The organism is Kribbella sp. DT2, assembly GCF_049844575.1.
Classification (GTDB): Bacteria; Actinomycetota; Actinomycetes; order Propionibacteriales; family Kribbellaceae; genus Kribbella.
Window position 1 is genome coordinate 69,143 of the sequence record NZ_JBNCLH010000011.1, and the last position, 53,542, is coordinate 122,684.

Consider the following 53,542-nt stretch of genomic DNA (forward strand, 5'->3'; position numbering starts at 1 on the left):
GCGGGGTTGTTACCATGTGTCTCTTTTTTTGTTTTTCGCCTTCTGGGGGGTTTTCTCGTTACTTTCTTCCAACAACGAGGCAGTGGCACGGCAGGACGCACTCCTCCCGAAGCTCGCGCCGAAGGGTCGCCAGTTCGCTCTCCCCTGGCTCGGGGGAACCGCCGGGAAGATCCAGCAGGCCGTCGTACGGGCCGCGGGTCTTGCGGACGAGGACGAGCCGCGCGTCCTGGCGCCAGAGCGCGTAGACACCGAAGTGGTGGGTGGGGGCCATCGGCGGATCCTCCTGCGCTGTCCGTCGTACGGGTGATCAGGCGGGTTCGATGGTGAGGGTGGAGGGGTGTGGGAGCTCGGCTGGGTCGGTGTCGGTTCCGCTGAGCCATTCGATGCCGCCGAGGAGTTCCTGGTCGGCTTGCTCGAAGGTGTAGAGGAACAGGCCGTCGTACGAGTCGGTGACTGCGGCGTTCACGCGGACGGTCATGCCGAGGCCGCCGCCGGTATGGAAGTCGATGGACGGGCAGCCGCAGCCGCACACGCCGACTACGCGGGCGTCGGCGGCCTGGCGGCGGAGGTTGGCTGCGCCGGGGAAGTCGGCTGACAGGAGCGCGGTCAGTACGTCGCGCTCGCGGGGTGTCAGCGGCCTTGGGTCCATGGGGTCATCGTGGCATTCGAGGGGGCTTCGGTCGGCGTACGGGAGATGGCGGAGGGGCTGGGGCCGCTGGATCGGCGCCGCGGCGACGGGGTCGGCGCCGGGGCGACGGGGTCGGCGCCGGGGCGATGGGGTCGCGCTGGATCAGGGGGTACAGGCTTCGGCGATCGAGAGGCTGTTCTCGTACAGGTGGTGGCGGGTGATGCGGCCGTTCTCGACGGTGAGGCGGAGGGCGAAGGGGCCGGCAAAGGACTTTCCCGTGGCCCGGACGGTCCCAGACAGGTGGCCTGTCACGACGGCGTCGGTGCCGTCGACGAGGAAGGCGTCGATGGACGCGCGGGCGTCCTCGGGGACGGTGTGCGCGGTCAGCTCGGTGAACAGGGCGGCGCACTCGGCGCCGGTCGAGCGAGGCCTGATCCACGGGACCGCGGGGTTGTCGGCGAGCATCCAGTCGACCTCATCGGCGAAGAGCGCGACGAGCCCCTCGGTGTCGCCGGCAAGACGCAGCTCGAGGAATTTCTGAGCGGCGGCACGGGTGGCATCAGCGGTCGAGATCGTCATGGCTTCAATCTGCCGCAGCATCGGCGGCCCGGCGATTACCTCGCAGGTAACGCGAACCGTGCGCGGCTCATGCCGGCCATTCTGCGGCGTCGAGCAGCGGGAGCCAGCGGCGGTTGGGGCACAGGGTTCGGACTTCGGTGGGAGTCAGCCAGGCGGCTTGGGCGCACTCGGAGTCGGGTTCTGGGGTGGTCGGGCGGCCGGGGGCCGTGAGGTGGGCGGTGAAGTAGGTGAGGTAGCCGACTGGGTGTGGGTAGCGGAAGCCTTCCGGTTTGGGCCCGTGGAGGTGGATTCGGTTCCAGCCGAGGACGGTAAGGGTGGACTCGTCGAGTCGCCAGCCGGTTTCCTCGTGGAGTTCACGGACGGCGGCCTCGAGCGGGGTCTCCCCTGGTTCGACATGGCCGCCGGGGAGGTCCCAGCCGGTGCGAGCAGGCGGTTCGGCGTACCGGAGGAGCAGGCGGGACGAGCTGTCGACGAGCAGCACGACCGCCGTACTGATGAGCCCGTACGGCGGAAGCCCGCGCGACGCGAAGAGGTCGCTGCGGTGTGGCAGGGCGAGATCGGGAAGGGTCCCGGAGGACAGGAGCTTGTCGGACGTCACGAGCGCGGGGGCCGGTCGCCGGCAGGTCTGCCTGGTTCCCACTCGTGGTGGAAGGCGGCCGCCCCTGCGGTGCGGTCGGCCCAGAACTGGGGCTGGAAGTCGGTCATTCGGCGTACCAGCCGGCAAGCCGCAACCGCGTCCGCGCCGTCGGCGATGTAGCGCTTCACACACGCCCGTCCAGGAGGAACCAGTAGTTGACCGTCGGCCCCTGCTCGGCGAGGCCGCCGCCCAGGGAGTCGTAGACGGCTCGGGCGCCGGTGTTGTCCGCGCCGGTGGTGAGGAACATCTTGGTCGCACCGGCCGCGGCGCCGGCGGTCATGAAGGTGCGGACCAGCTCGCGACCGATCCCCAGCCGGCGGCTGGATTCGGCCACCTCCAGCTGGTGAACGTAGAGCATGGACGCGCCGTCCGGCCGCGGTAGCTGGAAGCCCCAGCACCAACCGACGACCTCCGACCCGACCACAGCGACGAAAGCGAGCGAGGTGGGGCTGCGCAGATAGGCCTCGCCCGCGGCGCGACCCATGAACAGCCGGGCCGCCTGGTCCAGCAGCTCGTTGCTAGGGGCAATGACTTCGCCCAGCTGGTCGAGCCTGACGCGGAACTCGGTGCGGCCGTCCTCGGTCTCCACTCCGTGCGGGCTCGCAGTGGTGATGAGCGCCTCCTCGCCGTCAACCTCCAGCAGCTCGCAGAAGACCGTGACCGCCACCGGGAGCGGCGTGCTCGCGGTGAGCGAGCCGGCGCCCCCGAACATCGGCTCCTTGTCGACCAGGAGCTGCCGGGTTCCGGTGACGTCGGTGAGGGCGACCTCGATCACCACCGGGTACGTCCGGTCGTCAACCCACCGGACGGCCTCGCAACGAAGGAACACCCGTACCAGTATGCCCGCTACCGACCCCGGAAGACCGGGCCACGCAGCTGCCCCGGGCGGCGATCCCACCCGGCGTCGTACGGCGCCGCGCCGCAGTAGACGACTCGGGCAGCGCTAACGCCGCGAGCGTGCGGATACGAGGCGATCGCCCCCAGGGGATTGCCGAGCGCTAGTAGGTCCAGGTGTTGTTGGTGAGGTTGAAGCTCCAGGCCGCCGGCATGGCGTCGGTCAGGTACGCGACCGCCGGGACGCTGATCGGTGGGTACGGGAGGGCCGTCAGGTGGGTGATGGCCTCGGTGACGGAGAACCAGCGGACTTCCAGGACCGAGTTGTCGGGGTCGTTCGGGGCGAAGGTTTCGCGGCTTGTTGTGGCCGTGTAGTTGAAGGACTGGTTCACGGGGCGGCCGTCGTGGTGGACGGTGGTGGTCCAGATCTGGGTCAGGGCCGACAACGGGAGCTGGAGGCCGGTTTCCTCCTGGAGCTCTCGGACGGCGCCTTGCGGGGGTGTTTCGCCGGGTTCTACGGCGCCGCTGGGGAGGTTCCAGTGCTCGCGGTCCCAGGTGTCGTACTGCTCGCGGACCAGGGCGATCCGGTCCTCGTGCTGGACGACCACGCCGACGTACTGCTGCATGCCGGGGAGCGTAGCCGCGGGGGAGGTCGGTGGGATTGTTGCCGGACGGCTTCCGTCGGGGCGGGAAAGCGGTTAGCGTCCGGGAGTTCGACGTGGGGATGACGGTCGCGCGGAGTGATCGTCGAGGGGGTAGAGACTATGAACGTCCGGACCAGAGCGATCGCGCTCGGAGCTGCGCTCCTGCTGCTACCAGCGGGCCCGGTGATGGCCGCCGAGCCGCCGCATCTCGGGGAGGGGCTGGCGGTGGGCAACCGGGCGGTGGCCGATCCGCCGTACGAGTTCAAGACGGTGAGCGCCCAGTACTACGTGACGTCGTACGGGCAGCCCAACGATCAGGCGCCCGAGCCCTGGGACGTGCAGAGCACGGCCAACGGCTCGACGGCGAGGACGATCGAGCGAGCGCAGGTACCGAGTCTGCTCGGCAAGTACGCCGTGCAGGTGGGCTCCGGTGTGGTCACCTTCCGTGATCTGACGACCGACGTGAGCAGCCAGGTGAGCGTGCCGGCGGATGCCGTGTACGAGGGGATCTACGCCGGCGGCGTGCTGCTCCGCCGTGGATCCACGATCTCGCTCAGAGCCCTGAACAACACCGAGAAGACCGTCACCGGCGCCGCGGGCGACCCGACGATCCTCGACAGCAACGACTCCTCGCTCCTGCTCGGTATGTCCGGCCGGCTCGCGATCGTCGACCTGGCGACCGGCGCCGCCCAAGCGGTCACCACGCTCGCCGCCAACCCGGCCTGGGCGGCACTGACCCCGAACCGCGTGCTCTGGCAGACCGCCGCCACCGAGACGACCCGGTCGCTCGCCTGGAAACAACGCACGACAACGACCACCGGCACGATCCAGATCCCGTACGGCGAACCGATCCTCCCGCTCGGCGACGACATCGCCGTACGCCTCGGCAGCGAGCTCATCAAGGTCAGCGGGACCAGCACGGTCACGCGACCGTTCGTCACCGGCGTGCACGACGCGGCCGACCTCACGACGGGCCGCCTTCTGGTCAGCGCCCAGAGCAAGATCGCGACCGTAGGCACCGACGGCGTGGTCCAGACCGTCAAGGCGACCCCAGCCTTCGCGGCACAGGTCCAGTACGTCGGCCTTTCGGGCAACCGCGTGGTCACCTCCGACCAGCAGCCCGCCCACACCCTGTACGAGACGAGCAACAACGGCACCGCCTGGACGGCGACCGGCGGCAGCAGCACCGGCAAACCGTTCCAGCTCGAAGGAACGACGCTCCTCACCTTCGACGCCACCACCGCCCACGTCGGCGGCCTGACCTTCCCGGCGGCCGACGACGTCGTGCTCGGCAAGGGCGGCAAGCTCGTCGCGCACAACGGCGAGGTCTACGACGTCGCCACCAAGGCCAAGGTGCTCGACCTGCAGCCGCCGTTCGCGCTCGTGGGCAGCACCGCGTGGAAGGTCACCGAACCCGGCGTACTGCAGGGCCAGGACCTCACCGCGGGCACCACCAGGACCGTCACCGTCGCGAGCGGCTGCACGGTCGGCCCGAACGGGATCAACGGCCGCTGGGCCCTGCTCACCGGCTGCGCCGGCGGCAACCAGGTCATCGACGTCACCGGCCCGGAGCCGCCACGCAACCTCGCCGTCCCCGCGGACGCTCAGCTGGGCAACGGCTTCGTCGCTCAGCTCGCCAACGGCGAGGACGCGGGCGGCGCGCCCACCAAGGAACTCCTCGTCACCGACCTGAGCGACCCGGCGCTCGGCCAGCGCCGCTACGGCCCGGTCCTCGGACGGTTGCAACCGGCAACGTTCCGCGCCGACGGCACCGGCCTGCCCAAGATCGCGTACGCCGACCCGAACGCCAGGCCGCGCGTCATCACGCTCGACTGGCTGAAGCCCGACCCGCAGCAACGCCCCGACCAGACTCCCCCGGTGCTCGCAACGGCCAGTGCAGGCGACCGGATCCGCGACTTCCCCACGTCGGCGTTCAGCTGGAGCTTCAAGGACCCGGCCGACGACCCGCACGAGCCGGCCAGCGGCGTACTCAGCTACGACCTGCGGATCCAGCAGCGCCCGACCCCGACCTCGCCGTACGGCGCCTGGCGGGAGATCGCCGGCTGGCAGGGCATCAAGATCACCGAGGTCAGCCTCACCGCGAACCCGGGCGTCGACACCTGCTGGCAGGTCCGCTCCCGGGACTTCGCGCTCAACCTGAGCGCCTGGAGCACGTCGTTCTGCAGCGAGACCGACGGCACGGCCCCGACCCACGTCAGCAGCCGTCCGGGCGACCGCGTGATCCTGACGCCGGCGCAGACGTACAGCTACTCCTTCACCGACAACCTCGACCCCGTCGCGTACGACGTCGCCTACCGCAACGCGGCCCCCGGCCAGGCGCTCGGCGCCTGGGTCTACCCGGCGGCCTGGCAGGCGGTGCAGGACACCTCGGTCGCCTGGGGCGCGAACGCCGGCTCCGACCGCTGCTTCCAGGTCCGGGCCCGGGACGTGATCGGGAACGTGTCGGGCTGGTCGCCGCAGACCTGCTCGGTGTACCCGCAGGACGACCGGGCGCTGACCGCGGTCGGCTCGGTCACCCGCGGCAGCAGCACGGCCGCCTTCCTCGGTACGACGTCGACGCTGAACGCCAAGGGCGCGGCGCTGACCAAGACGGGCGAGTCCGGCGTACGGATCGCCCTGGTCACGCTCAACGGGCCCGGCCAGGGCTAGGTCGACGTCTTCCACGCGGGCGTCAAGATCGCCTCGGTCTCGCTCGCCGCGACCACCCAGACCCGGAAGGTCACCTACCTGCCGGTCACGGCGTACCGGACCGGCGAGATCCGGGTCGTCTCGACCTCGACGGCCCCGGCGGCCGTCGACGGGATCGCACTTCTGCGGGCCAATCCATAACGAACCGTAATGGCTGTGAGCCCCGTCACCGCGCGGTGACGGGGCCCGGTCATTGCAGGTAGCAGCAGTTACATCACCTGGGAATGGAATTCTGAGGACAAGCGCTGAGCCCTGAGAGATACTGGAAATCGCGCCGTTTTCCGGTAGCAACCCACTCACTGGCCGAGCATGTTGGGAAGTGCGCCCCTCCAGATGCCCTCAGAGCACCCTGCCCAAGCGCCGTCGATTGCAGCCCCTACCACCCGAGCCCCCGCCCGCAGCCGAAACCTGTGGCGGCTACGGCCTTACCTCCGACCCCACCGGCACCGCCTGGCGATCATGTTCTCCACGGCCGTTCTCGGTGTCGGCGTCAGCCTCAGCGTTCCCCTCGTCACCCGGGCCATCATCGACGGTCCGGTCACCCGCCGCGAGCTCGACCTGCTGTTCCCGCTCGCCTTCCTCGCCCTCGGGCTCAGCATCAGCGAGGTCCTGCTGGTCTGGGCACGCCGCTGGGCCCAGTCCCGGGCCGTCAGCGACCTCGAGGCAACCCTGCGGCACGACCTGTACGTCCGGTTGCAGACCCTGCCGATGGAGTTCCACAACCGCTGGCAGAGCGGCCAGCTGCTGTCCCGGGTCACCGTCGACCTGTCGACGATCCGCCGGTTCATGGGCTTCGGCCTGCTGTTCCTGGTGATCAACATCCTGCAGCTGATCGTCGTCACCATCCTGCTGCTGCGGCTGTACTGGCCGCTCGGCGTCGTGGTCGTCGTCGCCGCCGTACCGATCATCGTGGTGTCGCTGAAGTTCGAGAAGAAGTACCTGGCGATCTCCCGCCGGGTGCAGGACCAGCAGGGCGACCTGGCCACCAGCATCGAGGAGTCCGCGCTCGGCTTCCGCGTGATCAAGGCCTTCGGCCGGCGCGAGCACGTGAAGGCACAGTTCGACAACGGCGCGGTCAAGCTCTACGGCACCTCGGTGGAGAAGGTCCGCCTGGCGTCGCGGTTCTGGACCTTCCTGGAAGTGATCCCGAACCTGACCCTCGTGATCGTGCTGCTGCTCGGCGCGCTCGCGGTCGGCCGGGGCGCGATCACCCTGGGCACGCTGGTCGCGTTCATCACCCTGATGCTGTCGCTGATCTGGCCGGTCGAGTCGCTCGGCACGATCCTGGCGATGGCCCAGGAAGCGATGACGTCGGCAGACCGGATCAGCGAGATCCTCGACACCAAGTCGACGATCGAGTCCGGTCCGGAGCACCTCGAGAACCCGCAGGGCCACCTGCGGTTCGAGAACGTCAGCTTCCGGTTCTCGCCGGACTCGGCCGACGTGCTGCACGACATCAACCTCGACCTCACCCCCGGGACGACGCTGGCCCTGGTCGGCGCCACCGGGTCGGGCAAGACCACGCTCACCGCGCTGGTCCCCCGCCTGTACGACGTGACCGGTGGCCGGATCACGATCGACGGGCACGACGTCAGGGACCTCGACCTGAGGTCCCTGCGCAGCGCGGTCGCGTCGGCGTTCGACGACCCGACGCTGTTCTCGATGTCGGTCCGAGAGAACATCACGCTCGGCCGGCCGGACGCCACGGACGCCGACGTCCAGCAGGCCCTGGAGATCGCCCAGGCGACCTTCGCCAACGACCTGCCCTGGGGGCTCGACACCCGGGTCGGTGAGCAGGGCATGTCGCTGTCCGGTGGCCAGCGGCAGCGACTGGCCCTGGCGCGCGCGGTGCTCGCCAAGCCCGCCGTACTGGTGCTCGACGACACGCTGTCCGCGCTGGACGTGCACACCGAGGCCCTGGTCGAGGAGGCGCTGCGCAACGTGCTGTCCGCGACGACCGGGATCGTGGTGGCGCACCGGGCGTCGACGGTGATGCTCGCCGACCAGGTCGCCCTGCTGGAGGGCGGCACGATCACCCACGTCGGCACCCACCACGACCTGCTCGCCACCGTTCCGGCGTACCGGCAGTTGCTCGCGGCCGAAGAGGAAGAGGTGCACGCATGAGTACTACGCAGCAGGCATCTCAGCCTCAGCCCGATCCCGAGGAGGACCGCAGCCCGGAGCAGATCATCGACCGGGAGGCGTCCTGGCGCGGGTACGCCGAGCAGGGCGACGACGAGCTGTCGCGGGCCACGACCGTGCGGCTCAAGGAGCAGTCCCGCAAGCTGCTCGGCGAGCTGCTGCGCCCGTACAAGAAGCTGATCTGGATCCTGGTCGCGATCGTCGTGGTGGAGAACGCCGCGCGGCTCGCGGTGCCGTACCTGGTCCACCTCGGCATCGACAAGGGCATCCCGCCGATCCTGGCGGGCGAGGGCAGCAAGACCCTGCTCACCGTGGTCTTCGCGGTGTTCGCGTCGGCGCTGATCCAGGCGTTCGCCCGGCAGCTGTTCCTGATGCGGTCCGGCCGGCTCGGCCAGACCATCCTGCTCGGGCTGCGCCGTCGGGTGTTCGACCACTTCCAGCGGCTCAGCCCGTCGTTCCACGACCGGTACACCTCGGGCCGGGTGATCTCGCGGCTGACGTCCGACGTGGACGTCATCGACGAGATGCTCGAGACCGGGTTCGACGGTCTGGTGACGGCACTGCTGACCCTGTTCGGTACGGCGATCCTGCTGCTCACGCTGGACGTGAAGCTCGGGCTGCTCGCGCTGGTCTCGTTCCCGGTGCTGTTTCTGCTCACCACCTGGTTCCGGCGCCGGTCGCAGCTGGTCTACCGGCGCAGCCGGGAAGCGGTCGCGCTCGTCATCGTGCACTTCGTCGAGTCGATGACCGGGATCCGCGCGGTCCAGGCGTTCCGCCGCGAACCGCGCAACGAGGAGATCTTCCACGGGGTCAACGACCGCTACCGGGAGGCGAACCTGGAGTCGTTCCGGATCAACGCGATCTTCATGCCGTCGATCAAGGGCGTCGGCAACATCACCATCGTCGCGATCCTCGCGTACGGCGGCTGGCAGGCCTACCACGGGCACGTCACGGTCGGTGTGCTGACCGCGTTCCTGCTCTACCTGCGGCAGTTCTTCGAGCCGCTGCAGGACATCTCGCAGTTCTACAACACGTTCCTGTCCGCGAGCGCGGCGCTGGAGAAGCTGTCCGGCGTACTCAACGAGACTCCCGACGTACCGGAGCCGAAGGAGCCGGCCAAGCCGGCCCGGAAGGCCTCGGGACACCTGGAGCTGCGGGACGTGAAGTTCTCGTACGTCGACGGGGTGGCGGTGCTGCCCGGGCTCGACCTCGACGTCCCGGCCGGGCAGACCCTGGCCATGGTCGGTACGACGGGAGCGGGCAAGACGACGATCGCCAAGCTGGTCGCCCGGTTCTACGACCCGACCGGCGGGCAGGTGGTGCTGGACGGGCTCGACCTGCGCAAGCTCACCGAGGACGACCTGCGCGAGCGGGTGGTGATGGTGACGCAGGAGAACTTCCTGTTCACCGGGACGGTCGCCGACAACATCCGGTTCGGCAAGCCGGACGCGACGATGGACGAGATCGTCGAGGCGGCCAAGGTGATCGGCGCGCACGAGTTCATCCAGCGGCTGCCGGAAGGCTACGAGACCGCGGTGGAGAAGCGTGGTTCCCGGTTGTCCGCGGGTCAGCGTCAGCTGGTCGCGTTCGCCCGGGCGTTCCTCGCCGACCCCGCCGTACTGATCCTGGACGAGGCGACCTCCAGCCTCGACATCCCCAGCGAGCGGCTGATCCAGCGCGCGCTGCGCACGATCCTCGCCGACCGGACCGCGATCGTGATCGCCCACCGGCTGTCCACGGTGGAGACCGCGGACCGCGTGATCGTGCTCGAGCACGGCCGCATCATCGAGGACGGTTCGCCGGACTCGTTGATCACCCACGGCGGCCACTACGCCGGCCTCCACCAGGCCTGGGAAGACTCCCTCGCCTGATGTGTTGCGCAGGGCCCCTTCCGGTTTGCCGGGAGGGGCCCTGTTCGTTCAGGCCTTGCCGTCGACGATGTGCCAGGCCTCGACCAGCTCGATCCGCCGGACCTCTTCGACCTGCTCGACGCCGGCCGCGTAGACCTCGCCCTCGCCGTCAGCTTCGACGGCTCCCCCGCCACCCGCGCTATCACCGCGTCGACCTCGGCCCCGACATCCTCGACGTGGCCCTGCCGGCCGACCACCCGCTGGCGAGGGAGTCCTCCATCGACCTCCGAGCCCTCGACGACGACCTCTGGATCACCGGTACGTCGAACGGTTGCTGCGCCGCCATCACCTCCACAGCCTGCGCCGCCGCCGGCTTCACTCCCCGCATCACCCACCGGGTCGACGACTGGCACGCCGTCACCCAACTCGTCGCCCGCTCCCACGCCGTAGCCCTGATCCCGCCCCTGGCCCAGCAGGACCTCCCACCCACCGTCGTCATCCGCCCCACCCGTCCGCCCCACCCCCAACGCCACCTCTTCGCCACCGTCCGCGAAGGCGCCCAGACGTCTCCCCTCCTGCAAACCACCCTCATCCACCTCACCCAGGCGATCACCTGACCCGCCCCGGGGTACCGAGGGACAGGAGGTCAGTGGCCGCAGGGGCATGTGCTGCGCCGGAAGCAGGCGGGCAGCAAGTCGGCTGAGGGGGACACCTCCTGTCGTTCGGCACCAGACCAGCTGATCGGCGGGATGTCGGTGGGGGTTTGTAGCGTGGGGGGATGTTGAGCACCCTGGCGGTGGAGAGTTATCGGTCGTTGCGGCGGGTGGTGGTGCCGTTGGGGCGGGTGAACGTGGTGACGGGGGCCAACGGGAGTGGGAAGTCGTCGTTGTACCGCGCGCTCAGGTTGCTGGCGGATGCCTCGCGGAACGGCGCGGTGGCGGCGCTGGCGCGGGAAGGTGGGCTGTCGAGCACGCTCTGGGCAGGGCCGGACCAGCTCGGGAATTCCGTACGGCGGGGCGAGCACCCCGTGCAGGGGACGGTCAGGACGGGGCCGGTGAGTCTGCGGATGGGGTTCGCCTCGGACGACTACGGGTACGCCGTGGACTTCGGGCTGCCGCTGCCGGGTGGGCCGTTCGGGCAGGACCCGGAGATCAAGCGGGAGGCTCTGTGGGCCGGCCCGTTCTTCCGTACGGCGCTGCTGGTCGACCGGAAGAACAGCGCCGTACGGATCCGGGACCAGCACGGCGGGTGGATCGACGGCGGGCACCAGCTGCAGTCGTTCGACAGCATGCTGAGCGAGTACGCCGATCCGCACCGGGCGCCGGAGCTGATGGCGGTCCGGGAGCGGATCCGCGGCTGGCGGTTCTACGACCACCTGCGGACCGACGCCGACGCGCCCGCGCGGCAGGCGCGGATCGGGACGCGGACGCCGGTGCTCGATGCCGAGGGCGCCGATCTGGCGGCGGCGCTGGAGACGATCAAGCAGATCGGGGACCGCTCAGCGCTCGACCAGGCGATCGAGCAGGCCTTCCCGGGCAGCACGGTCGCGATCGGGAACAGGTCCGGCCGGTTCGAGATCGTCTTCCACCAGCACGGACTCCTCAGACCGCTAGCCGCGGCGGAGCTGTCCGACGGCACCCTGCGGTACCTGCTCTGGGTCGCCGCGCTGCTCACCCCGCGACCGCCCGAGCTGCTCGTCCTCAACGAGCCCGAGACCAGCCTGCACCCGGATCTCCTGCCCGCGTTGGCGAATCTCGTCATCACCGCGGCGAAGGAAACCCAGGTGATCCTCGTGACGCACTCCCGCCCGTTCCTCGCCGCCCTCGAAGCCTGCGCCGAGGAGACCAGCCAGGACCTCCGCACGATCGAGCTCGTGAAGGACTTCGGCCAGACCGCTATCGCAGGTCAGGGCCCGCTGGACGAGCCTCCGTGGAAGTGGCCGGCTCGCTAGAATCCTTCACCGACTCGAAGCGGACGAGGATGAGCGCGCCGATCGCCGTCAGGACAAACCCACCAACGGCAGCAGCACCCCAACCCGACCGTACGGCGTCGTCCAGCACGAACACCCCGACAGCAGCCGGTGTGATCGTCTGCAGCGCGATCATCGGGGTCGTCGCGAGTGTCACCGACCCGCGCTGCAACGCCAGCGAGTACAGGACGAACGCGAGCCCGCCGCTCACCGGGAGCGTGTACGTCGTGGGGCTGCCGAGCAAGGCGCCGAGAGATCCGTCGTCCAGCATCCGCGCCGAGATCGCGACCCCGGCGTACCCGAGCCCGGCCAGCAGACCCAGGACGGCCGTCGCGCTGGTGTGCTGCGACCGCGACACCACAGCGCCGACCACCGCGATCACGACCAGCCCGACGATCAGCCCGATCGTCAGCCCGTGATGACGGGCGGCCTCCCCCGCGTCACCGGCCGACACCGCGAGCGCACCGAGCCCGACGCAGACCGCGACCACCGCGGACCACTCGACCACCGACAGCTGGTCGGCCATCAGCCGCGTCGCCAGCAGCGCCGTGACGACGAGACTCGCCGCGATCCCCGCCTGCGCGAGGTACAGCGGCAGCAACCGCAGCGCCACGAAGTGCAGCCCGAAGCCCGCCAGGTTCAGCACCAGCGCCGCCAGGAACGCCGGCTGCTTGAGCAGGGCCACCACGAACCCGGCCAGCCGCCGCGGGTCCAGCTCGGACCCGGTCGGCACCTTGCGCGAACCGACCGCCTGCAGGATCGCGGCGACACCGAACAGCACGGCCGCGCCGAGCGCGGCTCCCAGACCGAGCAGCACCGCTCAGACTGCCTTGCGGCGCGGCGCCCAGAAGGTCAGGTACAGGCTGAGCCCGCCGTAGTAGACCAGGTACGCCAGCGAGATCGCGACGACCACCGGGTGCGGGTCGGGCATCTGCGCCAGCAGTACGGCGTACGAGCCGAGCCAGATCGCGGTGGTGAGCAGGTTCATCGACCGGAACACCTTGGTGCGCGACGGGTAGACGTACTTCACCGGGACGAAGACCAGGATCGAGCAGGTCACCAGGATCACGCCGGTCGCGAACGGGCTCAGTCCGAGGATCACCACGTAGAAGGCGACCACGTTCCAGTAGCTGGGGAAGCCGAGGAAGAAGTGGTCGTCGGTCTTCGCGTCGACCCGGCAGAACTGGTAGCTGGACGCAAGCAACGGCAGCGCCGCGAGCACCGCGCCCCACGAACCGGACGGCAGGTAGCCGCCGGTCCACAGCAGCACGATCGGGGCGAAGGCGTAGGTCAGGTAGTCGACGATGTTGTCGAGCATCGCGCCGTCGAACCACGGGATGGTCTCCTTGACCCGCAGCCGGCGGGCCAGCATGCCGTCCGTGCCGTCGATGACGAGCGCGGCCAGCATCAGCCACAGCGCCCGGACGGCGTCGCCGTCGATCGCGGCGATCACGATCAGCAGCGCCAGCACGGTGCCGCTCGCGGTGTAGGCGTGCAGGGCCAGGCCGGCCAGCCGCAGCCGCGTCGATCCGACGAAAGGTTCGCGCACCGCGTCGTGTGTGGTCAGCAGAACTCCCAGAACTCGGTCGACGCCACGCGCCGGACATTCCCCTTCAGCGTCTCACAAGGCGGGAGCTACACCTGTCACCGCATAGGCTTCGCCGGTGGATCTGATCACGGACTTTACCGGGATGGCCCGGACCTTTCCCCTGATGCGCGGCGGCGGGGCGCTGCTCGTGCTCGTCGGGCTCGGCCTGGTGGTCGGCGGAGTGGGCGGCCGGCGCTGGTTCCTGCCGGGCCTGATCACCGGCGCCGCGCTCGCCGTCGTGGTGATGATGGTCGGCGGCATCACCAAGACCATCTTCGACGGGCTCGGCTACCCGGCGATCTACCAGTACGTCGCCTTCGGCATCGGGATCGTCGCCGAGGTCGGCCTGGTCAACCTGGTGGTCGCCAAGGTGCCGGACCGGACCTCGCGCGAGTTCTGGCTGTGGATCCTGCTGGTGGTCGGCGTGCACTTCCTGATCCTGGCGTTCTCGCACGGACCGATCTGCGGGCTGCTCGGCCTGCTCTGCATCCTGAACGCCGGACTCGGCCTGCTCGTGCCGGGGATCCCCTACCGGACCCTCTGGATCACCGACGGCGTCCTGAAGGTCGCCGCCGGGTCCAGCATGGTCTGGCTGAGTTACTAGTTCTTCGGCTCGAGCAGGAACTGCGGGATCTTGCGGGTGGTCTTCTTCTGGTACTCCGCGTAGTCCGGGTACGCCGCGACCGAGCGGGGCCACCACTCGTCGTACTCGGCGCCCTCGAGCTCACGCGCGACGAAGTCCTTGGTCTCGGTGCCGTCCTGGAGCTTCACGTTCGGGTCGGCCTTGAGGTTGTGGTACCAGACCGGGTTCTTCGGGGCGCCGCCGAGCGACGCGACCGCGATGTAGAGGCCGTTGTGCTCGACCCGCATCACCGGAACCTTGCGGATCTTGCCGGACTTGTTGCCGACCATGGTCATGAGCACGATGCCCATGCCGTTGAAGCCGGCCGACTCGGTGGTCCCGGTGGCGTCGATCTTGTCGACGGCCTCGCGGACCCAGTCGCTGGGGCTGGGGGCGTACTCCTTCGATGACATGTCATCCACCGTACCCCCGAGCGGGTGCCTACATGCTCACCTGGCGTGCTCGCGCTGTTCGCGCGCCCGCCGGGCCGCGGCGACCTTGGCGGCGCGCTGGCGCTCCATGTGCCGGCGCGGGTCCTGCGAGTCCGGCAGTGTCGCCGGACCGGCCACGTGCAGCAGCAGCCAGGTCAGCCGCCACCGGATCCGGTAGAAGACGCTGAGCCCCTCGTTCTTCGCGCTCATCACAGACTCCCTGATACTTGGTGTGGCAATAATTTGTGTGCCAAGTGTTAGTGTAGACCACACCGCAAGAAGGAGGAAGCCGTGTCGCAGACCGAAGAGGTCGACCTGCTGCAGCTGGACCGTCAGGTCTGTTTCGCGCTCGCCGTCGCGTCCCGCGGCGTGATCGCCCTGTACCGCCCGCTGCTGGAACCGATGGGCCTCACCCACCCGCAGTACCTGGTGATGCTCGCGCTCTGGGAGGAGTCACCGCTGTCGGTGAAGCAACTCAGCAACCTGCTCCAGCTCGACCCCGGCACGCTGTCGCCCCTGCTCAAGCGGCTGGAAGCGGCCGGCTACCTGACCCGCGGCCGCGACCCGCGCGACGAGCGCTCGCTCGCCGTCGAGCTGACCCCGACCGGTCGCGCCCTGCGGAAGGAAGCGCTCAAGATCCCGCCGGCGATCATCGAGCGCCTCGGCATGACGCTCAAGGAGCTCGAGTCCCTGCACGCCAATCTGACCCGAGTGATCAAGGCAGCGACTTAAGGCCCGACGCACTCCTGCAGCTGGGCGGCGGTCAGGATCTTGCCCTCGATCCAGCGCCGGCGCAGGAAGTGCGCCTTCAGCAACCGATGCATCCCGTCCAGTACGACGAGCCGCCCGCGGTACGCGACCAGGTGGATCGGGAAGTCCAGGTCGGCGTCCATCACCCGCTGGTAGTGGTCGCGGTAGTTCATCGGCGTCTCGGCGACCTGGTGCGGCGTGACCTTGAACCGTTCGCCGTTCAGCTGCCACAGCGGCAGGTCGAAGATCCAGACCAGGTCGGCGACCTCGACCGGTTCGGTGCGCAGCTCCAGCGCCCACAGCTTGCCGAGCTTCCAGCGCGCCGGCGGGAAGACCTCCCGCACGGACTCCGGCATCGTCGCGACCAGTTCCTCGAACGACACGTCCGGCGCGGTCATGCCATCCATCGTCTCGTCAATCGTCCCATCGGTCGTCACGGTGCAGCACGCTACAGGGACAGAGACTCAATTCGTGCGGGTGCGGACCATCGCGGTACGACGCCGAGTGGACGGCTGGTTGCGGGTGGTCCCCGGGCAGCTGCCGGTGGCGACCTCGGACGGGTGCGTCTGCCGGTGGATCACGACGATCGCCGAGTCGTCGCCCGGTCCGCCGATCTCGACGACCAGCTCCTCGGCGGCGCCCTCGAAGCCGTGGGCGACCAGGCGTTCGGCGTGCCCGGCCAGGCGGTCCGTGCCCAGGCCGATGTCGCGGCGCGGGGTCTCGACCATGCCGTCGCTGTACAGGAACAGCGCGTCGCCGAGCTTCAGCTGACCCTTGTTCACTGCGAACTCCGGCGTCTCCACCAGCCCGAGCAGCGGGCCCTCGGCGTCGCGCGTCGTCCAGCGCCCGGACCACGCGTCGAACTGGATGGCCGGCGGGTGGCCCGCCGTACGGACCTCGAACTCACCGGTGCGCAGGTCGATCGCGACGTGCACGACGGTCGCGAAGTCGTCGTCCCAGTCCTGCCGGCGGGCGTAGTGGTTCGCCGCCGGGAGGAACTCCTCGACCGGTACGACGCCGAGCAGGCCGCCGAAGGCTCCGGACAGCAGCAGCGCCCGCGTTCCGGCATCGATTCCCTTGCCGGAGACATCGACGAGCGCGACCTCCAGCTGGTCCTCGCCACGCGTCGCCGCGACCACGAAGTCCCCCGAGAACGACTGGCCGCCGGCGGGGTGGATCGCCGCCTCGGCGCGCCAGCCCGCGGGCAGGTGCGGCAGGTCGCCCTGGGCGGTCAGGATCTCGCGCAGCTCGAACAGCATCGACTCGCCCCGGCTGCCCTGGACGCCGAGCCGGCTGCGCACCTTCGCGCCGGTCAGCACGATCCAGCCGACCACGCCGAGCGTCACCACGAACCCGATCTTCGGCAGCCCGGCCGCGCGCTCCGACATCACGTAGGAGCCCAGCACCAACGCGATGAACGTCAGCACCACCAGGGGTTTGAACCGCAGCAGCAGCCCGCCGAGCAGCAGAGGAATAGTCAGCGCCGCGGTGGGTATCAATGACGGCAGGAACAGCGACAGCGCACTGATCGCGACCGTGACGCCGAGCAGCATGATCAGCGTCAGCGGGTGCGACCTGCGGGCACGGCGAACCAGCGTCCGGGCAGCCCGCAGGCCCGCCCGTCGCAAGCGCGCGAAACCGCCGCTACCGCTCATGGTGAGACGAAGATAACGGCACCGGCCGGTCCGCGCATCAGATCGTCACGACTTCTTGACCGGCGGCTTGCGAGTCAGCCCCGTGCGCTGGCACTTCGGGCACCAGAACAGGTTGCGTCCGGCCAGCAGTTCGGTCCGGATCACCGAGTCGCAAACGTGGCAGTGCTGACCCTGACGGCGGTACACGTAGACCTCGCCGCCGTGGTCGTCCTGGCGCGGGTCGCGGCCCATCGCCTCCGGGGTGTGGTCGTCGGAGACGGTGTCGATCCGGCCCGTCTCCACGCCGTACTTCATCAGCTCGAGCAGGTCGTCCCACATGCCCTGCCACTCGCGCTTCTTCACCAGGTGGCCCGGCGTCATCGGGTGCAGCTTGGCGCGGAACAGCACCTCGGCGCGGTACACGTTGCCGACGCCGCTGAGCACTTCCTGGTCCATCAGCAGCTGGCCGATCGGCAGTTTGCTGCGGTGGATCCGCTTCCACGCCAGGTCGGGGTCGGCGTCGTCGCGCAACGGGTCGGGGCCGAGCCGCTTGATCAGCGCCTCGCGCTCGCCGTCGGTCAGCACCTCGCAGACCGTCGCACCGCGCAGATCGGCGTACGCCGCGTCGTTCTGCAGCCGCAACCGGACCTGGCCGACCGGCTCCGGAATCGGCGCCGTGCCGAAGTCGACCTTGCCGATCAGGCCGAGGTGGATGTGCAGCCAGCCGCCGCCGTCGAACTCGGCGAGGAAGTGCTTGCCGTGGGCTTCGGTGTGCCGCAGCACCCGCCCGTCGAGCAGCGCGGCGCCGTCGACGAACCGGCCCTGCGGGCTGGACGCACGGACGACCCGGCCGCCGAACGCGTCCCAGACGTCGTTCGCCAGCCGGTGCAGGGTGTGACCTTCGGGCATGATTCCTCGTATGGGGACGACAACAGGCGGTTCAGGCAAGAGCCGGAGTGCTCCGACTCCCACCGTGATCGGGGTCGGCCGGTCGATGCGGGCGCGGGACGTGTCCCGGCCGCGGGAGGACCGGCCTCGCCGGGAGAAACCCTCGCAGACTCAGGACGATTCCGGCAGCGGCGGCAGCTCGCCGGTCTCCTCGTAGCCGGCCAGCATCTCGATCCGGCGGGTGTGCCGCTCCTCGCCGGAGTAGTCGGTGGCGAGGAAGAGGTCCACGAAACTGGTCGACTCCTCGGTGCTGTGCATCCGGGCGCCGACGCTGATCACGTTCGCGTTGTTGTGCTCGCGGCCGAGCTTCGCGGTCTCGGTGCTCCAGGCCAGCGCGGCCCGGACGCCCTTCACCTTGTTTGCGGCGATCTGCTCACCGTTGCCGGAGCCACCGATCACGATGCCCAGGCTGCCGTCGTCCTGGACCACCGCCTCGGCCGTCCGCAGGCAGTACGGCGGGTAGTCGTCCACCGCGTCGTACACGGCCGGGCCGTGGTCGACGACGTCGTGCCCGGCAGCCGTCAGGTGCTGCACCAGGTGGTTCTTCAGTTCGAAGCCGGCGTGGTCAGAGCCGATGTGCACTCGCATGGCCAAGAGTCTCGCAGCTCTACTCATGATCCGGGACGCCGGGCTTCGGTGCACCGGGGATGTCCAGCGTCCGGACCAGTTCGGTCACGGCGGCGTAGGCCTGCTCGTACGGCGTACCGACCGGGTGCAACGTGTAGACGGCAACGATCGCCCGGTCCCCCGGCCCGACCGTGCCGGTGGTGTGCAGCGCCTCGCTGGTCAGGTCGAGGCCGTCGCTCGGGCGGGAACGGCCCGATCCGGGGAAGCCGGACCAGCCCTGCTTGATGCTGAAGTCGCCGCTGAACGCCGACGCGATCCCGAAGTACTGGTCGAAGCCGTCGGTGCCGTACCGGGTCGCCTGGTGCAGGTGGCCCATCACGAACGCGCCGACCGGCGCCGGGGCCTGGTCCAGCAGGTACTGGTAGATCCGGACCGTGTCGGCCGCCGTGATCGCGACGTACCCCCAGAAGCCCGGGTGCGTGGCCGGTGGCCGGGTCGTGTGGGTCAGGCCGAGCCGCCGCACCATCCGGTTGACGATGGCGCCGCCGCCGAGTTCGTCCCAGTAGTAGCTGGCCGCGTCGTCGTCGCTGCTGCGCAGCATCACCTCGAGCCGGGCCCGGTCCTCCGCGGGGAGCTCGTACGCCGGCCCGCGGTCCCACAGGAAGTCGAGCACGATCAGCAGCTTCACCACCGACGCCGACCGGAAGGGCAGGTCCGGATTGAGCTGCTCGGTGACCTGCCCGGTGTCGCGGTCGAGCACGGTGACTCCGGTCGTCGCCGGCACCGCGCTCGTCGTCGGAACCGAGGACAGATCACCACGCAGAGAAGGCACAGGGAACCCACTAACCATCGACGTCAGATGCCTGGTGGGTAACCTTCGCGCGCGAATGTCGAACGTTCAACCCTTGTACGACAGACCGAAGACCTCGGTCGGAAGAGTGCTGTCAGTCGAAGGCCGGACCACGGTCGCGGGTGCGCTTGAGCTCGAAGAAGCCCTCGGTCCCGGCGACCAGGCGGACGCCGTCCCACAGCTTGCCGGCCGCCTCACCCTTCGGCGCGGGGGTGACGACCGGGCCGAAGAAGGCGACACCCTCGACGGCGATCACCGGCGTACCGACCTCCATCCCGACCAGTTCCATGCCGGCGTTGTGGGACTTGCGCAGCGCGTCGTCGTACTGGTCGGAGTCGGCGGCCTCCAGCAGCGTGGCCGGCAGGCCGGCCTCTTCGAGCGCCTCGGCGAGGATGTCACCGTCGGTGCCGCTCGTCCCGCGCCCCTGCACGTGGATCCGCTCGCCGAGCGCCGTGTAGAGCGGCAGGAGGACCTCGTTGCCGTGCGCCTGCTCGGCAGCGATCAGGACCCGGACGATGCCGAGCCGGCGGTGCCAGCCGGCGTCGTGCTCCTGGCGGTCCTCGTTCAGGACGGACAGGCTCATCACGTGCCAGGTCGTCTTCACGTCGCGGACCTGCTCGACCTCGAGCATCCAGCGAGACGTCATCCAGGCCCACGGGCAGGCCGGGTCGAACCAGAAATCAGCGGTGGCAGTCATGATCCGATAATACAAAGTTGAATAAAATTCGACACCTTCTCCGGGCAGACTACCGATGTCGCGGGGAAACCCTCGCCGTTGCAACCGGTCAGGTGCATAGGATGCCGATATGCCTGGAACCAACCTGACGCGCGACGAAGCGCGCACCCGCGCCGGACTGCTCCGTGACGTGAGCTACGCGATCGAGCTCGACCTGAGCACGGCCGCGAGCGGCGCACCGACCTTCGCGTCGACCACCACGCTCACCTTCGGCGCCGAGGACGGCGCGAGCACGTTCGCCGACCTGATCGCCGCGACCGTCCGCGAGATCACCCTCAACGGCCGCTCGCTCGACCCGGACAGCGTGTACGACGGCGCCCGGATCCAGCTGGACGGGCTGCAGGAGCGCAACGAGCTGCGCGTGGTCGCCGACTGCATCTACTCGCGCACCGGTGAAGGGCTGCACCGCTCGGTCGACCCGGCCGACAAGGAGACCTACCTCTACACCCAGTTCGAGGTCCCGGACGCGCGCCGGGTCTTCGCCACCTTCGAGCAGCCGAACCTCAAGGCCCCTTTCACCTTCACCGTCTCCGCCCCGGCCCGCTGGGTGGTCATTTCGAACGCGGCCACCCCCGAGCCCACGCCGTACGCCGGTGCGAACGGCGAGGAGCTGGCCCGCTGGGAGTTCGCCCCGACGGTGCCGATGTCGACGTACATCACCGCCGTCGTCGCCGGCCCGTACCACGTCGTCACCGACGCCTACGAAGGCCCGAACGGGACGTACCCGCTGTCGCTGCTGTGCCGGCCGTCGCTGGCCGACCACCTGGACACCGAGGACCTGTTCGAGGTGACCAAGCAGGGCTTCGAGCTGTTCGAGCGCGCCTTCGGTACGCCGTACCCGTTCGGCAAGTACGACCAGGCGTTCGTGCCGGAGTACAACATGGGCGCGATGGAGAACGCGGGCTGCGTGACGATCCGCGACGAGTACATCTACCGCAGCCGGACCACGCACGCCGAGCTGGAGAGCCGCGCGAACACCGTGCTGCACGAGCTCGCGCACATGTGGTTCGGCGACCTGGTCACGATGACCTGGTGGGACGACCTGTGGCTGAACGAGTCGTTCGCCGAGTGGGCCAGCCACTGGGCCCAGGCGACCGCGACCACGAAGTACGCCGACGCCTGGACGACGTTCTGCAACGCCCGCAAGACCTGGGCGTACCGGCAGGACCAGCTGCCTTCGACGCACCCGATCGCCGCGGACATGGTCGACTTCCACGCGGTCGAGGTGAACTTCGACGGCATCACCTATGCCAAGGGCGCCTCGACGCTGCGGCAGCTGGTCGCGTTCGTCGGTGAGGACACCTTCGTCGCGGCGCTCAAGGAGTACTTCGCCGACCACGCCTTCGGCAACACCGAGCTGGCCGACCTGCTGAAGCCGCTGGAGAAGGCGTCCGGGCGCGACCTGGACGACTGGACCGAGCGCTGGCTGCGGACCGCGGGGGTGAACACGCTGCGCGCGGACTTCGCTGTCGACGCGAACGGCGCGTTCACGTCGTTCGCGATCGAGCAGACCGCGGCCGCCGACTTCCCGGTCCTGCGGCCGCACCGGCTCGCGGTCGGGCTCTACCGGCGGACCGACTCCGGCCTGGTCCGCACCGAGCGGTTCGAGGTCGACATCGACGGTGCGCGGACCGAGCTGGCCGAGCTGGTCGGCGCGACCCAGCCCGACCTCGTGCTGCTGAACGACGACGACCTGACCTACGCCAAGATCCGGCTCGACGAGCGCTCGCGGGCGACCCTGGTGGAGTCGATCGACCAGCTGTCCGAGTCGCTGCCGCGGGCCCTGGCCTGGGGTGCGACCTGGGACATGACGCGCGACGCCGAGATGCCGGCCTCGCAGTACGTCGGGATCGTGCTCAAGGGGATCCGCGCCGAGACCGACCTGACCGGCGTCCGGTCGCTGCTCGGGCAGGCGACGACGGCGATCAACAACTACGCCGTACCGGAGAACCGGGCGGCTCTGCGGGCGCAGTACGAGGAGGCGCTCGCTGATCTGCTGGCCGGGGCCGCTGCCGGTAGCGACCACCAGCTGGCGTTCGCCCGCGCGTACATCGGCGGGGTCTTCTCCGGCGAAGGCGCGGACCGGCTGGCCGGCTGGCTCGACGGCAACGACCTGCCGGACGGCCTGGTCGTCGACACCGACCTGCGGTGGACGTTGATCATCGCGCTGGCCCGGCTGGGCCGCGTCGACGGCGACGCGATCGACGACGAGCTGACCCGCGACAGCACGATCACCGGGCAGGAGCGGGCCGCGCAGGCCCGGGCCGCCCGGCCGACCGCCGAGGCCAAGGAAGCGGCCTGGCAGATCGCGGTGGAGTCCGAGGACACCCCGAACGAGACGCAGTTCCGGACCATCCTGGGCTTCCAGCAGCCGGGCCAGGAGGAGCTGCTGCGGCCGTACGTCGGCAAGTACCTGACGGCGGCCAAGGACGTGTACACACGCCTCGGCTCGTCGATGGGTGAGAACGTCCTGGTCTACCTGTCCCCGCGCAACCTCGCGGAGGAGTCCACGCTGGACGCCCTGACGGGCTGGCTGGACACCGAGGCCGGGTCGCTCGACGCGCCGACCCTGCGCTACGTCGGAGAGGCCCGGGCCGACCTGGTCCGCGCTCTCGCGGCCCAGCGCCGCGACGCCGAGGGCTGATCCCTCAGTCCCCGGACTCATTCGTGGGTTAACCCACGAGTTGGCCCGTTGGCCCATCGAATTCCGGTGGGCCAACGGGCTATTTGACGGGTTAACCCATCAAATGGCCTCGGGGGGCGGGTGGGGATCGGGCGAAGGATGCAGCAGACTGTCTCGGTGGCTTCCCCTGATCCCGCCCTTGCTGGTGCAGCTGCAGTTGCTCTGACCGGACTGGCCGAGGCGTACCGCCCTCGCCCGGTCACCCCGCTGATGCCCTGGCGCTTCCCGCACCGCCTGGTGAAGCCGTACGTCGTCACCGCCCGCGGCCGCTCCTGGGACGACGAGATGGTCGCCGCCGCCCGCGCCACCGCGACCCGGCAGTTCGAGTTCGACGACGCGATGGGCGGCCTGGGCCTCGGCGTCGTCGTCCTGCACCTGGCCGACGACGGCATCTCCCTGGTCGTGCAGACCTGGTCGAAGGACTTCCGGTCCCGCCTGAGCCTGTTCAGCGGCCTCGACGTCGAGGACCTGCGCCCCGCCCCGACCGGTGTCGCGCCGACGGTGTGGGAGCTCGAGGTGCTCACCCACGAGCGTTCGTCGTACGTGCACCACATCCTCAACGCCGAGGTCGACGTCGACGCCTGGCTCGACGACGCCCTCGACACCCGCCCGGCCCCTAAGCTCGACGGAATTCCTTCCGGCACCTGAGGAATTCGGACAGTAGTAGCCCGAATGCCGGCTGTGGTGTCAAACAGTTGTTTCTCACCACACCGTGGCGGGACGGTTCCGGGCTGCGATCGCCTGCAGGTAAAGGCAATTTCTGGCACCTGAGAAGTACTCACTTACCGGCGGGTTCAGGCATAAGCTGATCCGGAAAATCCGACGGAAAGGACTTGGGGAGGACCTTTGCCGTGACATCACTGGACCACCGGAATCCGCCGACCGACCTCTGGTCGGGTCCGGCCGCCGATCTGGCCGCTGCCGCGGGTGCGTCTTTCGCACCCCCTGAAGCCGCCGAGCCCGCCCAATCTGAACCAGTTCAGCCCCGGCCCCACCAGCCGACCGACCGGATCGCCCCGGCGCCGTTCGACGAGTTGATCGACACCGAGCCCTCGCGGCACGTCGCCGCGGCGCACGCGACGTCGTACGGGGTCGAGCACCTTCCGGACGATTACGCGCACTACCCGCTCACCGACGGCGCTCACAGCGCCCACGGCCGGGCGAACAGGGACACTCGCGTCGGACCCGCGGCCGATCGCCGTACGGCGGCCGCACGCGAGCACGCGCCCACTCCCGCGACCGGCTCGTCCGGGGACCGCGGTGACAACGGCAAGGGCCACCGGGGCAACGGCAGCGGCGGCAGGCCGAGGCGTTCGCGCGCGGCCATCGGTGCCGCCGTCGTCGCCGGTACGGCGATGGTCGGCGCGTTCGCGTTCATCCTCACCAACGGCAGCTCACCGGCCCCCCAGGCCGGCGGCAGCGTCGACCCGGGCCGGGACTCGGCCGTCACCTCCACCCGGCCGTCCAACGCGCCGGCCCCGGCCGCACCCGGTACGGCGAAGGCAGACCGCAAGCCGGCGGTCCCCAACCCGGCCGCCTCGAAGACGACCGCCAGCAAGACACCGAACACGGGTGCGGAGTCGCCGAAGTTCCGCAGCGGCCAGTGGGTCGCCGTGATCGACACCTACCCGACCGACGCGGGCATGGCCGCCGACCAGCTCGCCAAGTCCCTGGCCGCGCGGCTGATCACAGCCGGCGTACCCGCCAAGGCTCTGCTCGCCAGCGGTCAGTACCCGGGGCTCGCGGACGGCGACGGGGTGGCGATGGCCGACAGCTGGATCGTCTACGTCGGACCGGCCACGTCGTCGGCCAACGCGATGAACGTCTGCATCTCCCCGAAGGTCCAGAAGGTGCACGCGAACAACGCCTGCCCGACGTACGAACCGGCGGCAACGGCTGACTGACTACTCCTGCAGGCCCGGGTCCGTGGAGAGCCGGGCGTGCAGGTGCGAGTCGTGGCGTTTGCCGGAGGGCTCGACGTAGTAGTCCCGCATCACGCCCTCCAGCAGGAAGCCGGCCGCGGTGGCGACGCGGCAGGAGCCCTCGTTGACCAGTGCGTGGTCGAGCGAGATCCGGTGCAGCCCGAGGCTGTCCCCGAACGCCCAGCGGCTCGCCGCGTCCAGCGCCCGCGCGCCCACCTTCCGCCCGCGAGCGGCCGGTGTCACCCAGTACGCCGCCAGCGCCTGGTCGGGGATCCGGTGCACGTCCCGCAGGGTCACCGAGCCGAGCAGCTCGCCGGAGACGAGGTCGGCGATCGCGAAGACCGCGTTGCCGAGCGTCCACGAGCGCACCCGTGGTTCCAGCCACGCCTGGGCGCGCTGGGCCGCCGGGAGCGCGATGACGGCGTTGCCGGCGGTCCAGCGCAGGATGCCGGGGTCGGCCAGCGCGACGGCGACCTCCTGCTCGTCGGACAGCGCGAACGGACGCAGCAGCAGGTCGCCGGCCTGGATCTCGGTCGGCTGGAGAGGAGAACTCACTGCTCTGTTCTACCGGAGCACTCCCCCGGCAGCAGCTGGATTACTGCTGGTGCGGCTCGTTGGCGTGCAGCAGGGGCGCCTGGTGCGCGTGGTCACCCAGCTGCTGTACGCCGGTGACCAGGCCACCGGTCAGGTCGCCCGCGGCGAACGACGTCTGCATGGTCAGCGCGGCCAGTGCGGCCGAGTGGTCCGACAGCTGCCGCTTGGCGGTGGCGCCGGTGACGATCTCCAGCCGGCGGCCGGCCGGGTCGACGTACACCAGCACGGTGTGGTCGGGGTCGGGCAGCTCGTTCAGCAGCTCGAGCGCGAACGGCCGGGTCTCGGAGTCGGCGCCGCCGACGTACACCGAGAAGTGCAGGCCGGACGACGCCTCGGCGTGCCGGACCGCGCGCTCGAGGTCGAGCAGCTGGTCGTGGGTGAAAGCGTCACCAGCTGGCACTTGCGCCTCCGGTCGAACGGGCGACGCCACTCGCGGCGGTCGCGGTCGGGGTGCTGCCGGCGGGGAGCTCGGGCAGGTTGGCCGGGTCGGGCTTGGTCGCCACCGGGCCGTTGATCCACACCGGCGGGGCCCACCAGGACAGTCCTGGGCGGTACCGCGGGCCCTGCGCGATCGAGGACGCGAAGACCAGCAGCGCGATCACCGCGATGATCAGCGCCGGGATGCCGACGAACACCAGCAGGGTGTGGCCGGAGAGCTGAGTTGTCACGGTTCGAAGCCTAGGCCATCACGCCGGTGCGGCGGTGACCGGCTCCGGCTGCACGCAATACAGCCGGAGCCGGGTTCAGGGGGTCAGCAGCCGCCGCAGTTGTGGTAGGTGATGTCCCAGTGGTTGCCCTCGTTGGCGTAGACGTTGCCGGCGCCGGACTGCCACTGCGGAGCACCGTCGCCGCGGTTGGCGATGCGGGTGAAGGTGCCCTTGACGTAGCCGTCGACGCAACTGCTGACCGCCACGTCCACCTTGTACCCGTTCCAGTGGCTGTAGGTACCGCTCGCGTGGCCGGTCTCGGTGCCGCCGGTGACCCGGACCGCGCAGCCGCTGGACTGCTTGAGGGTGATCGTGCCCTGCACGGTCGCCAGGTTGATCTGGTCGAACGACGTACAGGTCGGGTTGGTGCGGCTCGAGCAGCCGCCGCTGGACGACCAGGTGACACCGGCGGCGGTGAACCGGCCGGCGGCGTCGGAGTGGCTGAGCTTGGTGACGGCGGCGGCCTGCTGGACGGCGACGACACCGGGCGTCAGCCCGGCGACGAGGGCGACGGCGGTCACCAGCGCACGGCGTACGGAGGTTTTCATGGGGACACTCCTTGAAACAGTGGGGCGGTCAGTTTCAAGGAGTGCCTTGCCCAGGAAAGTTTGTTACCAAACGCCACTGCGCCGTGTCACGGACTCAGAACGTGACGTCGGAGCACTGGTAGAACGCGTTCTGCGTGTCGGCGATGGTCCAGACGGCGAGGATCATGTGCCGGCCGGTCCGGTTCGGCAGCTGGCCGGAGTGCGAGACCTGGAAGCCCGGCCGGGCGCCGTTGAACGGCACGGTCAGGAACGGGGTCAGCTCGAGCGCCGACCGGGTCAGCGGGGCGTTCTGGTTCCAGCCCTGCTTGGTGACGTAGTACTTGAAGTCCGTCGTCGCGTGGGCCGCGGTCAGCGTCCAGTTGAACGTGTAGAGCGAACCGGAGTTGAGCTTGGTGGTCGGCCACGCCCCACCCCGCTGGTCGTTCAGCTGGTCGAAGGCGCCGATGCCGGCCGAGCAGAGCTTGCCGTCGGCCGGGCCGCCGCTCGGGAAGCCCTTCGGGCCTTCGGCGCTCTGCGGCTCCCACTGGATGTTGCCGCAGTTCTGGACGGCGCCGTTCGCGCAGTGCTTGGCGCGGCTGGTCGGGGACGTGGTGTAGCCGTGGCCGTACGCCGTGGGGGCGGCGATCATGCCGGTCAGTGCCAGCGCACCGATCGCGATCCCGGCGAAGGTCTTTCTGCGTGCTCGCATGCGAGGACTTCCTTTCCGTCAAGGGGGCGGTACGGAAAGGACAATAGATAGCAACCCTTCAATTCTATTGTCAACAGCTCGTGAGCGGCACCTGACAGATAGTTATCGAAGCACGCCGACCAGGCGGCGCAGCCGGGTGTTGTTGGGCAGGTCCTCGATCAGCACCGGCATCCCGTCCGGCCCACCCAGCGGGATCCGCCAGTTCGGGTACTCGTCGGTGGTGCCCGGCTGGTTCTGGGTCCTGCGCTCGCCGACCGCGTCGGCCAGGGCGACACCGATCAGCTTGGCCGGCGTGTGTGCGACGTACCGGTGCAGCGCCTCGACGATCCGCTCGACCTCTCCTTCGTGGCCGGACAGCAGGTGCCGCTCGCGGAGTGCCGCGAGCCAGGCGTCCCGGTCTGCCTCGTCGACAGCGAGCTCCTCCTCCACCGGGCGGGTCAACAGCCCCAGCCGGTCCCGCAGGTCCACGTGGTCACCGGCGAGGTAGCCGGCCGTCGGAGGCAGGTCGTGCGTCGTCACGGTGGCCAGGCAGAGCTCACGCCACCGCTCCGGCGCCAGCGGCTCGCCGTCCTTGTCCCGCTCGAACCAGAGCACCGACGTACCGAGTACGCCGCGCTCGGTGAGGTAGTCGCGGACCCACGGCTCCACCGTGCCGAGGTCCTCCCCCACCACGACCACACCGGCCCGGGCGGCCTCCAAGACCAGGATGCCGATCAGTGCTTCGTGGTCGTAGCGCACGTAGGTGCCCTGGGTCGGGCTCTCCTCCGAAGTCACCCACCAGAGCCGGAACATGCCGAGGATGTGGTCGATCCGCAGGCCACCGCCGTGCCGCAGCTGCGCCCTGACGAGCTCACGCCAGGCGGCGTACCCGGTCTCGACCAGTGCGTCGGGACGCCAGGGCGGCTGCGACCAGTCCTGGCCCTGCTGGTTGAACGCGTCCGGCGGAGCACCGACGTGGATGCCGGCCGCCAGCACCTTCTGCAGGGCCCAGGCATCGGCGCCGTCCGGGTGTACGCCGACAGCCAGGTCGTGTACGACGCCCAGCTGCATGCCGGCGTTCTTGGCCCGGGCCTGGGTCCGCGCCAGCTGCTCGTCGAGCTGCCACTGCAGCCAGCAGTGGAACTCCACCGCGTCCGGGTTGTCGTTGCGAAAGGCAACAACCTCCGGGGCGGCCGGGTCGCGCAGCTCCTCGGGCCACTTGCTCCACTCCGGCCCGTGCAGGTCGGCGATCGCGGCCCAGGTGGCGAAGTCGATCAGGCCGTGGCCCTCGCGGTCGCAGTACGCGCCGTACTCGGCGATCCGGCCGATCGACGGCCGGACACCGAACAGCACCTGCAGCGCCTCGCGCTTGGCGGCCCAGACGGTGTCGCGGTCGAGCCAGTCGGCGTCCTCGTTCAGCGCCCGGCTCTGCAGCCCCAGCGTGCGGACGCGGTCCCGCTCGGCCGGCGCGAGGTCGCCGTACTCGTCGATGTCCTCGATCCGCAGGTAGATCGGGTTGGAGAACCTGCGCGAGGCCGGCAGGTACGGCGAAGGCTCCATCCGGCCGGCGGTCTCGGCGGCGTGCAGCGGGTTGATCAGCACGAACCCGGCGCCCAGGTCACCGGCCGACCACGCCGCGAGGTCGGCCAGGTCGTGCAGGTCACCGATCCCCCACGACCGGCGGGAGCGCACCGAGTACAGCTGCAGCACCCAGCCCCAGGTACGGTCCAGCTGCTGCGGCTCGAGCCGCTGCGGCGTGACGATCACCGTGCCGGTGAAGACCTCCGGGCTGCTTCCGATGCGCGCGCAGAGCCGGTGGTAACCCAGCGGAAGGTCCCCCGGCAGCTGGAACGTCGCCTCGCCGATCTGTACGCCGTCCACCCACTCGGGCTCGACCCACTTCTCCTGCTGGGGGATGTCGCGGCGCTGGCCGCCGTCCTCCAGGTCGACCCACACCTCGACGCCCGAACCGTGCGGCACGTGCAGCGGGAACCAGGGCGTCCAGCCCGCGCGCATCACGACAGTGGCGGGCAGCACCCGGCGCCAGCGGGTCACCTGGTACTCGTCGAGCGCCTCGGCGGCCTTGGCCGGCGTCGACGCGTCCACCCCGAGTGCGGCGAGCACAGCCGACACCACCTCGGTGGAGACCTGCACGTGTCTGCCCTGCCAGTCCCAGTACTCCGTCGCCACACCATGGGCTACCGCTAGCTCGACAAGGGCCGGAGTGGGAGCAGTCACGCGTGCGAGTCTGCCGTATGACCGGCCCCTGAGCAGAACACAGCGCGCCGCGCGGACGACAAATCCCTTACGCTGCCTAGAAGGCACCGCCCGGGGGGCGCTGGTGCGGCACGAGGGGGATTCACCATGGAGATCACACGGCGTACGACGCTGGGCTGGCTCGGCGCACTCTCTGTCGGTGCGGCGGTCACAAGCTGTCGTGGAGCGAGCGCGGCAGACCCGGCCTCGGCACGGGACCAGTACAACCTGAGCGACTGGGTGGCCGACCGCGGCACCAAGTACCTGGTCGCGCACCGCGGGGTCGGCGACGTGTTCCCCGAGCACAGCATGGAGTCGTACCAGGCAGCGTTCGACGCAGGAGCCCGGGCGATGGAGATCAGTGTCGGCATCACCGCCGACAACGTTCTGGTCTGCCTGCACGACCAGAGCCTCGACCGGACGACCAACCTGACCGGCAAGCTCGGCGCCACCAGCTACGCCGACCTGGAGAAGGGCTGGATCGACGTTGCCCGGCTCGGTCCGTACTGGCAGAGCGCCAAGGCCCGGGTGCCGCTGTTCGAGGACGTGCTCAAGCGGTTCGGCGGCCAGGTGATCCTGTGCGTGGAGGCCAAGGACGACCGGGCGCACGCCCCGATGATGTCGATGGTCGCCAAGTACCGGCTGGAGACGTCGGTGATGGTGAAGACGTACTTCAAGAGCAAGCGGATCGCCGAGGCGAAGAGCCAGGGGCTCGGAGTGTTCGCGTACTACACGACACCCGCGGAGCTCACCACCGAGTCGGTGCAGACGGTGGCCAGCCTGCTGTCGCCGCGCACCGACGCGATCGTCGTCCCGAACTCCGGCCCGGGTGGCTATCTGGCCCCCGGACTCGCCGAAGAGGCCGTGGCGACCGGCATCCCGATCTGGCCCTACCCACTGCACCGGCGGTCCGACCTGACGCACTACAACGCCGTCGGCATGGCCGGAGCCGTCACGTCGAACATCGGCTACCTGCTGGGCAAGAGCGAGGTCGCCGTGGCCGACCAGTGGGCGCGCGGCATCGCGGTCGCGGGTGAGATGACCAGAGACCCGTACGACGACCGCTTCGCCCTGCAGTGGGGACCAGGCGGGTCGATCCGGCTGGCCGCGAGCAAGACGCAGCACTTCCTCACGCTGGGCAATCTCGGGCCGGTCGCCGCCCCGGCGTACACGGTCGAGTTCGAGGCGTCGTACGACGTCCTGCCGAAGGACCCGGCGGCCAACCTGACGCTGGCGTTCGGGCACACCGACGACCGGTACTACGAGCACCAGCTCGGCCTGTCCAACGGGTACCACGCGATCCTGCAGCGCGACGGCGAGCTGGGGCTCTACCAGCACCAGGCGGGCAAGTCGCCCGGGACGCTGCTCGGCTCGGAGAGGACGGGGGCGCCGGCGCGCGGCCAGTGGATGAAGTTCCGGCTGGAGGTGACGCCGACCCGACTGGTCTGGAGCCGGCTGGACCGCCCGGCGCGGATCACCGTGGAGGACAAGGCGTTCCGCGGCGGCTACCTGCACCTGGGCCGGGCATCCCTCGACGGGACGCTGTCACTGCGCGGCCTGAAGGTCACACGAGCGTGAGCACGTCCTGAGCGCATCCCCAGCCCAGGGTGATGCCGCTGCCGCCATGACCGTAGTTGTGCACGACCGGTACGCCGTCGACGAGCTGCTCGTCCCGCTCCAGCCGCACCTCGGGCCGCCCCGGGCGTAGACCGACCAGCGCCTCGATGACCTCCGCGTCAGCCAGTGCGGGGACCAGGTCCGTGCAGCGCGCGACGATCGAGGCCGTGGTCGCGTCGTCGACGGTGGTGTCCCAGCTGCCCTGGTCCAGCGTGCCGCCGAGGATGCAGTCGTCCGTGCGCGGGTGGATGTAGGCCCGGCCGGCAGGGTGGTGCTCGTCGCGGACGGACAGCGTGAGGCCGGGGTTGCGCACCCGGACGATCTGGCCGCGGATCGGGTACGTCGTACTGTCGCCGACCAGTTGCCCGGCGGCCAGGCCGGCGCAGTTGACGATCACGTCCGGGGACAGGTCGAGCAGATCGGTGAGCGCGGCCACTCGTCGTACGAGGTGGTGGCCGCCGGTGTCGAGGTAGCGCTGGCGCAGACGTGGCAGGTAGGTCGGCATCTCGACCAGGGGTACGGCGAAGCGCAGTCCGTGCGAGTAGCCGGCCGGGAGCTCGTCAGGCCTCGCTGATCTCACCTCACCGACCGCATCGGCCCAGGGCTGCGGGCCGGGCTCGTCCCGGTAGACCACGAGGGACTCGCGCATCACCACACCGGGCACGCCACGCGCCGCCTCGTCTGCGAGCACGTCGTACGTCGTACTGCCCCAGGCTGCGACCTTGTCAGCCGGCCCCGCTGAGGTGGGGAACCAGATTGCTGCCGCCAGGTGGGAGGTGGTCGCCTCGGTGGCGTCGGCGCTCACCACGACGACGTCGTCGCCTCGCTCGCGCAGGAGGAGTGCGGTGAACAGGCCGCTGATGCCTGCACCCAGTACGACGACTCTCATGCGGTCCGCCGTTGGCGGCGGGACAGGACCAGTACCGCGACCAGGAGGCCTGCGCTGGCGATCACCAGTCCGATGGCGACGCCGGCCACGTTGTCGGTGAGCTGGTAGAGCGCGGTCGGCCAGATCACCAGCAGGATCGAGCAGCCGACCACGGCGTACGCCGACGCGTGGACGCGGCCGTACGCGACCAGGAGAGCGGCCGGGCCCGCCGTACCGACGGCCAGCGCCATCACCTCGCCCCGGTCCTGGATCAGCCAGCAGATCGACGAGCTGAACATCGCCGCACCGGCCAGCGACCACGACGTCACCTGGTCGCGGGCCAGACCGACCATGGCCAGGACGAAAGCCACCAGGATGAACCCGGTGCCGGCGATGCCCGCCGAGTTGGTGTGCACGCTGTCCGCCGGCGTCAGCACGTCGGAGGTGACCACCAGCACGCCGACGCCGAGGATGCCGAACGTCGCCACCAGCAGGGACGAGCCCTGCAACCACCAGACACCGACCGCGACCAGTGCCAGAGCCACGGCGACACCGACGATCCGGCCGGTTTCGCCCTCGATCGCCACGTACGTGGCGAAGCCGGCGACGCAGCAGCCGAGTGAAGCGAGCGCGGAGCTCAGCTGCTCGCGGCGACGGAACAGGGCCAGTACGACGGCTGCCGCAAGGAGGAGGACGGCCGCGCTCGTGCCGGTGGTGATGCGGGCGGCACGACCCATCTCACCCCAGTTGGCCACGGTGAGAAGCGCCACTGCGCCGAGGAGCAGGGCACCGCCGATATAGCCGAGCACCTCCATCAGCGCCGAACTGTGGGGTGGAGCCGGTCGGGGCTGCTTCGCCGGGGCCGGTTCGATCGGCTTGGTGGCCGCTCCAGGCTCCGGTGCCGCACTGTCCGCGTCGGCCGCGTCACGGAGGGCGTCCGCCTGGTACTGACGCAGCACTCCGGCACTCACCAGGCGCATGAGCTCGTCATCCAGCCTGCTCGGCATAGACCGTCTTTCCTCCCAGCATTTCGGCCAGTGTTCGGTTCGTGAGTTCAGGCGGTGGTCACTACAGTAGGGCGGCGAGATGCCTATTCTGCTCAGCTACCCCGTGTCCCTGCTCAGTCACCCCCTGCTTTCACTGCCTGAACAGTTCCCGACCTTCTTCCGCCGCGGCAACGACGGCAAGCTCGAGGTCACCGACCAGATCGTCATGGTCCCGGCCCGGATCGTCGGGTTGGTCCTGGCGTTCTTCGTGGTGCGCTGGCTGCTCCACAAGGCGATCCGGCGCTTCGCCCGGCGGACCGGCAACGGCGCCGTGGCCGGCGTCCTGGCCAGGTCCAGGCGCGGTCAGGAGTTCGTCGAGAACACCCTGTCCAACGAGCGGCGCGCCCAGCGCGCCGAGACGATCGCGTCGCTGCTGTGCAGCGCGGTGACGATCGTGCTGACCGCCGTCACGGTGGTGATGGTGCTCGCCGAGCTCGGCTTCAACATCCTGCCGGTGGTCGCGTCGGCGTCCATCATCGGTGTCGCGCTCGGCTTCGGCGCGCAGACGCTGGTCAAGGACTTCCTGGCCGGCATCTTCATGATCTTCGAGGACCAGTACGGCGTCGGCGACCTGATCGACATGGAGAAGGCCACCGGTGTCGTCGAGGCCGTCGGCCTGCGCGTCACCCGCCTGCGCGGCGAGGACGGCACGATCTGGTACGTCCGCAACGGCGAGGTCCTGCGCATCGGCAACCTGACCAACCGCGACCCCAACGCCGGCCCGTCGGGCGTCGGCTCAGCCGCCGAGAAGGAAGAGGAGCAGCACGTGGTCGAGGCCCCGGCCGAACAGCCCGCCACCGCCACGACCTCCGAGTCCACAACCCGCCCAACTGGCCACACACCGCCCGACTGACCAACCGCCGCGGGCGCGGAGCGCCCGCAGGCGTCCGGGCGGCGTCACCCCCTCCCCCCTCTCCCCCCAACGCCGACGGCGCCGACCCCGCAGGGGTCGGCGCCGTCGGTGGGTGTGGAGGTCAGGCCGTGAAGGTGACGTCCAGGGTGATCGTCGTGCCGGCGAGTGCCTGGGAGACCGGGCAGTTCTTCTTCGCCTGCTCGGCGAACTCGGCGAACTCGTCGGCGGTCAGGCCGGGGACCTTGCCGTTGACCGAGAGCTTGATGCCGGTGATGCCCTCACCCGGCTGGAAGGTGACGTCGGCGGTGGTGTCGATCGACTCCGGCGCGTTGCCGGCGCCGGCCAGCGCGTGCGACAGCGCCATCGAGAAGCACGTCGAGTGCGCGGCCGCGATCAGCTCCTCCGGGCTGGTCTTGCCGTTCGCGTCGTTGGCGCGCGAGGCCCAGGACACGTCGTACGTGCCGATCCCGGACGACTCGAGGGCGACCTGACCGGCGCCCTCCATGAGGGAGCCTTCCCAGTGGGCCTTGGCAGTGCGAACTGTTGCCATGCTCGTGTGTCTCCTTCGAAGAAGAAATCAGTGCCCGGACACGTCGATCGCGCCGGGGTGGGTCGGTTCGTCGGTGTTCACCATGCTGTGCGCGGCCATCACCATGTACTTCCAGATCTCCTCGTCCCGCTCCGGGGACAGGGCGATCTCGTCCAGGGCGGCCCGCATGTGCCCCAGCCAGCTGTCCCGCGCGCTCGGGGTGACGGCGAACGGGTGGTGCCGCATCCGCAGCCGGGGGTGCCCGCGCTGCTCGGAGTAGGTCTTCGGCCCACCCCAGTACTGCTCCAGGAACATCCGGAACCGGTCCTCGGCCGGGCCGAGATCCTCCTCCGGGTACAGGGCGCGCAGTTCCGGGTCGGCGGCGACGCCGCGGTAGAAGGCGGCGATCAGCCGGTGGAAGGTCTCGGCCCCGCCGACGGCGTCGTAGAAGCTCTGTGGCTCACTCATCGCTTTCAGTGTCTCAAGCCGCTGCAACGTGCCGACCGAGGGCTGCCCGCTCGGCCTCGTCGAGCGGCCGCTTGGCGTGCGTGTCCGCGCTCACCGCGACCAGCACCGAGGTCGCCTTGCAGTAGACCAGCCCTTCGGCGTGGTCCACGATCCGCGACTGCAGCGTGTACGACGACGTGCCGACCGCCGAGACCCACACCTCCACGTCGTACGGCGGGTGCCGCAGCAGGATCGGTCGCAGGTAGTCGACGGTCTGGCTGACCAGCACCACCGGCGACCGCCCGAAGAACTCGTCCGCGCCGACCCCGAACACGTCGGCCAGGAACGCGATCCGCGCCTCCTGCAGGTAGTCGAAGTAGCGCACGTTGTTCACGTGGTCGTACGAGTCGATGTCGGACCACCGCACCAGCACCGGGTAGCTGAACGTCATGCGCCCACCAGCTTTGTCAGCGCCTCGCGCTCGGTCGGGGTGATCCGCCGCAGCCGGTTGGCGGTGAAGTCGAACGGGACCAGCCGGGTCTTCGCCTCGACGTACGTCGTCCGCTCGGGCGCGACGTCCAGAATCTCGTAGTCGACCGTGAACGAGGCGGCGCGAATCTCGGAGATCCACAGCTCGATCCGGACCGGCTCAGGGCGAAAGCGCAACGGCGCCCGGTACTGGACCTCGTGCCGGGCGACCAGCAGCCCGGTCTCCAGGTCGTCGGCGCCGAGCTCCTTGGCGGTGCGGAACAGGAAGTCGACGCGCGCGTCCTGCAGGTAGTCGACGTACCGGCCGTTGTTCACGTGCCCGAGCGCGTCCATGTCACCCCAGCGCAGCGGACAGTGGTAGACGTGCCGGTTGTGATGATCCACACCAGGATCATCCCATCCGGACCACGCGCGATCCGACGCAACGTGGGTAATGTCATCCCGGATATCAACCGAACTCAGGAGTAGGTGCGATGAGCGAGCAGCAGCGGGTGGCGATCGTGACCGGGGCGGCCCGGGGAATCGGCGCCGCCGTGGCGCAGCGGCTCGCCGCCGACGGCAACGCCGTCGCCGTACTGGACCTCGACGAGGCGGCCTGTGCCGGCACCGTCGACGCGATCACCGCCGCGGGCGGCAAGACCGTCGCGGTCGGTTGCGACGTCAGCAAGTCCGACCAGGTGGCGGCCGCGGTCGAGCGGGTGGTGGCCGAGCTGGGCGCGCCGACGATCCTGGTGAACAACGCCGGCGTCCTGCGCGACAACCTGCTGTTCAAGATGTCCGAGGACGACTGGGACACCGTGATGTCGGTGCACCTGAAGGGCAGCTTCCTGATGTCGAAGGCCTGCCAGGCGCACATGGTCGAGGCGGGCTACGGCCGGATGGTGTTCCTGTCCTCGACGTCCGCGCTGGGCAACCGCGGCCAGGCCAACTACGCCTCGGCGAAGGCCGGCCTGCAGGGTCTGGCGAAGACGCTCGCGTTCGAGCTGGGCAAGTTCGGCGTCACCGCGAACGCGATCGCGCCGGGCTTCATCGAGACCGACATGACCGCGGCCACCGCGGCCCGGGTCGGGATCGACTTCGAGGAGTTCAAGAAGGCCACCGCCGCGGCCATCCCGGTCCAGCGCACCGGTACGCCGCAGGACATCGCCGCCGCCGCGTCGTTCTTCTGCTCGGAGGAGTCGGGCTTCGTCTCCGGTCAGGTCCTGTACGTCGCCGGCGGACCCCGCAACTGAGGCTGGAGACCCAATGCCCCGCACCTTCACCGGCGTCGACGCAGTGGTCGGCGCCGTCGGCACCCAGCTCGGCGAGACCGAGTGGCTGGAGATCACCCAGGAGCAGGTGAACCAGTTCGCCGACGCGACCGGTGACCACCAGTGGATCCACGTCGACGTCGAGCGCGCGGTCGCCGGCCCGTACGGCGGCACGATCGCCCACGGCTACCTGACGCTCAGCCTGATCGCCCGCTTCGGCGGGGAGCTGTTCGACGTCGACGGCGTCTCGGCCAAGCTCAACTACGGCGTCAACAAGGTCCGCTTCCCCACCCCGGTCCCGGTCGGCGCCCGCATCCGCGCCGGTGCGTCGATCGCCGGCGCGCAGGAGACCCCGGCGGGCGTGCAGATCTCGCTCCAGTGGGTCATCGAGCTGGAGGGCTCGACCAAGCCGGCCTGCGTCGCCGAGACCGTCGTCCTACTGGTCCCCTAGGTACCGGGCGTCCAGCCGCTCCTCGACGACCTCACCGTCAGCAGCCCGTACGACGTACGCGGCCTTGCCCGGCGTCGAGGTCACCGCTTCGACCAGCTCGCCGTTGCGGAAGTGCAGCCCGACACCGTCCTCGGCGGCGTACCCGCCGCGGAACCCGTCGCGCACCAGGTCGAGGTACGTCCCGCGGCGCAGCTCCTCGCCGTCGTAGTGCGGGCAGGCGCTCCCCGGCAGCAACCCGAGCCCGTCGTCCAGCGGCGCCAGGCTGTTGACGTCGTACGAGTCGGTCACGGACGCCTCGAACCAGCAGTTCATCCCGGCGCTGATCCCGGCCAGCACCACGCCGTCGTCGTACGCGTTGCTCAGCGCCCGGTCGAGGCCGTGGACCCGCCAGATCGCCAGCAGGTTCGCCGTACTGCCGCCGCCGACGTAGATCACGTCCTGGCTGCGGACGAACTCGTCCAGGTCGGTGACGGTCCGGTTGAACAGCGACAGCACCGACGCCTCCGCCCGCTCCGGACCGAAGGCGTCCAGGAAGCGCGCGCTGTAGAGGTCCGAGTCGCCACTGGCAGTCGGTACGAAGCAGACCCGGGGCTTCGCGCCGGTTCGGGCCAACGACAGCAGATGGTCGTCCAGCAACGGGTTGTCGGGCTCCATCGAGAAGCCCCCACCGCCGAGCGCGAGGATCTGCCGCATCAGAGCGGGCAGATCAGGACGACGTGGGTGGCGGTGCGGGTGTAGCCGAGCCACTCGTTGACGGCGATCATCGGTCCGTTCCCGTCGTAGTTCGCGGTGTACATGCCGGTGACCCCGGCCGCGGCGGCGCGGTGCAGGGCAGCGCACTTGACCAGCTTGGCGAGTCCGCGTCCGCGGAACTCCGGCAGGGTCGCGGTCATCTGGGACCAGATCTTCTCGTGGTCGCCGTTGCCCAGCGTGAAGCCGATGACGCGGGTGTCGTCGGCCAGGGCCATGCTCAGGTCGAGCACGATCGCGGGCGAGCTCCAGGTGCCGGCGAGCCAGCTCTCGTACGGCCGCGCGGTGATCTTCGCGTCGCCGGGCTTGGTCCGCTGCGCGATCTCGTCGGCCTCGTACAGCTGTCGCGGGTCGAGCTCGTTCAACGGCGTCAGCCGCAGCCCGTCCGGCAGCGGCGGCAGCTCGGGCGCGTCGCCGGGTGCCATGCTCGCGTAGTGCACGCGGCGGGTCTCCCGGTAACCCCACTGCGAGGCCCACCCGATTGACGCGGGATCCGCGAAGACCCGGGACGTCACGGCGCCGCCTTCCTTCAGCCGCTCGTGCGCCGCGTCCAGCAGCGCGGTGCCGACCCCGCGGCCGCGGTGGTCCGGATGGACGATCAGCCGTAGCTGCCCGTCCAGCGGGTCGGACCCCGCGATCAGGCCGGTGCTCGTCCAGCCGATCACCTCCTCGCCGTCGACCGCGGCGAACACCCCGGCCCCGGGCCCGAACGTCGGGTTGCCCAGCCGACGGCGCAGACTCGCACCGGTGGTCGCCAGGAACGGCGCGACCAGGTCGTGCAGTTCCAGCGCCGACTCGGCGTCGCCCAACTGGGCCGGCCTGATCTCCATCGGATCTCCTTCCACCGAAGTACTGGGGAAGATATCGCCTGCGCCGGGCCGATCTGGGCTGGACCGGTGTAAACACGCGGGCAAACTTCGCTGCGTGAGCGAAGCCCCCGGTACCCCGTCACAGCGTGCGTAAAAGCCCTGTCTGGGTCTCGACCCGGCGGTAGCCGAGCCAGTTGTTCACGGCAAGCATCGGACCGTTCTCGTCGTCGTTGGCGGTGAACGCGCCGGTGATCCCGGCGGCCGCCGCGCGCCGCAGCGCCACCGACTTCACCAGCTTGGCCAGCCCTCGACCCCGGTACGCCGGCAGCGTGCCGGTTATGCTCGACCACGAGCGGTCGCCGGCCGTCTCGACCGCGGCGAACGACGCGATCTCGTCCCCGGCCACGGCCGCCACCGACAACGCCTTGTCCAGCCCGGGGTTCTCCCAGATCTCCCGCACCCACTCGTCGAAGTCGACCGCGTCGATCGGCGAGTCGCCTGGTTCGTCGCGGCTCGCGATCGTGTCGGCGTCGTACGCCTGCCGGGCGGTCACCTGGTCCATGCCGACCAGCTCGATCCCGTCCGGCGTCGGCGGCGGCTCGGGCAACGGCTGCCGCAGGTCGATGCCCGAGCAGTGCATCTGCCGCGACCCGTCGTACCCGCGGCGCTTGGCGAACTCGACTCCCGACAGCGACGCGAAGGTCCGTACGCGGACCGCGTCGACGGCAGCGAGATGTTCGTGCAGCCGCTCGGCCAGCGCACCGCCGATCCCCCGCAGCCGATGGTCGGGGTGCACGTGGACGTGAAGACCGGCCTGGCCCGCCTCGCTGGTCCACGTGTTCATCGACGCCGATCCCCAGGCGACCACCCGGCCGTCGTCCAGACCGACCAGGTGCAAGGGCTTCTCACCCGCGCCCTCGGTGGTGATGATGTGCCGGATCGTCGCGGGCGACATCACCGCGAACGGAAACACGTCACGTCGTACGGCGGCCAGGGCCTCCGCCTCGTCGGGGTGAGCCGGCCTGATATCCATGCGCGCGACGATAGCCAGGCGGGCGTCGTACCGGCCACTGGTTTTGGGACGGGATCGCAACGGCTGACGATTCTGCGACGGGCCGGTCAACCACTAGTGTTGGCGGGTGCCCGTGATCGCGACCACCGCGCTGACCAAGCGCTACCCCCGCGTGACGGCACTGGACGAGTTGACCGTCGAGGTGGGGTCCGGCGTGACCGGACTGGTTGGCGCCAACGGTGCCGGCAAGTCGACCCTGCTGAAGATCCTGCTCGGACTGATCGCCCCGACCGCCGGAAGCGCCATCGTGCTGGGACACGACGTGGTCACCGGCGGCGAGGCGGTCCGGGCACTCGTCGGCTACATGCCCGAGCACGACTGCCTGCCGCCCGACGTCTCCGCGACCGAGTTCGTCGTGCACCTCGGCCAGATGTCCGGCCTGCCCGCGACCGCGGCCCGCGAACGCGCGGCCGACGTCCTGCGGCACGTCGGTCTCGACGAGGCGCGCTACCGGCCGATGGGCGGCTACTCGACCGGCATGAAGCAGCGCGTCAAGCTCGCGCAGGCCCTCACCCACGACCCGCAGCTCGTGCTGCTGGACGAACCGACCAACGGTCTCGACCCGGCCGGCCGCGACGAGATGCTCGCGCTGGTCCGGCGGATCGGCACCGAGTTCGGCATCCCGGTGCTGATCACCTCGCACCTGCTCGGCGAGCTCGAGTCGGTCTGCGACCACATCGTCGTCCTGGACGGCGGGCGCCTGCTGCGCTCGGAGTCGAAGGCCGCGCTGACCGGTGAGACCGGCGTACTGGCTGTCGAGGTCCGTGACCTGAGCGGCCGCGACCGCCTCGGCGCCGCGCTCGCTCGCGCTGGTGCGCGGGCGCGTGCCGACGGGCCGTTGGTGCTGGTGGAGATCAGCGGCGAGGAGACGTACGACCTGGTCCGCGACACCGTCGCCGATCTCGGGCTGGGCCTGGTCCGGGTCGAACCGCACCGGCACCGCCTGGAAGAGGTTTTCAGTGTCTGAGCAGGTCCCGCCGCCTCCGCTCCTTCAACCTGCGCAACCACGGACCGGCGTCATCCACGACATCGGGTACCGGCACTACGACGGCCCGCGGCTCGGCCGGTTCGCGATCAGCCAGGCGTTGCTGACGGCCAGCGTGCGGCACGCGTACGGGATCGGCCGGTCCGGCAAGTCCAAGGTGATGCCGATCCTGCTGCTCGTGGTGATGGTCGTGCCGGTCGCGATCATCGTCGGCATCGAGGTCTCGCTGCAGCTCGACAGCCCGCCGGTCATCCCGGCGCACTACGTCTTCTTCCTGCAGCCGGTGATCGCGTTGTACCTCGCGTCGCAGGCCCCGCAGCTGTTCTCCCGCGATCTTCGGTACGGCTCGATCGTGCTGTACCTGGCGCGGCCTCCCCGTCGTACGGACTATGCGCTGGCCAAGCTCGGCGCACTGATCATCGCGCTGATGATCCTGATCGGCATCCCGCTGTTCGTCTTGTACGTCGGGGCGCTGCTCGCGAAGTTCGACTTCACCGACATGACGCGCGAGTTCGGCACCGGGCTGGCCGGCGGGCTGCTGCTGTCGATCATGCTCGCGGCGATCGGCGGCCTGATCGCGGCCGCGACGCCGCGGCGTGGCTTCGCGGTCGCCGCGATCATCACCGTGCTGATCGTGTCGTTCACCGCGACGATCACCACCACCGCGATCCTCGACACCGACCAGAAGATGACCAGCACGGCGGCCCGGTTCGCCAACCTGGGTTCGCCGTTCACGCTGTCGCGCACACTGAGCACGTTCGTGTTCCGCGACGACTCCGACGGCTGGATCCCGACCACCGCGCAGGGGCTGGTGTTCCTGGCTGTCTGGCTGCTCGTGGTCGGGCTGTGCGTCTGGGGCCTCAACCGGCGGTACGCGAAGGTGGCCCGCGGGTGAGCGTGATCCAGATCGAGAAGGTCTCCCGCTGGTACGGCAACGTCGTCGCGGTCAACGACGTCACGATGACGATCGGCCCGGGTGTGACCGGGCTGCTGGGCCCGAACGGCGCCGGCAAGTCCACGCTGATCACGATGATGGCCGGCTTCCTGCCGCCGTCGGTCGGCGCGGTCACGCTGGACGGCGTACCGGTCTGGCGGAACGAGCGCGCGTACTCGGCGATCGGCCTGGTCCCGGAGACCGAGGCCGCGTACTACGTACTGACCGGTGCTGCTTTCGTGCAGGCGAACGCTTCGTTGCACGGGCTGGCTGCCCCGGGTGCCGCCGCGGCTGCCGCGATCGCCGTCGTCGCGATGGAGGATGCGGCGGAGCGCCGCATCTCGACGTACTCGAAGGGCATGAAGCAGCGGATCAAGATGGCGGCCGCGCTCGTGCACGAGCCGTCGGTACTGCTGCTCGACGAACCCTTCAACGGCATGGACCCGCGGCAACGGCTGCACCTGATGGAGCTGCTGCGCAAGATGGGCAGCGACGGGCGCACCGTGCTGTTCAGCTCGCACATCCTGGAGGAGGTGCAGCAGGTCGCCACCCACATCGAGGTCGTGGTGTCCGGGCGGCACGCGGCCTCCGGTGACTACCGCGCGATCCGCACACTGATGACCGACCGGCCGATGCTGTACCGACTGCGCTCCAGCGACAACCGCCGGCTGGCCGCCGCCCTGATCGGCGACCCGTCGACCACGGGCGCCGACCTCGACGCTGCTTCCCTGCAGATCCGGGTGGTCGACTTCGAACGCTTCAGCCGGCTCGTCCCCGGGCTCGCGCGCGACCTCGGCATCCGGCTGCTCGAGGTCTCCCCGACCGACGAGTCGCTCGAGAGCGTCTTCTCCTACCTGGTCGGGAGGAACTGATGGTCGTCCGCACCATCGTCCGGCTGACGCTGGCCACCCTCTTCGGCAGCCGGCGCGGCCTGCTGCTCTACGTCCTGCCCGGCGTCTTCGTCGCGCTCTGCGTCCTGCTCGCCCTCACGGTCGACGACAAGTCCGGCCTGCAGACCGCCCTGCTGCAGCAGTTCGGGCTGGCCGTCATCCTCCCCCTCGTCGCCCTGGTCGCCGGCACCGGCGCCATCGCCTCCGAGATCGACGACGGCTCGATCGTCTACCTGCTCAGCAAGCCCATCAAGCGCTCCACGATCATCCTCACCAAGGCTGCCGTCGCCGTCGGTGTCGTCCTCGTCCTCGGCGCCCTTCCGATCCTGCTCGCCGGAATCGTCCTCGACCCCGGCGACATCACCACCGCCGTCGCCTTCGGCACCGGCTCCCTGGTCGCCGGCATCGCCTACGTCGCGATCTTCATCGCCCTGTCCGTCATCTCCGGCAACGCCGTCACGATCGGCCTCATCTACTCCCTGCTGTGGGAAAGCGTGATGGGCCAGTACGTCGACGGCGCCAAGATGCTGTCGGTCCAGCAGTGGTCCCTGGCCCTGATCAGCAACCTGACCGACGCGCCCCGCGTGGAGTCGGCAGTCAAACTCCCCATCGCCTCCCTGCTCCTGGTGGCCGTGACCATCGCCGCTCTGACGTTGGCCATCACCAGGCTCCGCTCGCTGATCCTCTCGACCGCCGAGTAAAAGCCCCTGGCGGCATCGTCAGGTGTGAAATAGCCTCAAGCACATGACAACCACCCCGCGCGAGCTGCTCGCCGGCCTCTTCGTCGCGGATGCTCCTCGGCCGGAGTACGCCGAACACTTCGCCGTCTTCCAGCCGCTCATCGGCAGCTGGGATCTCGACGTCTGCTGGTACGACGACGCCGGCGCGGTCGCCCGGCGTACGGAAGGGGAATGGCACTTCGGCTGGGCGCTGGACGGCCGCGCCGTCGCCGACATCTGGATCACCCCGAGCCGCGCCCGCCGCGCCGCGGACGGCGACGGCGAGTGGGGGCTGTCGGTCCGGCTCTACGATCCCGAGCTGGAAGCCTTCCGGTCCACCTGGATGGGCCCCAAGGCCGCGTTCGTGATGACCTTCATCGGGCGGTCCGGCGACGACTGGATCACGCTCGAAGCTCGCGAGCTCACGGCGTACAAGACGCGCTGGGGCTTCACGAACATCACCCCCACCACCTTCGACTGGCGCAACGAGGACGAAGCCGAGGACGGCACCGTCAACCTCCGCCAGACCTTCGCCGCCGTACGGCGTGTATGACCCGGAGGGATCTCGCGAACCTGCCGTCGCCCGGCGATGTCCTACTCCTGCACCCGCGGCCCTGGTCGCAGCACCGTGCGATTGACTGTCCTCATGATGCTCGAGACCTGTGCGATCTGCGGCCTGATGGCGGTCGACCGGTTCATCCGTAACCAGCGCATCGGCGGAAGGCTGCTCACTCCGCAGGAGACCCAGCTCGACGACGGCGATCGGTCGGTCGGGTTCTGCGTGGAGCACGAGCGTGAGGTCATGACCCTCATGCTCGACTCGGGGTGGATGCCGAACCCGTGGACAGCTGACGACGAGGCCGCCGAGCGCAGGTACCTGCGAGACCGTGAGGCGCGGCGGAAGGTCGCTGACGAGGAGGCTGAGAAGCGGTCCGCAACCTCGGCGGAGGCCCTGTACCAACAGCAACTCCCGGACCACAGGCGTCGGTTCGAGCGGGGGCTCACCAAGCGGACGCGGGTCGCGGCGGCCCGGTGGCTCGGCGAGAACTGTCTGCAGCGCGACCCTGAGCTCGCCGGCACGGCCTACGCGTACATCGCGGACGCTCGCCCGCCCAAGGACCGCGACGGGCTGTTCGAGCTGGCCACCGGTCTGCGGGTCGGTGACCGGTTCGAGGCAGCGGAACGGGTCTATCGGCGGTTGCTGGACGACAACCCGGACGACGAGGACGCCTTGTTCGGTCTGATCTCGGTGCTGCGTTCGCTCGGGCGCGCCGAGGAGGCCGATGCCAAGGCTCGCCGCCACTGGCGGATCAAGGAACTGTGCGACCTGCTGGAGCAGGCGATGGTCACGGCGAAGCAGTACCACGCCAGCGACCGCGTGGCGCGGATCGCGCCCGCGGTGGTGGACCTGCTGGAGCTGGACGAGGATCCGCGGCGTGCGCTCTGGTCCACGTCGTTGCCGATCCCGCGCGGCGTCGGTTTCGCCGTCCGCACCGACCGTCGGCTGCTGATCGTCGAGGACTACGAGTACCTCGACTCCGGCACGCAACGCCGTCGTACTCCCGAGCACCTGATCCGCGACCTGGGCAGCGACTGGGACCAGCAGTACTTTCCTCAGTGAGGAGGCCTCCGTACGGCGTACTGCCTACTGCACCATCCCGCCGTTCAGCGTCAGCCCACCGTCGATCGTCAGCGTCTGGCCGGTGATCCATGACGACTCGTCCGACAGCAGGAACCACACCAGCGACCCGACGTCCTCCGGTCGCCCCAGCCGCTTCAGCGGGTACGTCGCCGCGACGTCCGCCTCGCGCCCCTCGTACAGGGCGCCGGCGAACTTCGTCTTCACCACCGCCGGTGCGACCGCGTTGACGCGGATCGCGGGCGCGAGCTCGACGGCCAACTCCATCGTGACCCGGGACAGCATCGCCTTCGTCGCGCCGTACCAGCCGATGCCGGGCGACGGCGCCAGGCCGGCGACCGACGACAGGTTGACGACCGCGCCGCCGTGCTCGCCCATCCACGCGTCCCGGCAGGCCTTCACCCACGCGATCGCGGCGAGCACGTTCGTGTCGACCATCTTCGCGGCGACCGTGCTGTCGACGTCGAGCAGCGAGCCGTAGACCGGATTGATGCCGGTGTTGTTGACGAGCAGGTCCACCGACCCGTACGTCGACAGCGCGGCCTCGACCACCTGCCCGCGGTGCTCGGGGTCGGCCGCTTTGCCGGCGACCGCGAGCGCGTTCTCCGCACCGCCGAGCGACTCGACCGCGGCGTCCAGCGTCTCCTGCGTGCGGCCGGTGATCACGACCCGGGCACCGTCGGCGACCAGTCGCTGCGCGACCGCGAGCCCGATCCCCCGCGACGCTCCGGTGACGATCGCCGTCCGGCCCTTCAGCCCCATCAGCTCAGTCGCTCCAGCACGATCGCCATGCCCTGGCCACCGCCGACGCACATCGTCTCCAGCCCGAACTGCTTGTCCTCGAACTGCAGCCCGTTCACCAGCGTCGTCATGATCCGCGCGCCGGTCGACCCGAACGGGTGGCCGAGCGCGATCGCGCCGCCGTGCACGTTCAGCCGGTCCTCGTCGATGCCGAGCTCGCGCGCCGACCCGATCACCTGGACGGCGAACGCCTCGTTGATCTCGACCAGGTCGATGTCGGAGATGCTCATCCCGGCCCGCGCCAGCGCCTGCTTGGACGCCTCGACCGGGCCGAGGCCCATGATCTCCGGCGACAGCCCGCTGACCCCGGTCGACACGATCCGGGCCAGCGGCGTCAGCCCGAGCTCACGCGCCTTGGTGTCGCTCATGATCACCACGGCCGCGGCACCGTCGTTCAGCGGGCAGCAGTTGCCGGCCGTGACGGTCCCGTCCGGCCGGAACACCGGCTGCAGCTGGCTGACCTTCTCCAGCGTCGTACCGGCGCGCGGTCCGTCGTCCTTGCTGACCACGGTCCCGTCGGGCAGCGTCACCGGCGTGATCTCGCGCTCGAAGAACCCGTTGCCGATCGCCTTCTCGGCCAGGTTCTGCGACCGTACGCCGAACGCGTCCTGGTCGGCCCGGCTGATCCCGCGCAGCGTCGCGACGTTCTCGGCGGTCTGGCCCATCGAGATGTAGATGTCCGGGAGCAGCCCGTCCTCGCGTGGGTCGTGCCAGACGTCGTTGGTCTCGGCGTACTTCTCGGTCCGCTGCACGGCGTCGGTGAACACCTGGTTGAACGAGCTCGGGTCACCGACCCCGGCCGACCCGAAGTTCTTGTAGCGCGAGACGCACTCGACGCCGGCGCTGACGAAGATGTCGCCTTCACCGGACTTGATCGCGTGGAACGCCATCCGCGCGGTCTGGGTCGACGACGCGCAGAACCGGTTGACCGTCGTCGCGGGCGTGTTGTCCCACCCGAGCTGGACGGCGACCCGGCGGGCCATGTTGCCGCCGTGCTCGTCGTGTGGCTCGGCGCACCCGAGCATCAGGTCCTCGACCTGGTCGCCGGTCAGGCCGGCCTTCTCGACCGCGGCCTGGATCATCTGCACGGCCAGGTCGTCCGGCCGGATGTCCTTCAGGGACCCCTTGCCGGCGCGCCCGATCGGCGACCGCGCGGTGGAGACGATGACTGCTTCAGGCATTTGCAGGGTCCCTTCTAGAGGCCGAGGTCGCGGCCGATGAGTTCTTTCATGATTTCGTTGCTGCCGGCCCAGATCTTCGTCACCCGGGCGTCGCGCCAGGCGCGGGCGACCCGGTACTCGTTCATGTAGCCGTAGCCGCCGTGCAGCTGGACGCACGCGTCCAGGATCTCGTTCTGCACCTGCGCGCTCCACCACTTGGCCTTCGCGGCGTCGACCGCGGACAGCCGGTCCTCGTCGTGCGCCACGATCGCGTTGTCGACGTACGCCTGTGTCACCTCGGCCTTGGTGACGAGTTCGGCGATCAGGAACTTGTTGTACTGGAACGAGCCGACCGCCTGACCGAACGCCTTGCGCTGCTTCACGTACTCGATCGTCTCGTCGAGGATCTGTACGGCGTGCGCGATGTTCGAGACCGCTGCCCCGACCCGCTCCTGGGCCAGCCGCTCCATCATGTGGATGAAGCCGCGGTCGATCTCGCCGAGCACGTTCTCGTCCGGGACGAACACGTCCTCGAAGAACAGCTCCGACGTCCCGGACTCGGTCTGCCCGACCTTGTCGAGCTTTCGGCCGCGGGCGAACCCCTCCATGCCCTCCTCGACCGCGAACAGCGTGATGCCCTTGGCGCCCTTGCTCGGGTCGGTCCGCGCGGCGGTGACGGTCAGGTCGGCCATGTCGCCGTTGGTGATGAACGTCTTCGACCCGTTCAGCACCCAGCCGCCGTCGACCTTCTTCGCGCTGGTCTTCAGCCCGGCCAGATCGGACCCGCCGGACGGCTCGGTCATCCCGATCGCCGCGACCAGCTCGCCGGAGCTGAACTTCGGCAGCCAGCGCTGCTTCTGCTCCTCGGTGCCGAGATCGACCAGGTAGGGCGCGGCGCAGTCGTAGTGGATCCCGAAGCAGCTCGACAGCGAGGCCGACACCTTCGAGACCTCCTCGGCGAACACCGCGTTGAACCGGTAGTCGCCGACGCTCGAACCGCCGTACTCCTCGGGCACGTCGAGCCCGAGAAAGCCCTGCTTGCCGGCCTCCAGCCAGACCGCGCGGTCGATCGTCTTCTCCTCGAGGAACTGCTCCATCCGCGGGACCAGCGAGCGGTCGCAGAACTCCTTCGCACTGGCCCGGAACGCGTGGTGGTCCTCGCCGAAGATGATCCGTTGCATCGCTGGGTCCTTCCCCGAGGGTCGCCCGAGTGTGATCTGGCGTGTGATTTTGACGTCTGTGTGATCGGTGGCTAAGCGCTTGCTTAGCTTCCCGAATCCGGTGCAGAGTGTCAACGTGTCCGCAGTCACCAGTCCCCTCGTGTGGGAACACGTCCAGCCGCCCGCGGCCCGCCGGCTGCTCACCGGCGCCATCGATGCGTTCGCCGAACGCGGTTTCCAGGCGACCACCACCCGCGACATCGCGTCCCGCGCCGGCATGTCACCGGCCGCCCTCTACGTGCACTACCCCTCGAAGGAACGCCTGCTGTTCGAGATCAGCCTGTACGGCCACCAGGCGGCGCTCGCCGTACTGCAGGACGCGTCTTTGGCCGCCGCCGCTCCGGCCTCCAGCCGCGCGCCCTCGCCGGAGGCGTCTGGCGGTCCGGCGGCGGCCCGGCTCTGGGCGATGGTCTCGGCGTTCACCGCCTGGCACGCCGAGCACCACACCATCGCGCGCGTCGTCCAGTACGAGCTGGCCGCACTGTCCCCCGAGCACTTCGCCGAGGTCGCGACGATCCGCCGCGCGATCTCCACCCAGATCGAGCAGGTCCTCGCCGACGGCGCCGCCGACGGATCCTTCGCCGTCGAAGACCTTCCCGGTACGACGCTCGCCGTACTGTCGCTGTCGATCGACGTCGCCCGCTGGTACACACCTCATCGCACCAAACCCGAGGACCTCGGCACCCTGTACGCCGACCTGGCGCTGCGGATGGTCCAGGCCTGATCCGCTCGCGTACCCGCGCTTCGACCCGGTCAGCTCGGCCCAGACAGCCGAAGGCCCCGGCACCCTCTTCCGAGGGTCCGGGGCCTTTCGGCGTACCGACTAGACCTGCAGCGCCGCCTGGACGTCGAGATGGATGTCCACCTTGTCGCCGATCAGCAGCTTGCCGCCCTCCAGCGGGACGTTGAAGTCGATCCCCCAGTCCTTGCGGCTGATCGAGGCGGATCCCTCGAAGCCGATGATCTTCTGGCCGTAGGCGTTCTGCTCGACGCCGAGGAACTCGACGGCGAACTCGATCGGCTTGGTGACGTCCTTGATCGTCAGCTCGCCGGCCAGGACGAAGTCGTCGCCCTCCGGCTTCAGCCCGGTGCTGGTGAAGGTCATCTTCGGGTTGTTCTCCGCGTCGAAGAAGTCGCCCGAGCGCAGGTGCCCGTCGCGCTGCTCACTGCGGGTGTGCACCGAGCCCAGCTCGACCGTGACGGCCGCGGCGGACTCCTCCAGCGAGTCCTTCACGACGATCTCGCCGGCGAACTCGCGGAAGGTGCCGCGCACCTTGGTCATCAGGTGCCGGACGGTGAAGCCGATCTCGGTGTGCGCCGTGTCGAGGGCGTAGGTGCCGGCCACCAGGCCGGGGATGGTGCTGGTCGCGGTCGTCGTACCGGTGCTGCTCATCGGGGTCCTCTCGGGGATGTAGTTAAAAGTTCAACCGACTCTGATGAGCAGTAACGGTTTAAATCTGAACTACATTCCCGGTACACTGTCCGGGTGACGATGACGACTGGCACCCGGTGGCTTGACTCCGAGCAGCAGGTGGCGTGGCGCGCGTACCTGCTGGGCACGGCGCGCCTGATGGCCAAGCTGGACGACGACCTACGGCAGTTCGGCCTGGGCATCAACGACTACGAGATCCTGGTCCGCCTCTCCGAGGCCCCCGACCGGCGCCTGCGGATGGCCGACCTGGCCGACCGCCTGCACCAGAGCCGTTCCCGCCTCACCCACACTGTAGGCCGTCTCGAGGCAGCCGACCTGGTCCGCCGTACGTCGTGCAAGAGCGACAAGCGCGGAGTCTGGGCCGAGCTCACCGAAGCCGGCTTCGCCCTGCTCGAACAGGCCGCCCCCTCCCACGTCGAAGGCGTCCGCGAAAACCTCGTCGACCTCGCCACCCCCGAAGACTTCGCCGCCGTGGGCCGAGTCTTCGACGCCGTCTCCGAACACATCGGCCAACGCTGACCGGCCCCCGCGTGGGAAGGACTAATCCTTCCCACGCGGGCCCTTCCGCTCGCCGGCGCTCGTTGACAACAGGTGGGCCACAGTCGCCGAGCGGCCCGGACTCCTGACGCCGCTCGGAGCGGCTACCGCTTCTCAGCCCGCAGCGCCAGAACCCACGGCACCAGATCACTCCGCGGCTCCACGGTCCGCGTGATCATCAGCCCCGCCTCGGCGAACGAGTTCAGCAGATCGGCCAGCGGCACGTGCCGCATCCCGAGGTGCTGACGAATGCCGCCCTCACCCCACCAAGGCGCCTCCGGGTGCCACCCGGCGATGCGATAGGTCGGGTGAACGACGCGCCCGCCATCGGCCCGCCCTTCGGTGTGCGGCCCGTTGAAACACGGGTGAGCCCCGTAGAACACCAGCACCCCATCCGCCCGCAGCACGCGGGATGCCTCGCGCAGGACACCGGCCAGGTCGTCGAGGTCGGTGGAGATCCACAGGGCAGCAACCGTCGAGAAGACCTCGTCGGCGAACGGCAGAGCCCCAGCGTCAGCCCGGACCAGTGCCTCGCCCCGGACGGCACGCTGCCGGGCGAGCCGCAACTGGTCCGCGGAGTACTCGAGGCCGATGACAGTGCGGCCGGTACTGCGCAACGTCCGCAGATTCAGTCCGGTCCCGCAGCCGAGGTCCAGGCAGAGCCCACCTCCCGGCCCCAGCAGATCCACCAGCGGCTCCCGATTGGAGTCGGCCGCAGCAGCGTTCCGCTCGTCGTACCAGTCGGCAAGCCCGTCATACCGCGCGACCGCCTTGGTTGTGAGTGCCACGGCAGCCTCCCTCTCACTCTCTATTCTGCCAAGTCACCGACAAGGACCGTCGACTACTCCACTATCCGGCGCCAGTTTCCAGCCGCCCGAACAAAGTGGTCGAACTACGGCCCGAGCACCCGTGCGCACGAGCCATTGCTGAACAGCCAGTAGACGACCCGCCGGGTTTGCGGTCCGTAGATCCCGTCGGCGGGGATACCGGCCTTCGACTGCACGAGCCGCACCGCATCGGCCGTCTTCGGTCCGTAGATCGAGTCGACAGTGAGCCCGGCGCCGTGGCACCGGTTCAGGGACACCTGCAGGGGCGTGACCTCCGGCCCGGCCGACCCGATGCCCATCTGGCACTCGAGGTCGGCAGCCGCGGGCAGTACCGCGTACCTGGTCGGCGTCACCACGTTCAGCGTCCTATTGCAGGTCGCCAACGCAGCCACTGCGGCCTGACCGCTCTGCCCCGCGGGGACCGGCGCCGCCGCGGAGGTCAACGCTCCCCCGATCGCGAGACCACCAGTTGCCAACGCCGTGCCCGCCATTCGCATTCCGAACTTCATCTTTCCGTCCTCCCAGTCGCTGAATGAGTTCGTCCAGCGCACCACGCAGGACATTCAGCCTCCTCACACGCTGCTGCCACTCCCTCCACCGGACGACAGGTCCGCGAGATCGACGGGACGAGGTCCCACGAAGGGCTTCGTCGTTGGGCAGGTCGACGTACCGGCGTCCATATCCCGTCGCTCACCCGCAGCACCCCGTCGTACCGTTGCCCGCATGGCCCACTCCTCGCAGCGCCCAGCCCCGGAGCCTTAGGCATCCGGGAGCAGACGCGGTAACGGCCGCGCACGGATGCATGCCGGGAGCATGCATGAGCCGCACCGACAAGGACCGTCCGAGCTGGGTGGTCCGGCACGTCGAGAACCATCCGATCCAGCACGACCACCGCGACGGGGACTGCATCGAGCAGACCCTCACGTTCGACCCTCGCGCGACCTGTGGGCCCGCGCGCAGCGACGGTACCGACCGCCACCCGCACGGCCGGTTCGGCCCGGACGCCGAGGAGATCCACCGGTTCTACTACGTCCCCGAACGCCGCCGTGAGCGTGACGAGCTGCACCGGCTGCTCCGCGCCTGGAACGCCGGTGACCAGCTCGACGACTACGACTTCGCCAACCACCAGCACCGCCACAGCGTGCATTGGCTGACGTAGGCGCAGGCTCGCTGCCTCCGGACACAGACCGGAGGCAGCGAGTTCGAACTACGCGACGGCAGTCCCCTCCAGCTCCACCAGCTGGCCCGGGATCGCGAGTCGCGTCACCCCCAGCATCGTGGTCGTCGGCGCCACCCGCGCAGCGCCCAAGCGCGATGCCAGTACGCCGTAGTGCTGGAACAGCAGGTCGACGTCTGTCGTGTACACGTTGAGCCGCACCAGATCCGACAGCGTCATCCCCGCCTCCCCGAGCACGGCCTCCAGGTTGCTGAGGCTCAGGGCCAACTGTCCGGCCAGGTCGCCGTCGTGCTCGGGCTTGCCGTCGGCGTTCATCGCGGTCTGCCCGGAGCAGTACAACGTTCGCGTGTACCCGGAGACGAGCTCTCCCTGGTTGAAGCCCATCCCCACCGACCACGTCACCGGGTTGACCGCCGTTCGCTCCACTGCCACTTCAGCTCCCATCGATTCGTCCACGAAGTCCGTCCGTCGATGAAGCCTGCCAACAATTCACGACACCCTTGGTCATGTATTCCGGTACGGTTTCGACCGTGCGCGCCGACCGGCTGGTATCGCTCGTACTCCTGCTCCGTCAGCGCGGCCAGCTGTCCGCCACCACGCTCGCCCGCGAGCTGGAGGTCTCCACGCGCACAGTGCTGCGCGACATCGAGGCGCTGTCCGCTGCCGGCGTACCGGTGTATGCCGAGCGCGGCCGCCACGGCGGGTTCGCCCTGCTGCCCGGCTTCCAGACCGAGCTCACCGGGCTCGCTCACGACGAAGCGCTCGCCCTGCTGGTCGCCGGGTCGCGGCGCGGCGCTCAGGCGTTCGGCCTGGGCTCAGCGCTCGCGTCAGCCATGCTCAAGGTCGTCGACGCCCTCCCCGACAGCTACCGCGACACCGCCACCGGCGCGGCCCAGCGCCTGCTGCTCGATCCCGAGATCGACCTCCTCTCGCGCCGCCGCGACACCGACGAGGTCCCCGACGCAGTCATGGCCGCCGTACGACGTGCTGTGCTGACCGGGCACCGGCTACGCATCCACTACGCGGCTGCCGACAACGACCCGGAGTGGCGCACGGTGGACCCGATCGGCCTCGTGACGGTGCGCGAGCAGGGCTACCTGCTGGCCACGAAGTCAGGCGAGGACCGCACCTACCGACTGTCCCGGGTGCTCGACGCCGAGGAGCTCGCCGAGCCGGCTGAGCGTCCGGTCGAGGTCGACCTCGACCAGGCCTGGCAGGACCGCAGTACGCGGTTCCGCACCGGCGGCGACCAGGTCGCCGTACTGGCACGCGTTAACCCGGTACGACGGAAAGACCTGGTCGGTACGGCGCTCTCCGTACTCTCCGAAGAGCCCGCCGACGACGGCTGGCTGCTGATGGAGGCGACGTTCCAGGACGCGCGCCACGCCGTCTGGGCGCTGTGGCAGCTCGCGACGAACGCGGAAGTCCTGGAGCCGCAGTGGCTCCGTACGACGCTGCACGACCGCGCGTCAGCGATGCTCAAGCGCTACCCGGAGTCCTGAGCGCTGGCCGCCGTACTGCGCCGAGTTCTCACCGCCGGGCACC

At 69.7% G+C, this 53,542-nt stretch carries 62 protein-coding genes; 24 read left to right on the forward strand and 38 right to left on the reverse strand.

Annotated features, from left to right (window positions below; genetic code table 11):
- Positions 1 to 58 precede the first annotated feature (58 nt).
- The 6 genes from ACLQ2O_RS35905 to ACLQ2O_RS35930 form a co-directional block, all read right to left on the reverse strand.
- A complete protein-coding gene (locus ACLQ2O_RS35905; protein WP_425841148.1) occupies positions 59 to 271 on the reverse strand; it encodes an NUDIX domain-containing protein in 213 nt (70 codons plus the stop codon).
- 36 nt (positions 272 to 307) lie between these two features.
- On the reverse strand, positions 308 to 649 hold the full coding sequence (locus tag ACLQ2O_RS35910) for a hypothetical protein (RefSeq protein ID WP_425841150.1): 342 nt from the start codon (positions 647 to 649) through the stop codon (positions 308 to 310).
- A gap of 141 nt (positions 650 to 790) precedes the next feature.
- Positions 791 to 1,207 carry a nuclear transport factor 2 family protein gene (locus ACLQ2O_RS35915; protein WP_425841153.1) on the reverse strand — a complete coding sequence of 139 codons (417 nt, stop codon included), beginning with the start codon at positions 1,205 to 1,207 and terminating at the stop codon, positions 791 to 793.
- A gap of 67 nt (positions 1,208 to 1,274) precedes the next feature.
- A complete protein-coding gene (locus tag ACLQ2O_RS35920) occupies positions 1,275 to 1,805 on the reverse strand; it encodes an NUDIX hydrolase (protein WP_425841156.1) in 531 nt (176 codons plus the stop codon).
- 163 nt (positions 1,806 to 1,968) lie between these two features.
- Positions 1,969 to 2,673, reverse strand: a complete 705-nt coding sequence (locus ACLQ2O_RS35925; protein WP_425841158.1) for a GNAT family N-acetyltransferase — start codon at positions 2,671 to 2,673, stop codon at positions 1,969 to 1,971.
- A 169-nt stretch (positions 2,674 to 2,842) separates the two neighbouring features.
- Complete coding sequence (locus ACLQ2O_RS35930; protein WP_425841160.1) at positions 2,843 to 3,304, reverse strand: NUDIX hydrolase; 462 nt, start codon at positions 3,302 to 3,304, stop codon at positions 2,843 to 2,845.
- A 138-nt stretch (positions 3,305 to 3,442) separates the two neighbouring features.
- Between ACLQ2O_RS35930 and ACLQ2O_RS35935 the strand changes: the two genes are divergently transcribed.
- The 5 genes from ACLQ2O_RS35935 to ACLQ2O_RS35955 all read left to right on the forward strand — a co-directional run bounded on the left by ACLQ2O_RS35935 (position 3,443) and on the right by ACLQ2O_RS35955 (position 11,974).
- On the forward strand, positions 3,443 to 5,992 hold the full coding sequence (locus ACLQ2O_RS35935) for a hypothetical protein (protein ID WP_425841163.1): 2,550 nt from the start codon (positions 3,443 to 3,445) through the stop codon (positions 5,990 to 5,992).
- A gap of 498 nt (positions 5,993 to 6,490) precedes the next feature.
- Entirely contained in the window at positions 6,491 to 8,155 is a 1,665-nt protein-coding gene (locus ACLQ2O_RS35940; RefSeq protein WP_425841166.1) for an ABC transporter ATP-binding protein, read from the forward strand.
- Entirely contained in the window at positions 8,152 to 10,044 is a 1,893-nt protein-coding gene (locus ACLQ2O_RS35945) for an ABC transporter ATP-binding protein (protein ID WP_425841169.1), read from the forward strand. The genes ACLQ2O_RS35940 and ACLQ2O_RS35945 overlap by 4 nt, the downstream gene beginning before the upstream one ends.
- A gap of 215 nt (positions 10,045 to 10,259) precedes the next feature.
- A complete protein-coding gene (locus tag ACLQ2O_RS35950) occupies positions 10,260 to 10,640 on the forward strand; it encodes a LysR substrate-binding domain-containing protein (protein WP_425841172.1) in 381 nt (126 codons plus the stop codon).
- A gap of 161 nt (positions 10,641 to 10,801) precedes the next feature.
- Positions 10,802 to 11,974 (forward strand): AAA family ATPase, encoded by a 1,173-nt coding sequence (locus tag ACLQ2O_RS35955; RefSeq protein WP_425841175.1) that lies wholly within the window; start codon positions 10,802 to 10,804, stop codon positions 11,972 to 11,974.
- On the opposite strand, the gene ACLQ2O_RS35960 is transcribed toward ACLQ2O_RS35955, so the two are convergent.
- Together ACLQ2O_RS35960 and ACLQ2O_RS35965 are read right to left on the reverse strand one after the other, a co-directional pair.
- The gene (locus ACLQ2O_RS35960; protein WP_425841177.1) at positions 11,919 to 12,809 is read right to left on the reverse strand and encodes a hypothetical protein; all 891 of its coding nucleotides are present in this window, start codon (positions 12,807 to 12,809) and stop codon (positions 11,919 to 11,921) included. The two genes, ACLQ2O_RS35955 and ACLQ2O_RS35960, sit on opposite strands and share 56 nt — an antisense overlap.
- Before the next feature lie 3 nt (positions 12,810 to 12,812).
- Positions 12,813 to 13,541 (reverse strand): CDP-alcohol phosphatidyltransferase family protein, encoded by a 729-nt coding sequence (locus ACLQ2O_RS35965; protein ID WP_425841180.1) that lies wholly within the window; start codon positions 13,539 to 13,541, stop codon positions 12,813 to 12,815.
- Positions 13,542 to 13,656: 115 nt separating this feature from the next.
- Here ACLQ2O_RS35965 and ACLQ2O_RS35970 point away from each other — a divergent pair, with 115 nt between their 5' ends.
- Positions 13,657 to 14,184: a DUF6609 family protein gene (locus tag ACLQ2O_RS35970; RefSeq protein ID WP_425841183.1), complete on the forward strand. Its 528-nt coding sequence runs from the start codon at positions 13,657 to 13,659 to the stop codon at positions 14,182 to 14,184.
- Here the strand turns inward: ACLQ2O_RS35970 and ACLQ2O_RS35975 are convergent.
- On the reverse strand, positions 14,181 to 14,615 hold the full coding sequence (locus ACLQ2O_RS35975) for a nitroreductase family deazaflavin-dependent oxidoreductase (protein ID WP_425841185.1): 435 nt from the start codon (positions 14,613 to 14,615) through the stop codon (positions 14,181 to 14,183). The genes ACLQ2O_RS35970 and ACLQ2O_RS35975 overlap by 4 nt on opposite strands.
- Positions 14,616 to 14,651: 36 nt before the next feature.
- Positions 14,652 to 14,843, reverse strand: a complete 192-nt coding sequence (locus ACLQ2O_RS35980; protein WP_425841188.1) for a hypothetical protein — start codon at positions 14,841 to 14,843, stop codon at positions 14,652 to 14,654.
- Positions 14,844 to 14,924: 81 nt separating this feature from the next.
- On the opposite strand from ACLQ2O_RS35980, the gene ACLQ2O_RS35985 reads away from it, so the two are divergent.
- Entirely contained in the window at positions 14,925 to 15,365 is a 441-nt protein-coding gene (locus ACLQ2O_RS35985; RefSeq protein WP_425841191.1) for a MarR family winged helix-turn-helix transcriptional regulator, read from the forward strand.
- Here ACLQ2O_RS35985 and ACLQ2O_RS35990 read toward each other — a convergent pair.
- The 6 genes from ACLQ2O_RS35990 to ACLQ2O_RS36015 all read right to left on the reverse strand — a co-directional run bounded on the left by ACLQ2O_RS35990 (position 15,362) and on the right by ACLQ2O_RS36015 (position 20,079).
- Positions 15,362 to 15,820, reverse strand: coding sequence for a hypothetical protein (locus ACLQ2O_RS35990; protein ID WP_425841194.1), 459 nt, complete (start codon positions 15,818 to 15,820; stop codon positions 15,362 to 15,364). The two genes, ACLQ2O_RS35985 and ACLQ2O_RS35990, sit on opposite strands and share 4 nt — an antisense overlap.
- Before the next feature lie 27 nt (positions 15,821 to 15,847).
- Positions 15,848 to 17,038, reverse strand: a complete 1,191-nt coding sequence (locus ACLQ2O_RS35995; protein WP_425841197.1) for a PP2C family protein-serine/threonine phosphatase — start codon at positions 17,036 to 17,038, stop codon at positions 15,848 to 15,850.
- 45 nt (positions 17,039 to 17,083) lie between these two features.
- On the reverse strand, positions 17,084 to 17,926 hold the full coding sequence (locus ACLQ2O_RS36000) for an Fpg/Nei family DNA glycosylase (protein WP_425841200.1): 843 nt from the start codon (positions 17,924 to 17,926) through the stop codon (positions 17,084 to 17,086).
- Positions 17,927 to 18,076: 150 nt separating this feature from the next.
- A complete protein-coding gene (locus tag ACLQ2O_RS36005) occupies positions 18,077 to 18,553 on the reverse strand; it encodes a ribose-5-phosphate isomerase (RefSeq protein ID WP_425841203.1) in 477 nt (158 codons plus the stop codon).
- 19 nt (positions 18,554 to 18,572) lie between these two features.
- Positions 18,573 to 19,364, reverse strand: coding sequence for a hypothetical protein (locus tag ACLQ2O_RS36010; protein WP_425841205.1), 792 nt, complete (start codon positions 19,362 to 19,364; stop codon positions 18,573 to 18,575).
- 112 nt (positions 19,365 to 19,476) lie between these two features.
- Entirely contained in the window at positions 19,477 to 20,079 is a 603-nt protein-coding gene (locus tag ACLQ2O_RS36015; protein WP_425841208.1) for a DsbA family protein, read from the reverse strand.
- Positions 20,080 to 20,188: 109 nt separating this feature from the next.
- Between ACLQ2O_RS36015 and pepN the strand changes: the two genes are divergently transcribed.
- The 3 genes from pepN (at position 20,189) to ACLQ2O_RS36030 (ending at position 24,705) form a co-directional block, all read left to right on the forward strand.
- Positions 20,189 to 22,762 carry an aminopeptidase N gene (gene pepN, locus ACLQ2O_RS36020; protein ID WP_425841211.1) on the forward strand — a complete coding sequence of 858 codons (2,574 nt, stop codon included), beginning with the start codon at positions 20,189 to 20,191 and terminating at the stop codon, positions 22,760 to 22,762.
- 156 nt (positions 22,763 to 22,918) lie between these two features.
- Entirely contained in the window at positions 22,919 to 23,449 is a 531-nt protein-coding gene (locus ACLQ2O_RS36025) for a hypothetical protein (RefSeq protein ID WP_425841214.1), read from the forward strand.
- A 203-nt stretch (positions 23,450 to 23,652) separates the two neighbouring features.
- Positions 23,653 to 24,705, forward strand: a complete 1,053-nt coding sequence (locus tag ACLQ2O_RS36030) for a hypothetical protein (RefSeq protein WP_425841216.1) — start codon at positions 23,653 to 23,655, stop codon at positions 24,703 to 24,705.
- On the opposite strand, the gene ACLQ2O_RS36035 is transcribed toward ACLQ2O_RS36030, so the two are convergent.
- From ACLQ2O_RS36035 to malQ, 6 genes are all read right to left on the reverse strand, one after another.
- The gene (locus ACLQ2O_RS36035) at positions 24,706 to 25,278 is read right to left on the reverse strand and encodes a GNAT family N-acetyltransferase (protein ID WP_425841219.1); all 573 of its coding nucleotides are present in this window, start codon (positions 25,276 to 25,278) and stop codon (positions 24,706 to 24,708) included.
- Between the two features lie 40 nt (positions 25,279 to 25,318).
- Positions 25,319 to 25,717, reverse strand: coding sequence for a DUF5130 family protein (locus tag ACLQ2O_RS36040; RefSeq protein ID WP_425841222.1), 399 nt, complete (start codon positions 25,715 to 25,717; stop codon positions 25,319 to 25,321).
- Positions 25,704 to 25,985 carry a hypothetical protein gene (locus tag ACLQ2O_RS36045; RefSeq protein ID WP_425841225.1) on the reverse strand — a complete coding sequence of 94 codons (282 nt, stop codon included), beginning with the start codon at positions 25,983 to 25,985 and terminating at the stop codon, positions 25,704 to 25,706. The genes ACLQ2O_RS36040 and ACLQ2O_RS36045 overlap by 14 nt, the downstream gene beginning before the upstream one ends.
- An 83-nt stretch (positions 25,986 to 26,068) precedes the next feature.
- Positions 26,069 to 26,572: a hypothetical protein gene (locus ACLQ2O_RS36050; RefSeq protein ID WP_425841228.1), complete on the reverse strand. Its 504-nt coding sequence runs from the start codon at positions 26,570 to 26,572 to the stop codon at positions 26,069 to 26,071.
- Between the two features lie 94 nt (positions 26,573 to 26,666).
- On the reverse strand, positions 26,667 to 27,260 hold the full coding sequence (locus tag ACLQ2O_RS36055) for a lytic polysaccharide monooxygenase auxiliary activity family 9 protein (RefSeq protein WP_425841230.1): 594 nt from the start codon (positions 27,258 to 27,260) through the stop codon (positions 26,667 to 26,669).
- 102 nt (positions 27,261 to 27,362) lie between these two features.
- Positions 27,363 to 29,477 carry a 4-alpha-glucanotransferase gene (gene malQ / locus ACLQ2O_RS36060; RefSeq protein WP_425841233.1) on the reverse strand — a complete coding sequence of 705 codons (2,115 nt, stop codon included), beginning with the start codon at positions 29,475 to 29,477 and terminating at the stop codon, positions 27,363 to 27,365.
- A gap of 126 nt (positions 29,478 to 29,603) precedes the next feature.
- On the opposite strand from malQ, the gene ACLQ2O_RS36065 reads away from it, so the two are divergent.
- Complete coding sequence (locus ACLQ2O_RS36065; RefSeq protein ID WP_425841235.1) at positions 29,604 to 31,073, forward strand: glycerophosphodiester phosphodiesterase; 1,470 nt, start codon at positions 29,604 to 29,606, stop codon at positions 31,071 to 31,073.
- On the opposite strand, the gene ACLQ2O_RS36070 is transcribed toward ACLQ2O_RS36065, so the two are convergent.
- Positions 31,060 to 32,001, reverse strand: coding sequence for an FAD-dependent oxidoreductase (locus ACLQ2O_RS36070; protein ID WP_425841237.1), 942 nt, complete (start codon positions 31,999 to 32,001; stop codon positions 31,060 to 31,062). The two genes, ACLQ2O_RS36065 and ACLQ2O_RS36070, sit on opposite strands and share 14 nt — an antisense overlap.
- Positions 31,998 to 32,987, reverse strand: a complete 990-nt coding sequence (locus tag ACLQ2O_RS36075) for a hypothetical protein (RefSeq protein ID WP_425841240.1) — start codon at positions 32,985 to 32,987, stop codon at positions 31,998 to 32,000. Before ACLQ2O_RS36075 ends, ACLQ2O_RS36070 begins: the two co-directional genes overlap by 4 nt.
- Before the next feature lie 79 nt (positions 32,988 to 33,066).
- Between ACLQ2O_RS36075 and ACLQ2O_RS36080 the strand changes: the two genes are divergently transcribed.
- Positions 33,067 to 33,879, forward strand: coding sequence for a mechanosensitive ion channel family protein (locus ACLQ2O_RS36080; RefSeq protein WP_425841243.1), 813 nt, complete (start codon positions 33,067 to 33,069; stop codon positions 33,877 to 33,879).
- A 121-nt stretch (positions 33,880 to 34,000) separates the two neighbouring features.
- Here the strand turns inward: ACLQ2O_RS36080 and ACLQ2O_RS36085 are convergent, their stop codons facing one another.
- Genes ACLQ2O_RS36085 through ACLQ2O_RS36100 form a run of 4 tightly spaced genes read right to left on the reverse strand, consistent with a single transcriptional unit; the run spans position 34,001 to position 35,728 of the window.
- Positions 34,001 to 34,429 carry an OsmC family protein gene (locus ACLQ2O_RS36085; RefSeq protein WP_425841246.1) on the reverse strand — a complete coding sequence of 143 codons (429 nt, stop codon included), beginning with the start codon at positions 34,427 to 34,429 and terminating at the stop codon, positions 34,001 to 34,003.
- Between the two features lie 27 nt (positions 34,430 to 34,456).
- Complete coding sequence (locus tag ACLQ2O_RS36090; RefSeq protein ID WP_425841249.1) at positions 34,457 to 34,876, reverse strand: globin; 420 nt, start codon at positions 34,874 to 34,876, stop codon at positions 34,457 to 34,459.
- A gap of 13 nt (positions 34,877 to 34,889) precedes the next feature.
- Positions 34,890 to 35,306: an acyl-CoA thioesterase gene (locus ACLQ2O_RS36095; RefSeq protein ID WP_425841252.1), complete on the reverse strand. Its 417-nt coding sequence runs from the start codon at positions 35,304 to 35,306 to the stop codon at positions 34,890 to 34,892.
- Positions 35,303 to 35,728, reverse strand: a complete 426-nt coding sequence (locus ACLQ2O_RS36100) for an acyl-CoA thioesterase (protein ID WP_425841255.1) — start codon at positions 35,726 to 35,728, stop codon at positions 35,303 to 35,305. The genes ACLQ2O_RS36095 and ACLQ2O_RS36100 overlap by 4 nt, the downstream gene beginning before the upstream one ends.
- A gap of 89 nt (positions 35,729 to 35,817) precedes the next feature.
- On the opposite strand from ACLQ2O_RS36100, the gene ACLQ2O_RS36105 reads away from it, so the two are divergent.
- Together ACLQ2O_RS36105 and ACLQ2O_RS36110 are read left to right on the forward strand one after the other, a co-directional pair.
- Complete coding sequence (locus ACLQ2O_RS36105; RefSeq protein ID WP_425841257.1) at positions 35,818 to 36,576, forward strand: SDR family oxidoreductase; 759 nt, start codon at positions 35,818 to 35,820, stop codon at positions 36,574 to 36,576.
- A 13-nt stretch (positions 36,577 to 36,589) separates the two neighbouring features.
- Complete coding sequence (locus ACLQ2O_RS36110) at positions 36,590 to 37,045, forward strand: MaoC family dehydratase (protein ID WP_425841260.1); 456 nt, start codon at positions 36,590 to 36,592, stop codon at positions 37,043 to 37,045.
- On the opposite strand, the gene ACLQ2O_RS36115 is transcribed toward ACLQ2O_RS36110, so the two are convergent.
- From ACLQ2O_RS36115 to ACLQ2O_RS36125, 3 genes are all read right to left on the reverse strand, one after another.
- The gene (locus tag ACLQ2O_RS36115) at positions 37,031 to 37,738 is read right to left on the reverse strand and encodes a Type 1 glutamine amidotransferase-like domain-containing protein (RefSeq protein ID WP_425841263.1); all 708 of its coding nucleotides are present in this window, start codon (positions 37,736 to 37,738) and stop codon (positions 37,031 to 37,033) included. The two genes, ACLQ2O_RS36110 and ACLQ2O_RS36115, sit on opposite strands and share 15 nt — an antisense overlap.
- Positions 37,738 to 38,625, reverse strand: coding sequence for a GNAT family N-acetyltransferase (locus ACLQ2O_RS36120; protein WP_425841266.1), 888 nt, complete (start codon positions 38,623 to 38,625; stop codon positions 37,738 to 37,740). Before ACLQ2O_RS36120 ends, ACLQ2O_RS36115 begins: the two co-directional genes overlap by 1 nt.
- A 118-nt stretch (positions 38,626 to 38,743) precedes the next feature.
- Positions 38,744 to 39,637 (reverse strand): GNAT family N-acetyltransferase, encoded by an 894-nt coding sequence (locus ACLQ2O_RS36125; RefSeq protein WP_425841268.1) that lies wholly within the window; start codon positions 39,635 to 39,637, stop codon positions 38,744 to 38,746.
- A 106-nt stretch (positions 39,638 to 39,743) separates the two neighbouring features.
- Between ACLQ2O_RS36125 and ACLQ2O_RS36130 the strand changes: the two genes are divergently transcribed.
- From ACLQ2O_RS36130 to ACLQ2O_RS36155, 6 genes are all read left to right on the forward strand, one after another.
- The gene (locus ACLQ2O_RS36130; protein WP_425841271.1) at positions 39,744 to 40,643 is read left to right on the forward strand and encodes an ABC transporter ATP-binding protein; all 900 of its coding nucleotides are present in this window, start codon (positions 39,744 to 39,746) and stop codon (positions 40,641 to 40,643) included.
- Complete coding sequence (locus tag ACLQ2O_RS36135) at positions 40,636 to 41,556, forward strand: ABC transporter permease subunit (RefSeq protein WP_425841274.1); 921 nt, start codon at positions 40,636 to 40,638, stop codon at positions 41,554 to 41,556. Before ACLQ2O_RS36130 ends, ACLQ2O_RS36135 begins: the two co-directional genes overlap by 8 nt.
- On the forward strand, positions 41,553 to 42,467 hold the full coding sequence (locus ACLQ2O_RS36140; protein WP_425841276.1) for an ABC transporter ATP-binding protein: 915 nt from the start codon (positions 41,553 to 41,555) through the stop codon (positions 42,465 to 42,467). The genes ACLQ2O_RS36135 and ACLQ2O_RS36140 overlap by 4 nt, the downstream gene beginning before the upstream one ends.
- Entirely contained in the window at positions 42,467 to 43,186 is a 720-nt protein-coding gene (locus tag ACLQ2O_RS36145; RefSeq protein ID WP_425841278.1) for an ABC transporter permease, read from the forward strand. Before ACLQ2O_RS36140 ends, ACLQ2O_RS36145 begins: the two co-directional genes overlap by 1 nt.
- A 43-nt stretch (positions 43,187 to 43,229) precedes the next feature.
- Entirely contained in the window at positions 43,230 to 43,757 is a 528-nt protein-coding gene (locus ACLQ2O_RS36150) for a hypothetical protein (RefSeq protein WP_425841280.1), read from the forward strand.
- Positions 43,758 to 43,850: 93 nt separating this feature from the next.
- Positions 43,851 to 44,825, forward strand: coding sequence for a hypothetical protein (locus tag ACLQ2O_RS36155; protein ID WP_425841282.1), 975 nt, complete (start codon positions 43,851 to 43,853; stop codon positions 44,823 to 44,825).
- A gap of 24 nt (positions 44,826 to 44,849) precedes the next feature.
- Here the strand turns inward: ACLQ2O_RS36155 and ACLQ2O_RS36160 are convergent, their stop codons facing one another.
- The 3 genes from ACLQ2O_RS36160 to ACLQ2O_RS36170 are packed head-to-tail and all read right to left on the reverse strand — an operon-like array spanning position 44,850 to position 47,985.
- Positions 44,850 to 45,605: an SDR family oxidoreductase gene (locus tag ACLQ2O_RS36160; RefSeq protein WP_425841284.1), complete on the reverse strand. Its 756-nt coding sequence runs from the start codon at positions 45,603 to 45,605 to the stop codon at positions 44,850 to 44,852.
- Positions 45,605 to 46,825 (reverse strand): acetyl-CoA C-acetyltransferase, encoded by a 1,221-nt coding sequence (locus ACLQ2O_RS36165; protein ID WP_425841286.1) that lies wholly within the window; start codon positions 46,823 to 46,825, stop codon positions 45,605 to 45,607. Before ACLQ2O_RS36165 ends, ACLQ2O_RS36160 begins: the two co-directional genes overlap by 1 nt.
- A 14-nt stretch (positions 46,826 to 46,839) precedes the next feature.
- Positions 46,840 to 47,985, reverse strand: a complete 1,146-nt coding sequence (locus ACLQ2O_RS36170; RefSeq protein ID WP_425841288.1) for an acyl-CoA dehydrogenase family protein — start codon at positions 47,983 to 47,985, stop codon at positions 46,840 to 46,842.
- Positions 47,986 to 48,100: 115 nt separating this feature from the next.
- On the opposite strand from ACLQ2O_RS36170, the gene ACLQ2O_RS36175 reads away from it, so the two are divergent.
- Entirely contained in the window at positions 48,101 to 48,748 is a 648-nt protein-coding gene (locus ACLQ2O_RS36175) for a TetR/AcrR family transcriptional regulator (RefSeq protein WP_425841291.1), read from the forward strand.
- A 99-nt stretch (positions 48,749 to 48,847) separates the two neighbouring features.
- Here ACLQ2O_RS36175 and ACLQ2O_RS36180 read toward each other — a convergent pair whose 3' ends face one another.
- A complete protein-coding gene (locus ACLQ2O_RS36180; RefSeq protein WP_425841293.1) occupies positions 48,848 to 49,417 on the reverse strand; it encodes a YceI family protein in 570 nt (189 codons plus the stop codon).
- Between the two features lie 99 nt (positions 49,418 to 49,516).
- Here ACLQ2O_RS36180 and ACLQ2O_RS36185 point away from each other — a divergent pair, with 99 nt between their 5' ends.
- On the forward strand, positions 49,517 to 49,975 hold the full coding sequence (locus tag ACLQ2O_RS36185) for a MarR family winged helix-turn-helix transcriptional regulator (protein WP_425841822.1): 459 nt from the start codon (positions 49,517 to 49,519) through the stop codon (positions 49,973 to 49,975).
- Positions 49,976 to 50,097: 122 nt separating this feature from the next.
- On the opposite strand, the gene ACLQ2O_RS36190 is transcribed toward ACLQ2O_RS36185, so the two are convergent.
- Positions 50,098 to 50,781, reverse strand: coding sequence for a class I SAM-dependent methyltransferase (locus ACLQ2O_RS36190; RefSeq protein ID WP_425841295.1), 684 nt, complete (start codon positions 50,779 to 50,781; stop codon positions 50,098 to 50,100).
- Between the two features lie 104 nt (positions 50,782 to 50,885).
- Positions 50,886 to 51,329, reverse strand: a complete 444-nt coding sequence (locus tag ACLQ2O_RS36195) for a peptidoglycan-binding domain-containing protein (RefSeq protein WP_425841297.1) — start codon at positions 51,327 to 51,329, stop codon at positions 50,886 to 50,888.
- A gap of 308 nt (positions 51,330 to 51,637) precedes the next feature.
- Here ACLQ2O_RS36195 and ACLQ2O_RS36200 point away from each other — a divergent pair, with 308 nt between their 5' ends.
- Entirely contained in the window at positions 51,638 to 51,979 is a 342-nt protein-coding gene (locus tag ACLQ2O_RS36200) for a hypothetical protein (RefSeq protein ID WP_425841299.1), read from the forward strand.
- Between the two features lie 48 nt (positions 51,980 to 52,027).
- Here the strand turns inward: ACLQ2O_RS36200 and ACLQ2O_RS36205 are convergent, their stop codons facing one another.
- The gene (locus ACLQ2O_RS36205) at positions 52,028 to 52,423 is read right to left on the reverse strand and encodes a RidA family protein (protein ID WP_425841825.1); all 396 of its coding nucleotides are present in this window, start codon (positions 52,421 to 52,423) and stop codon (positions 52,028 to 52,030) included.
- A 104-nt stretch (positions 52,424 to 52,527) separates the two neighbouring features.
- On the opposite strand from ACLQ2O_RS36205, the gene ACLQ2O_RS36210 reads away from it, so the two are divergent.
- On the forward strand, positions 52,528 to 53,499 hold the full coding sequence (locus tag ACLQ2O_RS36210; RefSeq protein ID WP_425841301.1) for a helix-turn-helix transcriptional regulator: 972 nt from the start codon (positions 52,528 to 52,530) through the stop codon (positions 53,497 to 53,499).
- The last annotated feature ends 43 nt before the right edge of the window (positions 53,500 to 53,542 follow it).

What these genes read in the sequence shown, in the direction of transcription:
- ACLQ2O_RS35905 (WP_425841148.1), bottom strand. Translation starts at nt 271, where the DNA reads ATGGCCCCCACCCACCACTTCGGTGTCTACGCGCTCTGGCGCCAGGAC.
- ACLQ2O_RS35910 (WP_425841150.1), bottom strand. Translation starts at nt 649, where the DNA reads ATGGACCCAAGGCCGCTGACACCCCGCGAGCGCGACGTACTGACCGCG.
- ACLQ2O_RS35915 (WP_425841153.1), bottom strand. Translation starts at nt 1,207, where the DNA reads ATGACGATCTCGACCGCTGATGCCACCCGTGCCGCCGCTCAGAAATTC.
- ACLQ2O_RS35930 (WP_425841160.1), bottom strand. Translation starts at nt 3,304, where the DNA reads ATGCAGCAGTACGTCGGCGTGGTCGTCCAGCACGAGGACCGGATCGCC.
- ACLQ2O_RS35935 (WP_425841163.1), top strand. Translation starts at nt 3,443, where the DNA reads ATGAACGTCCGGACCAGAGCGATCGCGCTCGGAGCTGCGCTCCTGCTG.
- ACLQ2O_RS35940 (WP_425841166.1), top strand. Translation starts at nt 6,491, where the DNA reads ATGTTCTCCACGGCCGTTCTCGGTGTCGGCGTCAGCCTCAGCGTTCCC.
- ACLQ2O_RS35945 (WP_425841169.1), top strand. Translation starts at nt 8,152, where the DNA reads ATGAGTACTACGCAGCAGGCATCTCAGCCTCAGCCCGATCCCGAGGAG.
- ACLQ2O_RS35955 (WP_425841175.1), top strand. Translation starts at nt 10,802, where the DNA reads ATGTTGAGCACCCTGGCGGTGGAGAGTTATCGGTCGTTGCGGCGGGTG.
- ACLQ2O_RS35975 (WP_425841185.1), bottom strand. Translation starts at nt 14,615, where the DNA reads ATGTCATCGAAGGAGTACGCCCCCAGCCCCAGCGACTGGGTCCGCGAG.
- ACLQ2O_RS35980 (WP_425841188.1), bottom strand. Translation starts at nt 14,843, where the DNA reads ATGAGCGCGAAGAACGAGGGGCTCAGCGTCTTCTACCGGATCCGGTGG.
- ACLQ2O_RS35995 (WP_425841197.1), bottom strand. Translation starts at nt 17,038, where the DNA reads ATGAGCGGTAGCGGCGGTTTCGCGCGCTTGCGACGGGCGGGCCTGCGG.
- ACLQ2O_RS36000 (WP_425841200.1), bottom strand. Translation starts at nt 17,926, where the DNA reads ATGCCCGAAGGTCACACCCTGCACCGGCTGGCGAACGACGTCTGGGAC.
- ACLQ2O_RS36005 (WP_425841203.1), bottom strand. Translation starts at nt 18,553, where the DNA reads ATGCGAGTGCACATCGGCTCTGACCACGCCGGCTTCGAACTGAAGAAC.
- ACLQ2O_RS36015 (WP_425841208.1), bottom strand. Translation starts at nt 20,079, where the DNA reads ATGACTGCCACCGCTGATTTCTGGTTCGACCCGGCCTGCCCGTGGGCC.
- pepN (WP_425841211.1), top strand. Translation starts at nt 20,189, where the DNA reads ATGCCTGGAACCAACCTGACGCGCGACGAAGCGCGCACCCGCGCCGGA.
- ACLQ2O_RS36050 (WP_425841228.1), bottom strand. Translation starts at nt 26,572, where the DNA reads ATGAAAACCTCCGTACGCCGTGCGCTGGTGACCGCCGTCGCCCTCGTC.
- ACLQ2O_RS36055 (WP_425841230.1), bottom strand. Translation starts at nt 27,260, where the DNA reads ATGCGAGCACGCAGAAAGACCTTCGCCGGGATCGCGATCGGTGCGCTG.
- ACLQ2O_RS36065 (WP_425841235.1), top strand. Translation starts at nt 29,604, where the DNA reads ATGGAGATCACACGGCGTACGACGCTGGGCTGGCTCGGCGCACTCTCT.
- ACLQ2O_RS36070 (WP_425841237.1), bottom strand. Translation starts at nt 32,001, where the DNA reads ATGAGAGTCGTCGTACTGGGTGCAGGCATCAGCGGCCTGTTCACCGCA.
- ACLQ2O_RS36075 (WP_425841240.1), bottom strand. Translation starts at nt 32,987, where the DNA reads ATGCCGAGCAGGCTGGATGACGAGCTCATGCGCCTGGTGAGTGCCGGA.
- ACLQ2O_RS36080 (WP_425841243.1), top strand. Translation starts at nt 33,067, where the DNA reads ATGCCTATTCTGCTCAGCTACCCCGTGTCCCTGCTCAGTCACCCCCTG.
- ACLQ2O_RS36085 (WP_425841246.1), bottom strand. Translation starts at nt 34,429, where the DNA reads ATGGCAACAGTTCGCACTGCCAAGGCCCACTGGGAAGGCTCCCTCATG.
- ACLQ2O_RS36090 (WP_425841249.1), bottom strand. Translation starts at nt 34,876, where the DNA reads ATGAGTGAGCCACAGAGCTTCTACGACGCCGTCGGCGGGGCCGAGACC.
- ACLQ2O_RS36095 (WP_425841252.1), bottom strand. Translation starts at nt 35,306, where the DNA reads ATGACGTTCAGCTACCCGGTGCTGGTGCGGTGGTCCGACATCGACTCG.
- ACLQ2O_RS36105 (WP_425841257.1), top strand. Translation starts at nt 35,818, where the DNA reads ATGAGCGAGCAGCAGCGGGTGGCGATCGTGACCGGGGCGGCCCGGGGA.
- ACLQ2O_RS36110 (WP_425841260.1), top strand. Translation starts at nt 36,590, where the DNA reads ATGCCCCGCACCTTCACCGGCGTCGACGCAGTGGTCGGCGCCGTCGGC.
- ACLQ2O_RS36115 (WP_425841263.1), bottom strand. Translation starts at nt 37,738, where the DNA reads ATGCGGCAGATCCTCGCGCTCGGCGGTGGGGGCTTCTCGATGGAGCCC.
- ACLQ2O_RS36120 (WP_425841266.1), bottom strand. Translation starts at nt 38,625, where the DNA reads ATGGAGATCAGGCCGGCCCAGTTGGGCGACGCCGAGTCGGCGCTGGAA.
- ACLQ2O_RS36125 (WP_425841268.1), bottom strand. Translation starts at nt 39,637, where the DNA reads ATGGATATCAGGCCGGCTCACCCCGACGAGGCGGAGGCCCTGGCCGCC.
- ACLQ2O_RS36145 (WP_425841278.1), top strand. Translation starts at nt 42,467, where the DNA reads ATGGTCGTCCGCACCATCGTCCGGCTGACGCTGGCCACCCTCTTCGGC.
- ACLQ2O_RS36150 (WP_425841280.1), top strand. Translation starts at nt 43,230, where the DNA reads ATGACAACCACCCCGCGCGAGCTGCTCGCCGGCCTCTTCGTCGCGGAT.
- ACLQ2O_RS36155 (WP_425841282.1), top strand. Translation starts at nt 43,851, where the DNA reads ATGATGCTCGAGACCTGTGCGATCTGCGGCCTGATGGCGGTCGACCGG.
- ACLQ2O_RS36160 (WP_425841284.1), bottom strand. Translation starts at nt 45,605, where the DNA reads ATGGGGCTGAAGGGCCGGACGGCGATCGTCACCGGAGCGTCGCGGGGG.
- ACLQ2O_RS36165 (WP_425841286.1), bottom strand. Translation starts at nt 46,825, where the DNA reads ATGCCTGAAGCAGTCATCGTCTCCACCGCGCGGTCGCCGATCGGGCGC.
- ACLQ2O_RS36170 (WP_425841288.1), bottom strand. Translation starts at nt 47,985, where the DNA reads ATGCAACGGATCATCTTCGGCGAGGACCACCACGCGTTCCGGGCCAGT.
- ACLQ2O_RS36180 (WP_425841293.1), bottom strand. Translation starts at nt 49,417, where the DNA reads ATGAGCAGCACCGGTACGACGACCGCGACCAGCACCATCCCCGGCCTG.
- ACLQ2O_RS36185 (WP_425841822.1), top strand. Translation starts at nt 49,517, where the DNA reads ATGACGACTGGCACCCGGTGGCTTGACTCCGAGCAGCAGGTGGCGTGG.
- ACLQ2O_RS36195 (WP_425841297.1), bottom strand. Translation starts at nt 51,329, where the DNA reads ATGAAGTTCGGAATGCGAATGGCGGGCACGGCGTTGGCAACTGGTGGT.
- ACLQ2O_RS36200 (WP_425841299.1), top strand. Translation starts at nt 51,638, where the DNA reads ATGAGCCGCACCGACAAGGACCGTCCGAGCTGGGTGGTCCGGCACGTC.